At 52.5% G+C, this 56289-nt stretch carries 62 protein-coding genes and 1 pseudogene (1 of these 63 only partly in view); 39 read left to right on the top strand and 24 right to left on the bottom strand.

Going from position 1 to position 56289, the window contains the following annotated elements; genetic code table 11:
* The 27 genes from ACGS9J_RS23230 to ACGS9J_RS23100 all read left to right on the top strand — a co-directional run.
* Positions 1-443, top strand: the 3' portion of a protein-coding gene (locus tag ACGS9J_RS23230; RefSeq protein WP_017891023.1) for a lytic transglycosylase domain-containing protein. It extends 43 nt beyond the left edge of the window; only the last 443 of its 486 coding nucleotides appear in the window; the start codon falls outside the window, past its left edge; its stop codon occupies positions 441-443.
* On the top strand, positions 443-1111 hold the full coding sequence (locus ACGS9J_RS23225) for a prepilin peptidase (RefSeq protein ID WP_130016810.1): 669 nt from the start codon (positions 443-445) through the stop codon (positions 1109-1111). Before ACGS9J_RS23230 ends, ACGS9J_RS23225 begins: the two co-directional genes overlap by 1 nt.
* Positions 1108-2541: a shufflon system plasmid conjugative transfer pilus tip adhesin PilV gene (gene pilV, locus ACGS9J_RS23220; protein WP_129935375.1), complete on the top strand. Its 1434-nt coding sequence runs from the start codon at positions 1108-1110 to the stop codon at positions 2539-2541. Before ACGS9J_RS23225 ends, pilV begins: the two co-directional genes overlap by 4 nt.
* A 36-nt stretch (positions 2542-2577) precedes the next feature.
* Positions 2578-3036, top strand: a complete 459-nt coding sequence (locus tag ACGS9J_RS23215) for a DotD/TraH family lipoprotein (protein WP_442233042.1) — start codon at positions 2578-2580, stop codon at positions 3034-3036.
* A complete protein-coding gene (locus tag ACGS9J_RS23210) occupies positions 3033-3821 on the top strand; it encodes a type IV secretory system conjugative DNA transfer family protein (protein WP_442233041.1) in 789 nt (262 codons plus the stop codon). The genes ACGS9J_RS23215 and ACGS9J_RS23210 overlap by 4 nt, the downstream gene beginning before the upstream one ends.
* 30 nt (positions 3822-3851) lie before the next feature.
* A complete protein-coding gene (traJ, locus tag ACGS9J_RS23205) occupies positions 3852-5009 on the top strand; it encodes a plasmid transfer ATPase TraJ (RefSeq protein WP_115185023.1) in 1158 nt (385 codons plus the stop codon).
* A gap of 50 nt (positions 5010-5059) precedes the next feature.
* Positions 5060-5326, top strand: coding sequence for an IcmT/TraK family protein (gene icmT, locus ACGS9J_RS23200; RefSeq protein ID WP_241390675.1), 267 nt, complete (start codon positions 5060-5062; stop codon positions 5324-5326).
* A gap of 8 nt (positions 5327-5334) precedes the next feature.
* Positions 5335-5472 carry a hypothetical protein gene (locus tag ACGS9J_RS23195; RefSeq protein WP_017891016.1) on the top strand — a complete coding sequence of 46 codons (138 nt, stop codon included), beginning with the start codon at positions 5335-5337 and terminating at the stop codon, positions 5470-5472.
* A complete protein-coding gene (locus ACGS9J_RS23190) occupies positions 5469-8702 on the top strand; it encodes an LPD7 domain-containing protein (RefSeq protein ID WP_442233040.1) in 3234 nt (1077 codons plus the stop codon). Before ACGS9J_RS23195 ends, ACGS9J_RS23190 begins: the two co-directional genes overlap by 4 nt.
* A 9-nt stretch (positions 8703-8711) precedes the next feature.
* A complete protein-coding gene (locus ACGS9J_RS23185) occupies positions 8712-9203 on the top strand; it encodes a hypothetical protein (RefSeq protein WP_129935369.1) in 492 nt (163 codons plus the stop codon).
* Positions 9204-9293: 90 nt separating this feature from the next.
* Positions 9294-9968, top strand: a complete 675-nt coding sequence (locus tag ACGS9J_RS23180; protein WP_129935367.1) for a DotI/IcmL/TraM family protein — start codon at positions 9294-9296, stop codon at positions 9966-9968.
* A gap of 2 nt (positions 9969-9970) precedes the next feature.
* Positions 9971-10978, top strand: a complete 1008-nt coding sequence (locus ACGS9J_RS23175; protein WP_442233039.1) for a DotH/IcmK family type IV secretion protein — start codon at positions 9971-9973, stop codon at positions 10976-10978.
* Positions 10979-10982: 4 nt separating this feature from the next.
* Positions 10983-12215 (top strand): conjugal transfer protein TraO, encoded by a 1233-nt coding sequence (traO, locus tag ACGS9J_RS23170; protein ID WP_129935363.1) that lies wholly within the window; start codon positions 10983-10985, stop codon positions 12213-12215.
* A complete protein-coding gene (locus ACGS9J_RS23165; protein ID WP_129935361.1) occupies positions 12215-12958 on the top strand; it encodes a hypothetical protein in 744 nt (247 codons plus the stop codon). Before traO ends, ACGS9J_RS23165 begins: the two co-directional genes overlap by 1 nt.
* A gap of 8 nt (positions 12959-12966) precedes the next feature.
* A complete protein-coding gene (gene traQ / locus ACGS9J_RS23160; protein WP_010895872.1) occupies positions 12967-13497 on the top strand; it encodes a conjugal transfer protein TraQ in 531 nt (176 codons plus the stop codon).
* Positions 13498-13512: 15 nt separating this feature from the next.
* Entirely contained in the window at positions 13513-13914 is a 402-nt protein-coding gene (locus tag ACGS9J_RS23155; protein ID WP_017891138.1) for a DUF6750 family protein, read from the top strand.
* 84 nt (positions 13915-13998) lie between these two features.
* Complete coding sequence (locus tag ACGS9J_RS23150; protein ID WP_017891137.1) at positions 13999-14604, top strand: hypothetical protein; 606 nt, start codon at positions 13999-14001, stop codon at positions 14602-14604.
* A 2-nt stretch (positions 14605-14606) separates the two neighbouring features.
* Entirely contained in the window at positions 14607-17681 is a 3075-nt protein-coding gene (locus ACGS9J_RS23145; RefSeq protein WP_442233038.1) for an ATP-binding protein, read from the top strand.
* Positions 17682-17821: 140 nt separating this feature from the next.
* Complete coding sequence (traW, locus tag ACGS9J_RS23140; RefSeq protein WP_442233037.1) at positions 17822-19048, top strand: conjugal transfer protein TraW; 1227 nt, start codon at positions 17822-17824, stop codon at positions 19046-19048.
* Positions 19041-19604, top strand: coding sequence for a conjugal transfer protein TraX (traX, locus tag ACGS9J_RS23135; protein WP_442233036.1), 564 nt, complete (start codon positions 19041-19043; stop codon positions 19602-19604). The genes traW and traX overlap by 8 nt, the downstream gene beginning before the upstream one ends.
* Before the next feature lie 64 nt (positions 19605-19668).
* Positions 19669-21813, top strand: a complete 2145-nt coding sequence (locus tag ACGS9J_RS23130) for a DotA/TraY family protein (RefSeq protein ID WP_129935352.1) — start codon at positions 19669-19671, stop codon at positions 21811-21813.
* A complete protein-coding gene (locus ACGS9J_RS23125; RefSeq protein ID WP_128865581.1) occupies positions 21810-22388 on the top strand; it encodes a hypothetical protein in 579 nt (192 codons plus the stop codon). The genes ACGS9J_RS23130 and ACGS9J_RS23125 overlap by 4 nt, the downstream gene beginning before the upstream one ends.
* Positions 22389-22581: 193 nt before the next feature.
* A complete protein-coding gene (locus ACGS9J_RS23120) occupies positions 22582-23841 on the top strand; it encodes a secretion/conjugation apparatus DotM-related subunit (protein ID WP_129935350.1) in 1260 nt (419 codons plus the stop codon).
* A 13-nt stretch (positions 23842-23854) separates the two neighbouring features.
* Positions 23855-24868, top strand: a complete 1014-nt coding sequence (locus tag ACGS9J_RS23115) for a hypothetical protein (protein WP_129935349.1) — start codon at positions 23855-23857, stop codon at positions 24866-24868.
* A gap of 37 nt (positions 24869-24905) precedes the next feature.
* The gene (gene trbC, locus ACGS9J_RS23110; RefSeq protein ID WP_242503225.1) at positions 24906-27083 is read left to right on the top strand and encodes an F-type conjugative transfer protein TrbC; all 2178 of its coding nucleotides are present in this window, start codon (positions 24906-24908) and stop codon (positions 27081-27083) included.
* A gap of 10 nt (positions 27084-27093) precedes the next feature.
* Complete coding sequence (locus tag ACGS9J_RS23105; RefSeq protein WP_261280001.1) at positions 27094-27630, top strand: phospholipase D family nuclease; 537 nt, start codon at positions 27094-27096, stop codon at positions 27628-27630.
* 9 nt (positions 27631-27639) lie between these two features.
* Positions 27640-27963, top strand: coding sequence for a hypothetical protein (locus tag ACGS9J_RS23100; protein ID WP_129935345.1), 324 nt, complete (start codon positions 27640-27642; stop codon positions 27961-27963).
* A 58-nt stretch (positions 27964-28021) separates the two neighbouring features.
* On the opposite strand, the gene traI is transcribed toward ACGS9J_RS23100, so the two are convergent.
* Together traI and mobA are read right to left on the bottom strand one after the other, a co-directional pair.
* On the bottom strand, positions 28022-29977 hold the full coding sequence (gene traI, locus ACGS9J_RS23095; RefSeq protein WP_442233035.1) for a TraI/MobA(P) family conjugative relaxase: 1956 nt from the start codon (positions 29975-29977) through the stop codon (positions 28022-28024).
* Between the two features lie 10 nt (positions 29978-29987).
* A complete protein-coding gene (mobA, locus tag ACGS9J_RS23090; protein ID WP_129935343.1) occupies positions 29988-30293 on the bottom strand; it encodes a plasmid mobilization protein MobA in 306 nt (101 codons plus the stop codon).
* A 268-nt stretch (positions 30294-30561) separates the two neighbouring features.
* Between mobA and ACGS9J_RS23085 the strand changes: the two genes are divergently transcribed.
* A complete protein-coding gene (locus ACGS9J_RS23085) occupies positions 30562-30903 on the top strand; it encodes a mobilization protein MobC (RefSeq protein WP_242503224.1) in 342 nt (113 codons plus the stop codon).
* A gap of 130 nt (positions 30904-31033) precedes the next feature.
* Here the strand turns inward: ACGS9J_RS23085 and ACGS9J_RS23080 are convergent, their stop codons facing one another.
* From ACGS9J_RS23080 to ACGS9J_RS22995, 18 genes are all read right to left on the bottom strand, one after another.
* Positions 31034-31345, bottom strand: a complete 312-nt coding sequence (locus ACGS9J_RS23080) for a DUF5983 family protein (protein ID WP_129935342.1) — start codon at positions 31343-31345, stop codon at positions 31034-31036.
* 46 nt (positions 31346-31391) lie between these two features.
* The gene (locus tag ACGS9J_RS23075) at positions 31392-32210 is read right to left on the bottom strand and encodes a DUF932 domain-containing protein (protein WP_442233034.1); all 819 of its coding nucleotides are present in this window, start codon (positions 32208-32210) and stop codon (positions 31392-31394) included.
* Between the two features lie 446 nt (positions 32211-32656).
* Positions 32657-32806: a hypothetical protein gene (locus ACGS9J_RS23070; RefSeq protein WP_165366321.1), complete on the bottom strand. Its 150-nt coding sequence runs from the start codon at positions 32804-32806 to the stop codon at positions 32657-32659.
* A gap of 60 nt (positions 32807-32866) precedes the next feature.
* Positions 32867-33319 carry a hypothetical protein gene (locus tag ACGS9J_RS23065; protein WP_129935340.1) on the bottom strand — a complete coding sequence of 151 codons (453 nt, stop codon included), beginning with the start codon at positions 33317-33319 and terminating at the stop codon, positions 32867-32869.
* A 587-nt stretch (positions 33320-33906) separates the two neighbouring features.
* Positions 33907-34350 carry a helix-turn-helix domain-containing protein gene (locus ACGS9J_RS23060; RefSeq protein ID WP_127147056.1) on the bottom strand — a complete coding sequence of 148 codons (444 nt, stop codon included), beginning with the start codon at positions 34348-34350 and terminating at the stop codon, positions 33907-33909.
* Positions 34347-34658 carry a type II toxin-antitoxin system HigB family toxin gene (locus ACGS9J_RS23055; RefSeq protein WP_017891116.1) on the bottom strand — a complete coding sequence of 104 codons (312 nt, stop codon included), beginning with the start codon at positions 34656-34658 and terminating at the stop codon, positions 34347-34349. Before ACGS9J_RS23055 ends, ACGS9J_RS23060 begins: the two co-directional genes overlap by 4 nt.
* A gap of 115 nt (positions 34659-34773) precedes the next feature.
* Complete coding sequence (locus ACGS9J_RS23050) at positions 34774-35502, bottom strand: plasmid SOS inhibition protein A (RefSeq protein WP_442233033.1); 729 nt, start codon at positions 35500-35502, stop codon at positions 34774-34776.
* Positions 35499-35963, bottom strand: coding sequence for a conjugation system SOS inhibitor PsiB (gene psiB, locus ACGS9J_RS23045; protein WP_129935338.1), 465 nt, complete (start codon positions 35961-35963; stop codon positions 35499-35501). Before psiB ends, ACGS9J_RS23050 begins: the two co-directional genes overlap by 4 nt.
* Positions 35964-36004: 41 nt before the next feature.
* The gene (locus tag ACGS9J_RS23040) at positions 36005-38047 is read right to left on the bottom strand and encodes a ParB/RepB/Spo0J family partition protein (RefSeq protein WP_442233032.1); all 2043 of its coding nucleotides are present in this window, start codon (positions 38045-38047) and stop codon (positions 36005-36007) included.
* A 635-nt stretch (positions 38048-38682) separates the two neighbouring features.
* Positions 38683-39189 (bottom strand): antirestriction protein, encoded by a 507-nt coding sequence (locus ACGS9J_RS23035; protein ID WP_129935335.1) that lies wholly within the window; start codon positions 39187-39189, stop codon positions 38683-38685.
* Between the two features lie 364 nt (positions 39190-39553).
* The gene (locus ACGS9J_RS23030) at positions 39554-39784 is read right to left on the bottom strand and encodes a hypothetical protein (protein WP_129935334.1); all 231 of its coding nucleotides are present in this window, start codon (positions 39782-39784) and stop codon (positions 39554-39556) included.
* A gap of 45 nt (positions 39785-39829) precedes the next feature.
* A complete protein-coding gene (locus tag ACGS9J_RS23025) occupies positions 39830-40237 on the bottom strand; it encodes a hypothetical protein (protein ID WP_165367281.1) in 408 nt (135 codons plus the stop codon).
* A 424-nt stretch (positions 40238-40661) separates the two neighbouring features.
* Complete coding sequence (locus tag ACGS9J_RS23020; protein ID WP_129935332.1) at positions 40662-41219, bottom strand: helix-turn-helix domain-containing protein; 558 nt, start codon at positions 41217-41219, stop codon at positions 40662-40664.
* An 84-nt stretch (positions 41220-41303) separates the two neighbouring features.
* Positions 41304-41708, bottom strand: a complete 405-nt coding sequence (locus ACGS9J_RS23015; protein WP_129935331.1) for a plasmid partitioning/stability family protein — start codon at positions 41706-41708, stop codon at positions 41304-41306.
* Positions 41709-41710: 2 nt separating this feature from the next.
* Positions 41711-42685, bottom strand: a complete 975-nt coding sequence (gene parM / locus ACGS9J_RS23010; protein ID WP_308317241.1) for a plasmid segregation protein ParM domain-containing protein — start codon at positions 42683-42685, stop codon at positions 41711-41713.
* A 256-nt stretch (positions 42686-42941) separates the two neighbouring features.
* On the bottom strand, positions 42942-43283 hold the full coding sequence (locus ACGS9J_RS23005) for a DUF3085 domain-containing protein (protein ID WP_165367280.1): 342 nt from the start codon (positions 43281-43283) through the stop codon (positions 42942-42944).
* 45 nt (positions 43284-43328) lie between these two features.
* Complete coding sequence (locus ACGS9J_RS23000) at positions 43329-43832, bottom strand: hypothetical protein (RefSeq protein ID WP_442233031.1); 504 nt, start codon at positions 43830-43832, stop codon at positions 43329-43331.
* Between the two features lie 461 nt (positions 43833-44293).
* The gene (locus ACGS9J_RS22995) at positions 44294-45064 is read right to left on the bottom strand and encodes an N-6 DNA methylase (RefSeq protein WP_442233030.1); all 771 of its coding nucleotides are present in this window, start codon (positions 45062-45064) and stop codon (positions 44294-44296) included.
* Positions 45065-45425: 361 nt separating this feature from the next.
* On the opposite strand from ACGS9J_RS22995, the gene ACGS9J_RS22990 reads away from it, so the two are divergent.
* The 3 genes from ACGS9J_RS22990 (at position 45426) to ACGS9J_RS22980 (ending at position 46913) form a co-directional block, all read left to right on the top strand.
* A complete protein-coding gene (locus tag ACGS9J_RS22990; RefSeq protein ID WP_129935326.1) occupies positions 45426-46070 on the top strand; it encodes an AAA family ATPase in 645 nt (214 codons plus the stop codon).
* 58 nt (positions 46071-46128) lie between these two features.
* On the top strand, positions 46129-46401 hold the full coding sequence (locus ACGS9J_RS22985; RefSeq protein ID WP_129935325.1) for a CopG family transcriptional regulator: 273 nt from the start codon (positions 46129-46131) through the stop codon (positions 46399-46401).
* Positions 46402-46484: 83 nt separating this feature from the next.
* On the top strand, positions 46485-46913 hold the full coding sequence (locus ACGS9J_RS22980; protein ID WP_442233029.1) for a plasmid protein: 429 nt from the start codon (positions 46485-46487) through the stop codon (positions 46911-46913).
* Positions 46914-47027: 114 nt separating this feature from the next.
* Here the strand turns inward: ACGS9J_RS22980 and ACGS9J_RS22975 are convergent, their stop codons facing one another.
* The 4 genes from ACGS9J_RS22975 to ACGS9J_RS22960 form a co-directional block, all read right to left on the bottom strand.
* Positions 47028-47276 carry a helix-turn-helix transcriptional regulator gene (locus ACGS9J_RS22975; protein ID WP_129935323.1) on the bottom strand — a complete coding sequence of 83 codons (249 nt, stop codon included), beginning with the start codon at positions 47274-47276 and terminating at the stop codon, positions 47028-47030.
* Between the two features lie 166 nt (positions 47277-47442).
* Complete coding sequence (locus ACGS9J_RS22970; RefSeq protein ID WP_442233028.1) at positions 47443-48243, bottom strand: site-specific integrase; 801 nt, start codon at positions 48241-48243, stop codon at positions 47443-47445.
* A complete protein-coding gene (locus ACGS9J_RS22965; RefSeq protein ID WP_442233027.1) occupies positions 48240-48899 on the bottom strand; it encodes a hypothetical protein in 660 nt (219 codons plus the stop codon). Before ACGS9J_RS22965 ends, ACGS9J_RS22970 begins: the two co-directional genes overlap by 4 nt.
* A 62-nt stretch (positions 48900-48961) precedes the next feature.
* Positions 48962-49258: a hypothetical protein gene (locus ACGS9J_RS22960; RefSeq protein WP_442233026.1), complete on the bottom strand. Its 297-nt coding sequence runs from the start codon at positions 49256-49258 to the stop codon at positions 48962-48964.
* Positions 49259-49820: 562 nt separating this feature from the next.
* Between ACGS9J_RS22960 and ACGS9J_RS22955 the strand changes: the two genes are divergently transcribed.
* From ACGS9J_RS22955 to ACGS9J_RS22920, 8 genes and pseudogenes are all read left to right on the top strand, one after another.
* Complete coding sequence (locus tag ACGS9J_RS22955) at positions 49821-50432, top strand: DNA-binding protein (RefSeq protein ID WP_442233025.1); 612 nt, start codon at positions 49821-49823, stop codon at positions 50430-50432.
* Positions 50429-51217, top strand: coding sequence for a hypothetical protein (locus ACGS9J_RS22950; protein WP_442233024.1), 789 nt, complete (start codon positions 50429-50431; stop codon positions 51215-51217). Before ACGS9J_RS22955 ends, ACGS9J_RS22950 begins: the two co-directional genes overlap by 4 nt.
* 442 nt (positions 51218-51659) lie before the next feature.
* Positions 51660-52040: a hypothetical protein gene (locus ACGS9J_RS22945; RefSeq protein WP_442233023.1), complete on the top strand. Its 381-nt coding sequence runs from the start codon at positions 51660-51662 to the stop codon at positions 52038-52040.
* Positions 52041-52337: 297 nt separating this feature from the next.
* A complete protein-coding gene (locus ACGS9J_RS22940; RefSeq protein ID WP_442233022.1) occupies positions 52338-52598 on the top strand; it encodes a hypothetical protein in 261 nt (86 codons plus the stop codon).
* Entirely contained in the window at positions 52595-53554 is a 960-nt protein-coding gene (locus tag ACGS9J_RS22935; protein WP_442233021.1) for a hypothetical protein, read from the top strand. The genes ACGS9J_RS22940 and ACGS9J_RS22935 overlap by 4 nt, the downstream gene beginning before the upstream one ends.
* A gap of 11 nt (positions 53555-53565) precedes the next feature.
* Positions 53566-54426, top strand: coding sequence for a hypothetical protein (locus ACGS9J_RS22930; protein WP_442233020.1), 861 nt, complete (start codon positions 53566-53568; stop codon positions 54424-54426).
* A 182-nt stretch (positions 54427-54608) separates the two neighbouring features.
* Positions 54609-55550 carry an Abi family protein gene (locus tag ACGS9J_RS22925; RefSeq protein WP_442233019.1) on the top strand — a complete coding sequence of 314 codons (942 nt, stop codon included), beginning with the start codon at positions 54609-54611 and terminating at the stop codon, positions 55548-55550.
* A gap of 182 nt (positions 55551-55732) precedes the next feature.
* A pseudogene (locus tag ACGS9J_RS22920) lies at positions 55733-56058 on the top strand (ExeA family protein); the annotation flags it as partial.
* Positions 56059-56289 lie beyond the last annotated feature (231 nt).

Here is a 56289-nt window from a genome sequence, read left to right as displayed (position 1 = left end):
GCGGGGCGTTATTATTATCGCTGCCGGCACAGGCGTTCTGTTTTAATGAAGCCGGGGCACGCTATAAAGTCGACCCCCTATTACTGCGTTCGATGGCTACCGTCGAAAGCAGCCTAAACCCCCGAGCAGTCGGCATGAATCGCGATAAGAAGGGGCACGTCACCAGTCGCGATTTCGGGCTGATGCAAATCAATGATCGACACATTCCTCAATTGCGTGCTCTTGGGCTTATTACGAGTGAACAAGATCTGCTGAACAATACGTGCCTCAATGTACAAATCGGAGCATGGATACTGGCGAAACACCTAAAGCAATGCGGCGTAAATTGGCAATGCCTCGGCTCCTACAATGCCGGGTTCGCTGACAACAATGGCCCGCGTCGCATGATTTACGCCCGGAAGATCTATGCCATGTACATGAAGCTCAAGGGAGGTGCGGCCTGATGGCCATGTACCTTTTGAAGATCACTCTGCTGATCGGCTTCGCCAGTGTTTTTCTCGTTATCCTCACACAACCGCTCGTTAATCAGGCCAAGCAATTTCTACTCGAACATCATGGGCCACCGCTCACTCAATTGCAGATACGTAGCGTCACGATAACTTTCGTCGGCACCGGCACTGTCCTGATCGCAACAACAGCATTAGCTGGCTTCCCGTGGTTAGGGGCCGTCAAAATCATTGGATTACTCGCATGGGGCATCCCAATGGTGTTACTCGACATGCGGAACTACTGGCTGCCACTACGGTATACCAATGGATTTTGGCTGACAGGTCTGCTGTTTACCTGTCTGCCTGGGAGCACGCTCACCCTGACGGAGGCGCTCACAGGCAGTATCGGCATGTTTATGTTCCTCTATACCTTTCACTACAGTGCCAAAAGCCTGCGGGGTGAAGAAGGGTTTGGCCTGGGCGATGTGCATTTGATCGCCGCGCTGTGTGCCTGGCTTCCCTGGCAGTTGGCCAGCGTGCTGAGCGGATGTGCATTCTTGTTGTTTATCGTTGGTGCGTTGCTGACGAAAAAAATGGCTCAACCTTATGCTCCCTGGCTGTTCGCCTTACTGGCGACCTTGGCCGGAAGCTCTCCTCAACTGACCCTATCAGGTGCTTTATGACTGCTGAAGTTGCCAACCCTCGTATCAACCGGGGGGTATCGTTGATCTCAATGGCCATCGTGCTGGGGATCGTGTTGATCGCTGCGCCGATCGGACTGGAAAGATATTCCAACTATGTGGAGGAACAAACCTGGGTCATAACAGCGACACACCTGAGCACCGTGAGCCAGGGCGCACGCCGATATGTCAAAGATAACTACGACACCCTACTGAATCAGGTTAAGGGCGGCGGTAATGTCACGGTAACCGGACAAATCCTGCGTGATAAAGGGTATCTGCCGACAGGTTTCTCCCTGACCAACAATAATACTCAGAACTATATCCTCGCGGTGACACGCAATCCTGCGCAAACCGACAAACTGGTCGCCTTTGTGTTGACGGCCGGTGGCCAGGATATTGCGTTCAAAGGGCAGCGGTATATTGCGCAGAACACGTCTGGTCTTGGTGGGTATATCTATCCCGCCAATATTGCCAACGGTGCCGGCGGGGGCTGGGAAGTCAATCTGGCCAGCATGGGACTTAGCGGACAAAGCGGTCATCTGGCGGTTTATTTAACGTCAGAGGTATTGGCCGGCGGGGCGGAAGAAAGCGATCGCCTGTATCGTTTTCAGGTTAACGGTCGTCCTGATCTCAATAAGATGCATACTGCGATTGATATGGGCGCCAACGATCTGAACAACGCAAATGCTATCAACGCGAAAACAGGCAACTTCAGTGAAGACGTGACGGGTAAACGCGTTGTTGCAAATGAATACGTTTACTCAAATGGCTGGATTTCCGCAAAGGGCGATATCAAAAGTGACACAGGTTGGCTCATCACCAAGCATGGCAAAGGCTGGCTCAACGAAGACCACGGCGGTGGGCTTTATATGGATGATAACGACTGGATTAAGTCGATTAACAATAAAGGCATTTATACCGGCGGCCAACTGAAAGGGGGGAGTGTTCGTGCCGATGGGCGCGCATCCGTGGGCGAATATCTACAGCTGGATGGCACAGCTAATGAAGGATGGGGCTGTAGCCCTAACGGATTAGTGGGTCGCACTGGCGATGGCGCTCTGCTGTATTGTCAGAATGGGTTATGGCGAAGTACAGGAAAAGGCAACGGTGCCTACCAACAACTGGGGTACCACATAGGAAATTATTCAGGGTCTAATCCTGGGACTTCAACAATGTCGGTGAGTGCCCTCGGGGGACAATCCACCAAGAACTGGGGCGTTAATGATGGTTCTTGTGATAACACTTACGCTTTGACCGCATTCGTAAACGGTTTAAATGTCGCGACGAGTATAAATAACAATCCGCAATGGGCCAAAAGCACCACGATCAACTTCACCGTACCGGCGGGCGCTACATTCAACATTGTTTCCGATCCGTTACCTGACCGTGGATGTAGCCCCGGGTCGTTCAACGTATTGAGTTACCAATAAATCGCGTTACCCCACCTTTCCGTAGGACACTCATCAATGAAAACCTTTATGGTCGCATGCACTGTGCTAATGCTCAGTGCATGTTCGCGTGACATATCTACTCATTCACTGGTTACCCCTCAGGCTCACATCATCCACTCAGCACAGGACATACAAATCACCACTACCCTACTCAACCAAGCTGACGCCATTAACCAGACACGTTCATCGTTGTTCATCCCACGAATCACCGCTAACTCTCAGAGGATCGCAGTGGATTGGGACGGCGACGCTATCGAACTGCTCAGTCAGTTAGCGCATCAACGCGGTTTGTCCTTTGCTTATACGGGCGTTCGCCTGCCCCTGCCCCTGACAATCCATGTACAGGACGCAACCTTTGAACAGGTTCTGCGTTTGGTTCGCACCCAGATCGATTGGCGAGCTCAGTTGGATCAGCAGCCAACTGAGCTACGGCTCTATTTCATGTTACCCCTGAAAAAAGGAAAACTGGCATGACACGAAAAGCCCTGGCCCTGTGCCTGGCACTGGTCACGGTGCCGGCTATCGGGGCTACAACTGAATCATCCCCGCCACCAAGTATTGATGCCTATTTGTCACCCAAGACCATAGACAAACATGGCCTTAACGACACGCTCTGGCAGCTACTTAATGATGCTGGCCAAACCGTGGGCTTTCGTGGGGGAAAGGCTCAACGCGCCTGGGAGCTTCAAGAGGCTCTGAATGGTCAGAACGATGCGCTTAATCGCTTATATACGTTCGCCCCCCTCATCAGCAGACAAGGTTGGTTACCTCCGGTGATCGTGGCATCAGAATCTCTGGCCCACATTACCGATAGTCAAATCCGCACAGCTAACAAAGTCTACAACATTCTCGTTCCCGAGCGATTTGTCAGCAACCCGCCGACCTGGCGCCAATATTTGCTGGCTGGCCTGGGCATCAACACAGACATTCCAACGGAAATCCGCCCTAAAAATGGAGATGAGGAAAAAGTCTGGAGGGCAGCCATAGAGAAAGGGTGGCAGGAGGGGCGAGAAAGTGCCGACCGAACCCTGGAAAGTAATTTTGGACGGCTGACCCGGGATTACACCGGCATGGTGCGTTATTCCACCCTTGTACAACAGGGCATGATCACACCACCAGTGGTCAGTGAACAGCTGCAGTCTGTCACCGGTTCGAAAGACAAGCTGATGCTGGGCGATAAAGTCCGTGACCTGAAACAACGTGCCGGCTTCGAACTGGATAAAAAACGCTGGAAACCCACGATAAACACCCAACAGTAATCAACATCACACTCAGCAAGGAGTGTCGACATGACGGATTTAGACAGTTTTGATTTCAGGGGCGGTCTTACCGCTGACAAACTCCGAGAGTTCTTCGTTCACTGTTACCGCCATAACGTATCGGATATTCATCTGCAAAGTGGCAGTCCTATCGTTGTCGATCATCATGGCCGTAAAGTGGTCGCCGGTCAGTTCCCTCTGGAACATGCCAATTTGGTTCGCCTGATTGATGAGGTGTATACCCCGGATATCAAATCCCTCGTTCAGGGGGGGCAAGGGGCCGATCGTCCCCTGCAGTTAGAAGGCGACAATAATGGCCGCTTTGGGCTCGAACGCGGTGAGCGAGTCAGATTTCGGACCAACTTCATCCAGGCGACGATCGGGGCGCTCAATACCGCCATTGCCATGACTCTGCGTATCATTCCGTCGAACATCCCCATCCTTGAGGATATGGGGATAGAAGAGGATTTGTTCCGCAGCTTTTTACCGATGGATGGCATGGGGTTGGTCTGCGGCCCGACGGGTTCGGGAAAGTCCACGCTTCTGGCCTCCGTATACCAGCATTACGGTGAAACAAACCCTAACGGCAAACTGGTGACCTATGAGGATCCTGTCGAGTATTTGTTAAATAGCCCTCGATTATTGCTGCGACCGCAGCAGTCTGAAATAGGACGTGATGTACCCAGTTTTGCCCACGGTTTGCGCCTGGCTTTACGTCGGGCTCCCCATATTATCGGCATCGGTGAAATCCGTGACCTTGAGACGCTCCAGGCTGCAGTCGCTTGCGCCCAGTCCGGACACTTAACGTTAGGTACACTTCACGCCTTCTCACCCGGGCATGCCTTTTCACGCTGTGTCTTGATGGCACCCAACGACTCACGTGAACAAATCGCCTTCGACCTTCTGGACGCCATGCGCTTTGTCGTTGTGCAACACCTGTTGCCGACGATCGACGGCAAACGCCAGGCTGTCCGGGAATATGTGTTGTTTGATGACGACTGGCGCCACCGGCTTGGACTCGAACACTACTCACGCTGGCCAGACATGATCAACGCAACGCTACGGGAAAAACAAAGTCGGATCGCAGATCAAGCCTGGACGCTGTTTGTAGAAGGCCGCATCGATAGCCGTGTCGCAGAACGGGTGATCGGTTGGCGTGAGTTCACCGATAAACAACGGAGATATTGATGAATAACGACTATTCCCCCTGGATCGACACTGGGCAGCCCGCCACCTTGATGGATAGCGACTATTCCCCTTGGCTCGACAGTGGGCGACCCGCCACCTTCTGGGGTATACCCGTGTTGGTTTATCTGGTGCTGCTTATCTGGGTCATTTGGCCAAGTCTGCCCATGCTCATGTTTTGCATTGCCTTGCTGATTTTTTACAAGGTGCTGGCCATCTTCGGTTACACGCTAACAGTGCTGTTGCAACGACTGCTGCACCGGATGCGGGGAAACATCATTACCGGGCGACCTTGGTGGTATCGAAAATTTTTTGAATAGGAGCTGTGATGAAAGAACAATATGCAAAATCTGACACGCCATTTCTGGCCGGCTATTTACTCCAATCCCTGATATACCGCCCTACTCGCATTTGGATTGGCATCTATTCGGGTAATGTCGATGAACTGGGCTGGGAGGGGGAATGAAAGTCACTGAACCGACTTACCTGGTGATCCCGTTTGAGCAACTTAAAGAAGCCAAGCGCCAGGCTGGAAAACTTGAAAATGGCCAAAATGCCCTTGAGTTCGATGCTGATAAAAAACTGTGGTTCGCCAGACCTGGGGCGGATCTCAGCAAGTTGTCGCGATGGCGGACAGACACTGCCCTGGTGATGTCGGCACAGGGCGATCCCCAACAGGAATTTGGCGACTTTATCCGCGTCCTTGGGGGCAAACTTAGTGGGCCTCCAACAATGGATGGGAAAGCTCACCGTATCGCAATGGATGATGATAAAACCGGGAAACAGTCAGGGGTTTATGTGGGCCATAAGGATGGCTTTGCCAACGGCTGGTTCACCGACCATCGCGCGGGAGATGACCGTAACGTTTGGTCATCAGCCTCTGCCCGGCCAGATCCTACTGTTATTGCTCACCAAAAGGCGATAGCCGCTCAGGAGCAACATCGGCGTGAACAACGCAAAATAAAGGAACACAATCAGGTCGCACAGGCATCCGCCTCTCGTTACGCCCCCCTCAATCAGGCTGGCCATAATCATGCTTACCTGAACAAAAAAGGGGTCAAAGCCGCAAAAGGTCTCCGCTCAGAACGAGAAAACCTGGTCATTCCTCTCAGCAATGCGGCCGGGGATATCCGTACACTGCAAACCATCGCCCCCGATGGTAGTAAACGCCTCAGCAAAGGTGGCCAAAAGGAGGGCAGTTTTTTTGTCGTCGGTGGTTCATTGAAAAATGGCAGTCCCATCGTCTTTGCCGAGGGGTACGCGACTGCATCCAGTGGGGCAATGGCCCTTCAGCATCCCGTCGTCATGACCGTTGACTCCGGCAATCTGGTGAAAGTGGCGAAAGCCCTGCATGAACGCTATCCCGACAGCCCTAAGTTATTTTTGGGGGATGACGACCTGCCAAAACCCAAACGCCCGGGCAACCCCGGTAAAGAGAAAGCAGAAGAAGCTGCCGAAGCCACCGGCGGCACGGTGATACTGCCGACGTTTACGCCGTCAGAACGGCAACAAGGCCTCACCGATTTTAACGATTTTCACCAGGCTCGAGGGTTAGAGGCATTAACCCAGTACCTGGCCCCCACATTTGCCGCACTGAATATCACTCAAGTGGAGCCCACAGTGGAAAATACCCCTATCGCTGAACCGGTACTGGATCCGGTAGACGATACGCCAATGCCGTCGATACCGGAACCCATCGAACCGAACATCAGTGCCAACGACACCAGGATGCAAGCTTCGGCAGATCCCGAGCCCACAGTCACGGCTGCAGCTTATGTTGAACCTTCACCTCCCTTCCAGGAGGACTATGCCGACTACAGCCATATTATTGCAGAATTGAATGATCAGGAGGTCCTGGAGTATTCACCTACGGCACCTGTCTCACCCTCCATGAAGGATGAGCAGGAAACTGATGATAATAAAGCAGTAGATAAACAGGCAAAAATTGCACCAACAGAAATAACATCGCTCACCGCAGCAGCGGAGCAACTCGAAGACATAGCTGCACCTGTTTCGTTTGCCAGTCGCCTCGCACCAACGCCGGCTTCTGGCCCAATCAACGAAAGCGCCAATACGCCTCCAACGGAAACGCAGGCTTCCGATGTTGAGCTCGAAGTTGACGGTATACGGATAGAAATGCCGGACGGCAAACAAAGTCGCCAGGTCACCCCTCTTGATCTGGATGCATTAATGCAACAGATCACTCATGAAATTGCAGCAGATGGCCGTTCTGTAAAATATTTGTTCTCCGGTGAGCCGGCTTTTGTTGACCACGGTGACCGACTCACGATGGCCAATGCCACGGCGAGCCAAAACGATGCCATGATCTTGACTGCCCTGCTGGTTGCCCGTGAGCAATATCGGGGACGTATTGAATTGACCGGCAGCGATGAGTTTAAACAACGTGCTGTGACGTTGATCGCCGAGTACAACCTCGATGTCAAAATGAAGAACCCACAACAACAGTTAATGCTGGATGAAGCGCGCAAGGCATTGAGCAATGAACCCGCACCGGGAGACACCCCAACGCCAGTCGGAACGCCGACGGCGGCGATTGTGCCAGAACGAGAGTCAACATCACCCTCTGTTGCCCCCTCAGAAAAAAACAGTCTCCCGCCGGAACTGAGACCGACGGTATTGCCGACCGATGAACCCCGTAACGCCAGCCGCAAAGAGAGCGAAGCCGGACTGACCGGCACCTTACTGGGGCACGGTCAGGCTCGCTATAACTTCGACGAGTCGGAGAACAACAGCTACTACGTGCATTTACGCACGGCTGGGGGCGAGCGGTACATTTGGGGGAAAGAACTGGCCCAAATCGTACCCGCCAGTGGTCTCAAGAAGGATGACGTTGTTACGCTGAGATGGTTAGGCAATAAAGAAGTAACTGTTATGGCTAAAGTTCGGGATGAAAAGGGAAAGGTCATTGTTAATGCCGACGGTACTGAGAAAACGGAGGAAATCGCCACCCATCGAAACCAGTGGGAGATTAAATCGGCTATCGACCCACAATTACTGGTCAGTCACGAACAACAGGCCACGCCACCGGCGACATTGGTTGCTTACGACATGACCCACTTTACCGCGTTGCAGCAACAAGTGATCCAACTGGCCAAAGATGCCGGTATCTCGTTGCCACCGCTCCCTGAACCTACCAACGATCTGGTGTGGCTTAAACCCAACGGAGAAGGAACTGCCGCCCCGGCAACACGTCCGGCACAACCAAACCTGCCGGTACAAACCCAGGATGCCGGCACGGTATTGATGAAAGCTATGGACAGTGAAAATCAGCTCAAGCTACTGCTGGTTAAAGGCCTGGGTGAGTATGTTCAGGGCGTTGTGCAATATCAGGACGAATATCATCCGGTGCTGGGCAAACTCTGCACCAATGACAAGGGCCATCGTTATCTGGCACTCAATGCTGTGACTACCGAAGGTGTAACAGCGATTGGCTACGGTAATGCAGTCAATCATGAGTCGGGAGCCAATAATGCCTTCGTTTTCCGGCTGAAAGGGGAAAAGGATCGCCTCTACGCCCCCTTGGTTGAACCGGCAAAGTGTCCCCCGGCCCTGCATAAACAACTTGGGTTTACGCACGACTACATTCCACCGTCGCAAACCCCGCAGCGCCGGGACATCGATATTGTGGAGAACACCTCCCGGCCTACCCCGCAGTCACCCCGCCCAGGGGTGTAAGGAGTCATTATGCAATTACGCTCAATTTTGCTGGCCGCGTTGCTGGCCAGTACGTTTACGTTGCCGACGCATGCCGCGACGTGTCGCGCAGCCTCAGCGGCTCAAATCGGTGCCCAAAACGGCTATGAACGGGATCGCAAAGCAGCAGAAGCCTGGTCTCAGCGCGAAAATCAGGTGTCCAGTGGGTTACAGCAGTGTTTAGGCGATATCAGTACAGCGATCACCGTGCCAACCTTTCCCGACCTGAGCGGTATTCTCAACGGCATCAAAGACAAGATTTGCCGTGCCGCACACGACAAGATCCAAGAGTATATTCCGAGTCAAATTGACCCCTGGGGGGATTTGTCTTCTCGCAGCGGTGGCCTGGTTGGCACATCTTCCCGTTCGGTCAATGCGCCCAAGAATTACGCACCAACCTCTTACCAACAGGCCCCTGTAACTTCACCTCCACCATCGCAACCCTCAAGCGTGACCGGTGGTGATTACCTCTTTAGTCGTTAATACGTCTTTCGCTAAATCAGCGGATGTTACCTGTTCCTTCTTGCAGCCTCGCCGGGCATAACCTGGTGAGGCCTGCCCGTGGATAACGCCATGCAAAAAAAACAGCCTGTCTCTCCTTCACCGGAGTTACCTGGTCCCTATGACGCCGCCGTCGCGCAGCATCAGGCCAACCAACTGAATGTTTACTTCACCCGCAAGTCATTGACCACCAATGTGTGGCAAAGCGCCTCCATCACCCTCTGCTTGTTGATTATTGGTGTGTTGACCTATGCCGTTTTGCATCCGCCGGTGAAGTATTTCGCCACGCAGGATGGTCGCGTCATTCCCCTCACGCCAACAGACCAGCCCGCGTACAGCGATGCCGATGTGACCGACTTTGGTAACCGTGTGATACGTGAAGCCTTCACGCTCGACTTTGTCAATTACCGAACGCAGATGAATAACCTGCTTCCGCGTTTTTCCGATGAAGGATTTCGCAGTTACTACACCGCGTTGACGACGTCTAACGTCCTCACGGCCGTTAAAGACAAGAAAATGAACATGTCCGTTATGACCTCTCCGGGCGTCATCGTCAGCAAAGGGACGCTGGAGAACGGTGTTTATGCCTGGAAAATCCAGTACCCCACAAAATTCAAGATGACGGGCCAAACGTCGTCACTGCCCGAACAAAGTTTTGTTGTGTCACTGCTGATTCAGCGTACAGATCCCCGGTTGAAAAACACCGGCATGGAAGTGTCCCAGCTCATTACCTATGAGGCTCAATAGTCATGAAAAACCCTTTTGCCGGTCTGTTATTACTGACTGCGGCCAACACTTTTGCCGCCACTACCGTCGATGTCGCCCCGGCACCGAACGCTTGGCAACCAGCCCAGACGATGGGCAATGCCCCGGCGGCGAATGCTGCTCAAAACAACCCGGTACCAGTACAGTCAACTCCCGAGCCAGCTCCGAATGCCCCTTTACCACCGGCTGGGAATACACCGTTGCCCTCACCGGCACTGACTTATGCCGAAGGCCAAATGGCCCCGCTTTCCCCGGACGATGTAACACATCTGCGTAGCACATTCGATCAGCTGCAGCGCAGTGAGAGCCGCTCCCCGGTGACTGCCGTCCCGCGAGTCAGTTCACTGACCGTGAATCTGTCACCTGGAGCATCGTTACCCATGCTGCGAGCCCTGCCAAACTTCCCAAGCACCGTATCATTCACCGATGAAACCGGCGCCCCCTGGAATATCGCGGCCCCCCCGGTGAACGGCAACGAAAGCGGTTTCTATATCCAGTTCATTCCAAACAGCGCAGTGATGTCCGTACAGGCAAGGCGCGCCTATGACTCCGGCAGCGTCACGGTTTACTTGCAAGGCTTGCCAGTACCGGTGGTCATTGCGTTATCCAGTGGTGAGCCGGATAACGCGGACAAAGCTCAGATAACTGACAGCAGCCTTAACCTGCGGATCCCCATGCGCGGGCCTGCAGCCAAAGCATTGCCGATCGCAAGAGAGAAAATCAGTCTGGATAACCCCACGCTGCAAGCTTTCCTTGATGGTACCCCGCCCAAAGAAGCCAAACGGTTGAAAACCAGTGGCAATGTCCCGATGACCAACGTCTGGCAGATAGGTGATGACCTTTATATCCGGTCTCGCAGTGAGCTACGGGATGCCTTTGTTGAGACCTCTTCTGCCGCTGACGGTACCCACATCTGGAAGCTGCCGGTGACCCCGGAAGTCGTTTTCTCCGTTCAAGGGCGTAATGCCACTCTGAACATCAACCTGGAGTAAAACCATGGCTATTGAAAAAGATGCCGCCAGCGACGGGAAAAAGACCGCCATGGTCATAGTAGGTGCCGCCGTAATTATCGGTGCAGGTGTCTACCTTGGATGGGGGTACCTAAACCGGCCCGAACCAACCCCATCGCAGTACAAACTCAATCGGGTCGCCAATAATGCGCCTCGCAACAGCGCCGAAACCGTCCAGTACCAGCGGCTGCAAAGCGAGGCCAACACCATCGGCTATAAAACGGCTGACAATGGTGGAACCAGTTTTGTAGCGTCATTGCGAATGAGTGACATCAATGCAGAAATGCCGGCACCGGCACCACAGTCGGTCAGCCTGAATACGACACCAGTTGATACTCAGCAAGGCAGCAATCCACAAAATGGCGGTATTGCCGAAGACCAAAAAGCGGCACTGAAGGGGTATTTGAAAACACTCAACGATCGCTGGAAGCCCGGGAATATGCAGTTGGCCAGCGCCTTTGGTCAGGGAGCTCAGAACCAACAAGGTACAAACCAACCGGCTGACACATCCGCAGGCGGTTCGTTCGGTAACTGGACTCAAAGTCTGCCTGGGAATGCACCAACGGAAACCCCGGTCAGTCTGGAGGCACAAGCCAAAGCCCGGGCAGACATCGTGGTCGTACCGCCTCATACCCGCCGCCCTGGTGTAATCGACAGCGCTGTGGATTCTGACAACCTCAACTCCATCGTTCTTGCGCATATTCCTGCTGGCGTGCTGGCAGGTGCCAGTTTCACCGCTCAGGGTGTTCAGTTGGCTGGCGATGGTGTTGTGATCCACTTTACCCGCATGACGCTTAACAGCGTTGATTATCAGGTAGACGCCTATGCCCTGCAGGACGACACGTTGCAATCGGCAGTAGCAAGCGACGTTAGCAACCGCTACATCAGTCGCATTCTTCTGCCAGCCGTTGCCTCGAGCCTCGGCGGCCTAGGAGATCTCTACAAGCAACAGAACACCCAAATACTGTCCACCAATGCAGGGACGATTTCCGGCGGTACCGGCAAGGTCAGCGGTTCAGCTGTGGCCGGCACCATTGTCGGCGGTCTGGGAGCCAATGCCGGCAAGGTGATGACCAATGATGCCTCTCGCCTCCCGGTCAAGCAGGTCAAAGTGTTCAAAAACCAAATCGTGGCCATCCAATTTATGAAAGGGGTGTATGAGAGCGACAGAGTCAATAAAAGCGCAGTAGTTACACCGCTCAATGCAGGAGAACAGTAATGTCCAAGTCCCATTTTGATCTTGATACCCCCCCACCAGAGCCATTGGCGGAAGATACCGATATCCCAGAAACGCCCATCGTCAGTGAGCCCATAAAACAAAAGCTCATTACATTGCCGCTCGGTATCAAGGTGACACCGATTCAGGCAGGAATAATGGCGTTGAGTCTCATCGGGATCGTGATGTTCGGTGTGATGCGCAACAACCCACATGACAGCGGTGCCCCGCCACAGTTTGCGGCCCAGGAGGTGGTGAGTCCGTCAGTTCCGACACCGGTAACATCCTCTCCTGCTGCCCCCGCCACTCGGGATCAGCCAACGTCGGCAGCAATGCCAACCCCGGAACCCACCGGGCATGCCATTGTTACAGAAGCAACACAGCACGCTATCGAGAACAACCGCGTATTCAGTGAGAACAACCGGGAAGGAATCAAGGCACTCGACGAGAGAATACGCGCACTGGAACGCCAGGTTAATGCGCTGACACAGCGCCCATCGTCCGCAATGGTTACCCCGCAACCTATAACCGTGGCTCGCTCAGCCAATCATGGCCTTCGGACCAGCACAAAAACCCATTCCCTTCGTGGTGCAACGATCGCAAGCCTTTACCCAGGGCTAGCATGGGTTAATTACCAAGGCAGCACCTGGGCGCTACGTCCCGGTGACCGCATTGGTAATGCCACCGTTCAGAGTATTGACACCACACAACGCCAAGTGATCACCACCGCCGGTGTTATCCGGTAGGGAGAACTATGGATTTGGTCCAAATGCTGGCCAATGCCGTCAATAACGTGACCGCTGTCGGGATCCAACTTGTTCTCGCGCTGGGTGCCGTTGGCGGTCTGGTCATGTTGGCGTTGCACTTTGGAAACATTGCCAGCAAAGCCAGGCGCGGCCAGGTACAGGATGGCGCAGGGAAAATCCTGTCCGTCGTATTGGTGTGCGGCTGCATCATCGCACTACACCAGGTCATGAACGCCACCTCGCAGCAGATGGCGCTGGGCAATGTCACCTTTGGCGCTATTGCTTATGTGTCAGAGGGCAAATATGGCCCGGCAGCGGTCGCCATTAACGCCGGTCTGACTTTGCTGCAGTGGGTGGGCGTTATTTATGCGTTGCAAGGTTTGCTCCGGTTGCGACGCTCACAGAAGGACGGCCACACCGGACTCAGTGCCGGTGAGGATGTTTCAAGCGGCGTTAAACGAATCATTGTCGGCACAATGCTCGCAGTCAGTCCCCGGGTACTCGATGCCCTACAAAACACACTAAATATTCATTGGTAAAACATAGAGGTAATAATGAAAGCTCGTCACTCCCTGAAAGATATTCCCCTGTTCATCGCAATTAAAGGTGCCCTCATGGCCGATACAGTACGCCGGTATTATGCCCGCGCAATTGCCGGGGGACTGGCGTGGTTTCTTACCCCTCTGGCTCATGCTGACGATGACATCGCCGGTATGATCAAAGGGTGGCTTGATGGGATTTACTCGCTTAAAGAACCGATCGTCAATGCCTCAATGGTCATCGGACTTGGATGTATTGCCGGAGCAATTGGTCTGATGGCCACTAAGAAAAACAACCCTCAAATTAAAGTTGGGCACATTCTGGTCCTGTTGGTCGCTGGCGCATGCTTTATTGCACTCGATCAGATGGCCAGCCGTAGCCAGAAACAGATGACCCTTAACCCAGTAGGCATTTAACACCCGATGGCCAGTCCAAAAGGCTGGCCATTTCGTTGACGCTCGCCCTTCGCCACCACTGCTCCCTCCTGCCCTGGAGTTCATATGTTGGTTTTTTCTATTTCCCAGCGTGTCGCTGGGTTTTCTCGATCGGCTAAACAACAAGAAATTCTAGATGTGACCGCACGCCAGAGTGGACACTGCTGCGAATTCTGCGGTTATGAGTCGCTTAAGAACACGGCAATTTTCCGTGACAACAACCCTTTGAATACAGCCCCTGACAATCTCAGTGTCGCTGATCCGCTGTGCCAGGCGTGGCAACAGCTCGATACCGTCACTGCGGAAGCCGGCGTGATGATCTACCTACCGACGCTACGACCCGAAGATGTCAATCACCTGCAGCGGGCCATTGCCCAGGCACTGAGCTCGGAGGACGAAGACTACCGTCGGGATGCCAAAGCCTTGCTGGATTGGCTAACGTCACACGACAAACCGGTACAACAAGCATGGGGAACCACACATCCACAGGCATTCGGCGATGCACTTAAACAATTACCCACCGATCGCCGAAGTCTTCTTCTATCACGCTGCCGTCACCTGGCGTTAGCGCTGCACCCTGGCCGCCTTGTCGGCCGACTAGCCACCACGGGTTTGGATGCTGGCACCACCTGGTGGTTACACCTGTACCGTGATTACAAAGCCCGGAGTTGACCATGATTATTGATAAAATCGAAGACGCATTTGCCTTCTTCTCCCGCTATGCCCTGGGCAGAGATTTCGCGCAGTATTGTGACCTGCGCACCGTCATTGGCATGACGCCCGACGATAAAATTCGTCACCCGTCGCTGGACGCACCTTACATCCATGTCACCCACAACAATGATTACGCCAGTTGTTTTGAAGTCCTTGGCGCATTTCGAGAATTTAGTGAAAACGTGCCTAAGACACCGAACGAACAACCCGAAGCCGACAGCTACCTGCGTTTTGTGTTGAAACTTCGGGATGCACTAACAGGCGACTTTAAGGCTCTGGGCCATAAAATCAGTATTGTTTTCGAGCGGGATCCTAGTCGCGGAAAAGAAGAAATTACCCGATTGGTGGAGCCTCAGCGGCAGGCCTATCGCAAACTCGGGCTAACGCTTGATGATCTGGTCGATGAGCAAATCACCAAAATGTCCCCCTATGTTGCCCGTGAGCGTGTATGGCTGACGGTTTACACGGCAATTTCCTCCCTGCCCGCAGCGGAACGTAAAGAAGAAACACACCGCCAGGAGCAACAGTTTAAAGATGTACCGGAGGCGCGATTCGGTCAAAATCCTGTGTTTGCTGAGTTTGAGGGACTGAAACTCCGACACGATGCCTTTATCGACAAGTTGGCCAACGACCTCACTAATGGTAACGAGGGGGTGATGGTTCGCCTACTGGACGCTCACGAAGCAGGGCATATCCTGCGCGACGAAATCGAACGCCTCAGTACAGATGAAAGTTGGCAACCCCTGCTTCCTGGTGACCGGGTGATCCCACATGGAAAATTGCGCGATGACGATATCAGTGGTGCATTGGCCCCTCACCTCAATTTTCAGTATTGCGATACAGAGGTAACACCCCACGGTAATTTGATTGAAGTTGACGGATTGTTCCATGGCCAGCTCGCAATGACGCTGGCACCACAGCGGCCAGAACCGTTCAGCCAATTGTTCAAAAAGGTTCCCCGGCAAATCCCCTGGCGCTTGCGTCTGGATCTGATGCCCGGCGGTGGTGCTCATCTCAACAACAAACAGAACCTGCTGTCTTTTGTCGCTTTCGTACCGTCTCTGCGTGATATCTACAAATCGGTATCCTGGTTGGTGAAGCAAGATAAAAAAGAACCGGTGTGCATGATGAGCATCACAGCCAGTACCTGGGATGCTGATAAAAGCCGGTTGAAGCGCAACCTGACGCTTCTACAAAAATCGATTCAGGCCTGGGGCGTCACCTCCGTTACCCGAACCTTTGGTGATCCAATCAGAGCCTGGATAAATACTTTGCCACTGGCATCCAGCTACAGTGCACCAAATCTGATGTTCCCTCCGTTATCCGAAGGCATCAAGCTGATGCCTCTGCAGCGCCCTGCCAGTCCGTGGGGCAATGAGGGCAACTCCATACACCAGACGGTTGATGGAAAGCCCTATCCGATTGGGTTAGCCAGTGCGCTCCAGGAAAAACATACCGAGTTATTGGCTGGCGCTCCAGGTTCAGGAAAATCCTTGTTGGCCAACAGCCTGCATCTGGATGCGATAACCAATGGCAACAGCGATCTGCCGTTTATGGCCTTTATAGACAAGGGGTTTACTGCCCAGGGCTTTTACGACTTGGTTCATGACAGCCTTCCCGTTGACCAGAAAGACAAGATCATCAGCATCATTCTGCAAAACGTCGCAGACCATTGCCGCAACCCATTTGATATTCAATTAGGTCTGAAATACCCGATCAGCACTGAGCGTGATTACTTGCTGAGATTATTGACCAGCCTGTGCATCGATCCACAGACGGGCCTCGCCCCGGATGCAACGTCATGCAAACAGATCCTGTCCCGCGCCGTCGACCTGGTGTTTCGCAAAAACAGCGATACCGAACCCGTGCGATATGGCCCGACCCTGGTTCCGGAAGTGGATGCGGCGCTCAAAAACAGCGGCTGTATCTCTCAGCACGACACGCAATGGTGGGAGTTGGCCACATGGTACGAAGTTCGTGACATGTTATTTGAACATGGTCATGTCTATGAAGCCTCTCTTGCTCAGGCACAGGCGGTTCCCGAGCTGAATGATCTCCAGGGCGCCCTCAACAGTGAAGAGTTGCGAACGGCGTTCGGCATGGTCAACCGCCCGGGATCGGATGAAACATTACTCAGTTACGTATCGCGTTGCCTGACTCAGGCGCTGTTTGATTATCCACTGATTTCCGGTCGCACACGATTTACCGTCAGCCCTAACACTCGCATCAGGATAGTCGATGTCAATAACGTGGCCGGTAATGATTCGCCTGAAGGAAAAATTCGCACCGGTATCATGTACCAATTTGCTCGCCATTTAGCAGGTGGCACTGACTTCTATCTGCCGCAGATACAGACAGAACTGTATGCCAAATTGGATCCACGCTACGTCCAACTGCACCGTAAGCGCATCGAGCAGTTGGATCAGGAGATCAAACTCATCTTCATTGATGAGCTGCATAACATCAAAGGTATTGATGCACTCTGGTCCGCCTTACAAACGGAGGATAGGGAGAAACGCAAGTTTGGTGTCCGTACTGTCTTCGCATCGCAGTACCTGGACGATTACCCTCAAACCATACTGGACTCGGCGAACTCGCTCTATTTACTTCGGGTACGTACTCGGGACTTCGACATCCTGCAAAACACCTTCAAAGTCCCGCGTGCCACATTATTGAAACTCCTGAACACAACCAAAGGCCCGGCCCCAGATGGCAGTGGTGTCACCTTCCTTGCCGTGTTCCAAACCACCAATGGCAACGTTGCACAGCTGTTGAAAAATACCGTCGGCCCTCTGCGTCTCTGGGCTTTGAACTCCACACCGGCAAACAGAGCATTACGCAATATGTTGTATGACGCGCTGGATGGCAAAACCGCACGGCGGCTGCTGGCTAATGCTTTTCCCGGTGGCTCTGCAGAAAACCATATCAAGATGTTGAAAAAACGTGCCGGCAACGACGATGAAGGTGGCGCCATTCGTCAGCTGGCAAATGAACTCATCGCCCAAGCCGGCTATATCCAGGGAACTGCGGCTTAAGGAGAAAATATGTATGTGACAACGTTTTGGCCTCGTTTTAAACAATCATTTTTTCACTATCCCATCACCCACATCACTATTTATACCGCGCTGTTCTGGACTCTTGCCGCCTCAGTCGCCCTACACATTTGGAGCTAGTCATGTTTTGGACTCGTCAACATCCCTGTCAACTCAGCCTGCTGACCGTACTGGTCCTAGCTGCATATCTGCCAGGCAAAGCAGTAGCCTATCCCGTTGAAGTCATGAGCAGCCTGCCAGTCGAAACGCAGGTGGCGCCAGCACTTGGGACCATAAACGGTACACTGTCAGAAATCGCCGGTACCCAGCACCAGGTCGGTGCCGCTATCAACCAGAACGGTGGCAAAGTTGTCGCACAGATTGAACAGGCAGCCCAGGCACAGCGGGATCAGGACATATTCGCCCGGCAGACCGAACGATTGGAACAAGCCCGTCGTACCTACAGCGTTCCTGACAGCATCTGCACCGAATCCGGTTCAGGCATGGCCGCTCAGGTGCAAAGCGGTGCCCGGGCTCGCCAGGGAGCCTTGTCCAGCGGCAGTGGGATCAGTAACAGTGCCATTCGTCAGGGTGTTACCTCACCGACCCCTCCACCGGAGCAGACACAATTCCGAACGGCCGCAATACATGCCGACTACTGTGATGCCACGGATTTTGCGGCATACGGTGGAACAGCCTTGTGCAAAGGCATCTCCGATTTACCTGGTGGGGACAAGAGACTGACAGCCTTGTTGGATGGTGCTGGTCAGGAAGGGAAAGCCCCGGACTTGACCTTCAACCAACAGCAAACCGATGCAGCGATGGCCTATACCCTCAACAGTGCGCCTGCGACTGCAGGTAAGCAGTTGGGGAAAGGTGAAGTCAAAACGACATCAGGTCAGCAGTACGTAGGGATAATGACACAATATGAATCGGTGAATTCTGCAGCACGCGAACCCATGTTGGCCATGGTCGCCGCCAGTCAGCCTAATGAAGCTACCCGAGATGTGTTGAAAGAAACGCTGCAGACCCCGTCTGCAGCGGCGTATTTTGGGCGCACGGCATCGGATGAAGCGCAACGTAGCGGCATGATGTCCGAACGTGAGTTTGAACAGTTCGAAGTAGGCAGACGCTATGCCAATACGGACTACCAAACTGACCTGCAGGCAATGGATGGGGATAATTTAGCGCGTGAATCTATACGGATCCAATCACTGCAGAATTGGTTATTACTGGGGATAAAGCAGCAGCTGCAGAAAAACAATATTCTGCAGGGCCAACAGCTATCTATCTCAGCAACAGAAAACTATCGTCCGCAGTTGCAAGCAAAAATGCGTGAAGTCAGTGCAGGAGCAGCCCGTCATGACTGAAAAAAATGAGAAAAAAGCTCCACATTGGGGCCGTCGTGTTGGTAAGGGGGCGTATTACACCGCCAACATTTTTTTGCCACTCTCAGAACTGCGATATACCGCCACGAAAATCGGCCCCTCGCTGATTAACCACCTTAAACGAGCACGGCACCTCTCACCGTCTTATCAACTGGAGCAAAAACTGAGGGAGCCCGTGCTGGACTTTGACGACGCCGTAGCAGCCAGCGGAGTGTCGACAACGGTATTGATAAAACGCTTTCACCGGCGCAAACAACTTTGCCTGGCACTGTCGGCGGTACCGGCATTTCTCATCATCAGTGTCATGCTGGTCGTCCTGGCCAGCAATATCTACACGCCGTTGTTACTGGCCAAAACGTTAGCCCTGGTGTTAGCCCTCTTGTCTTTAGCCGCAATCCCCTTCGTTCAGGCTCTCGTTTGCTCATGGCGTTTGTGGCAACTCCGGGAACGCCGAGCATCTCAGCAAGAACGCGGGGGATTTATGGACTTCTTGACAGAAAACCACTGGCTTAAAACAACGCTTTCACTTCGGCAGTAACCTGCAGGTAGCACCTTTCCTTCCTGGCGCCCGCCAGGCAATTGCCTTCAAAAACGAGCATCCTATGAAAGCCATACGAAAATTGATGGCCGGCGCTTTGCTGTGCCTGTTTACGGCCAGTGCCTGGGCCGATACTGCGGTCAGTTTTGACACCATAGAACAAGCGGCTAAACGGTCTAGTGACTTGTCTCGCCAAATTCTGGTTATGATATTTGGTGACGTTGTCACTAACCCGTTATCAACTGAATCAAGCATGATCGGTCAGCTATTCTTTGTGTTTAACGGGATAGTCATGGCCATTGCTGTCGTCTGGTTCCTGTTGGTCACAGTCAAACATCTGGTACAAGCCGGACAGCACGGAAAAATATTCAACCAGGGCAGCTCAATGGTCGGCCCAGTCACAACGACCGCTGGGTTCCTAACCCTGGTACCTACGGTCTCTGGTTGGTCCTTGGCGCAGCTCATCTTCCTTTGGGCAGCTTCTATCATGGGGATAGGCAGCGCCAATGTAGTAACTGATCGAATTGTGGATTTATTGGAAGAGGGTTACTCCCTGGTGGTACAACCCGTTGCACCACAGACAGTGAGTGCTGCCCGGGCTATTTACGAAATGAATTTATGCATGTATGGGGTTAATTCGGAACTCAGCAACATGTATCAACAGTATGGCCAGGGTGGTACTCCACTGATGAGTATCAAGTCACTACCTGACGGCTTTGAGATCGGCAACGGGAGCGCTTTGTGTGGTTCAGCCCGGCTACCGGAAAGCCTGGCAGACCAGACGACCAGCTGGCTATTCCCCGTTCCCGTGAACACAGACAGCATAATCAATGCTCAGCGCAGTGCCATGAACGAGATGCAAAACACATTATCACAGGACGCATCACAATTTGTTTCTGCTCTGGCCAACAAACAGGTGAATGGCAGTGGATCATTACCAGATGCTGAAACTGACATCCAGAAAGCGGCACGAGCCTATGAAGACAGAATAAATCAGGCATTGAAAGCACAAGGGCACTCCGACGAACTGGCTTCCGTTCTCTCGGCCCAGTTGAAAAAAAATGGTTGGCTGGCACTCGGATCTTGGTACCAAACGTTTGCCACGGCCAATAACAAGTTCAATGACGCAGTCCAGTTAAAGCCTGTAATTTCAGGTATGTCTGGCCTGGGTGATTTGGGAGCTAGCGACAACTACTCCAATATAAAAACAGCCTACAAAGCTCAACTGCAGAACTCCCCCTACACACCCCCACTGGGGACACAAGGAGCTAAAGATACTCAACAAGCCACTGACGCATCTGACCCAAGTGCAGTCTTTGTTGGATTATTTAAATCACCAATTCAAAAACTAGCGAACAATATCGCAACTTCGAATATCGGAAACTCTTCAGTTAGCAATGACCAAATGAATCCATTACTGAAAATGAAATTCATTGGTGACTTAACCTTAGGTGGTGCCGAGGCGACTCTGACATTATTCACTGCGGGGAAAGTAGCCGCTGCCTTATCTACTAAGGGGTTTTGGGGAAGCCTTGCCGGTGCTTTCTCTGCTAATGCAACAGAAGGGTTTTCTGCTTTTCTAGATGCTATTTCCCCGGTTGTTTATTTTATTATTTTCGTCCTATTTGGAATTGGCATAAGTCTTTCAATATATCTCCCTTTCATACCATTTATTTTTTGGATAGCAGCAGCAGCTAACTGGCTTGTTAGTGTTCTAGTTGGTGCAACTGGCGGTACATTATGGGCTGCAACGCATATAGGTATAGAGGGCGACAAGGGGCATCGTTCATCATATGGCTATGTTTTCCTGATTGATGTAATGATTAGGCCGATGCTCATGGTCTTCGGTTTCGTATTTGCAAGTATAGTGATCGTTGCCCTTGGAACCTTGTTAAATCTAATGTTCGGGTCAACCATTGCTAACGTCCAGGCCAACTCGATTACAGGATTAGCATCTGTAATAGGTATTTTGATGGTCTATGCAAGGATATGTACTACTGCGGTTACTCGAGTATTCAGCCTACAAGTAACAATGCCAGACTATATCATTTCTTGGTTAGGGGGACGTGAAGCTGCAAGTATTTTAGGTGGTATGGCTGAGTCAACAAAAAACATTTTTGCTGGTTTTTCACATGGACTACAGCGTTCGCCTGGTGTAAAATTCAATCATAAAGGTTCAAACAATGAACAGGGAGATGGAATTAAATGACAAAAACGCAACTTTACTTAAAGTCCTTCTATTTAATGTTTTCATTATGTGCAGGTGCCTTTTTTTTACTTTCATCTTTGATTTTGTTCATTGTATCAGATGCACGAAGCAATCCAGCCTGGCCAGTTTTTTCTTTAGTCGTCGGTTTAGCTTTAATTTATTCATTTTACCGCACGCTTCGGAACTCTAAAAAGAAAACCGAGAACATAATAAATAGTTACATCTGCAATAACTTCACCCCATCTAATGGGTATGAGATTAAAATATTAGACATTGGTAAGTATGTTGGGGTAGACGTAAAAAACGGAACAATACTATTATTATCAACAACCGACTCTGTTTTTAAAGGAGTCCGTGTCGCCGATCTGGTTGGATATGAATGCAGAGGAAGCACCCTGACGTTTAAGTTCAATGATGTTTACTTCCCTTACTTTAAAATCAATGTTGGTAGCGAAAGTAAGTGCATGGAATTCGGTAATAAACTGGATGTTCTTCTTTCCTCTTCCTATCGCCCTGAGAACGAGTCTGGTAACAGTTTTGGTGAATTCGTTCGCAACAAATCCCTAGCCTATTGATAAATTAAATAGTATTTTCCAACATCCATTTTAAGCGCCCTAATCGGCGCTTTTTCTTTGTTGAAGAAAAAATCCCCCTTGGTGTAGTCCCCCTTATAACCCGTATAGTTTCCTTGCGGGTATACCTTTATCAGGAAAGTATATGGCAACAAGAACAGCCACTCCGCCACCTCAAGGCCAGGAGCGCGGACTCATGATACTTCTTATCTTTTTCATGATCTGCTTTTTAATGTGGATATACCAGCCCCCCATCATGTATGGAAGTTGTTGGATAATTTATCAACTCTGGTCTCTTTGCGACTTCCCGCGAAACCACAGTTATGTTGCTGAACGATTGAATTTATTAGCTTGGGCGGCAAACCGCGTTAACGACCTCAGTTGGAGTGAGTTTATTAACGTGATGAACAGAACAGCCGGCATTTTGTTAGCACCATTATCAGTGATTGTAGTAGGGAGCATGATTGCAGTCCGTAATCATGCGAGTAACCGAACGCGAAGAGATATTAACGTATATTCCCTACCTAAAATTATGTCGCAGTTCTCTCCCAATATTGTACCTGCCCTGTGCTACGGCGATAAAGAAACACAACTGCTGAACTGTGACCCACCAGAGCATCGAAGTGCGCAGTCACCGGAAGAATTTGCCAAACAACACCAGTTGGTGATCGGTGAACGCCTTGATCATGAAAGAACTCGCATCGTCTTCGAACAGCAACTGGGTGCCCCACTCAAAGATGCATCCAGTTTTAGCCCCCATGAGCGTGCCTTAGTCGCTGCTTTCGGGCTTCAGGCATTCTTAAAGGACCGCAAGGGAGCTGAGAAATTGCTGGATGGCTTGAACCGCTCCTGCCTCATCAAAAGCCGTCGTGATAGGGGAAAAAAGGGGTATCCAGTTTTGGGACTGGCGACCAAAGCCTTCGAACGCGTGATCAGTACCCCCGAGGCAAAAGCCTGGCTAGGTCGACATAGCACTACCCGTACCGCAATGTTCGCTTTACATGACCAAGACTTACGCCTGCCCGGTCCGCGCTTTCGCTGGCTAAAAGGTCTCGATCGCACATTGTGGTATGCCCTGACCTCGACCGGCCGACCAAAAGTCTTTGTTGAAGGTGCCGGCGTGATTGCCGTTTCAAAATGGGAGACCCTGGTTGGGGAAGTATCAGAACGACTCAGAGTATCGGTTCCTATGCCAGAAAGTCGAATGGACAAGGCTATCCATGGCTTGGAAATTGATTTGCGAAACCTGGGGTTAACCATAGAAGAAAAATCAGCTACCGAGCCTATTGAATGCGCACCAGATGCTGATATGGAAGACGAAGTGGGAGATGTGGTGATTTTGCGCAATCAAGAAACCGCTATACCCGCGGCCACCATTGCAACAACACGTTCGCCTGAGCAACACCCCGTCAAAACTCGCACATTCACTCGCCCCAGAACACAACGCCCGTCTTAACAGGAAACAATCGATGAATACTCATTTTACTGCATCCCTGCAGGGTAAAACCCTGTCTGTTTACTCACGAAAATCCGGCAGCGATCACGCAATCGCCATACTTGAACTGGGTACATACTCCCGTTTTTATATTAAAGATAACGATATCTACCACGATAGCCGCGATCTGCACCAAGCTATCATCCATCACGGAACATCCCCAGAGGACGCCCAGACAATATTACGTGCGATAAACGCAGCCGTACTTCGTCGGCGCGATAGGAGGGTTCAGTGTGGGAAACTGACCACAGGTGTCATTCTCGGTGCCGCCGTTACCATGGCTATTGTCACAGCCTGGAACCTTGGTGCATCTGGAACCAGCCCCCTCCTTATTCCGGCGAACCAACAACCCGTATTTCAAGCGCCGGTGATCTCTGTACCTAATTCTCCGGTGGTTCCGATCCAACCAGCCCCTGCAGTAGAATTATCAGCTGATTCGACGCCAACTATCCGCCAGTTTGAACCAGCAGGCGCCCTCCCCAAAGCCGCTGATTATCAAAAAACGGCAGAGATTTTGCGTAAAACAGCCCAAAGCGGCCAATACACGATCGCACTGTCATCAGGCCATCCACGCACGCTGTATGTATTTGCCGACCCGTTGTGTCACAACTGCCAGATCATTGAACCGGCATTAGAAGCCCTGTCAGAAAAATACAATGTTGAGATTTTCCCGGTGACCCTTGTTGGTAAGCAACAGACCCTGAACCTGGTGAGTCCTATCTTGTGCCAGGCTCCTTCGACACGTCTGGCATTATGGAAATCACTGTTCCGTACAGACGCCGGTTTAGCGCCAGGTGAAAGCCCCCCACAACCTGCATCATGTGAAGCCGGTGAAACCGCAATCGCCAAAAATGACGTTGCCTTTAATTACTACACACTCCCGGGCACGCCTTCTTTATTGGCAGATGATGGTCGCTACATCCCCCTGCAGTCACTGAAAAGTGACGATGCGTTGGAAGCCTTCCTGAACTCATCGACCGTCCAGTAATACCAGCCATCCGATCTTTCCCTGATTGAGGTTACTCATGACACGCCCTGTAGAAGTCGACCCGCGCCGGGTGCGCAGGCCGCTAGGTTATACCTTTATAAATGATGCGTTACTTTCTCCGATGGGGGTTCAACTCAGTCTGCTCGCTGGCTTAATTGTGGGCTTCATTATGCCAGCCACACTGTTACTTACCGTCCCCGGGCTGCTACTTCTGATCATGCTGTTTGCCGATCGTCCGTTTCGTATGCCATTACGCATGCCAACGGACATTGGCGGCATGGATCTAACCACAGAACGTGAAATGCCCAAGTACCGCAAAGGTCTCGGCGGATTTTTCCGGTATGTGGTTCGCACCCGCAAATACCTGCCGGCAGCCGGTGTAATGTGCCTTGGGTATGCCCGCGGCAAAGGCTTGGCACGAGAGCTATGGCTGACGTTGGACGACGCTTTGCGGCATATGCTGCTATTGGCTACCACGGGTTCGGGTAAAACGGAGGCTCTCTTGTCGGTCTTCCTGAATTCAATATGCTGGGGACGTGGGATCTGCTATTCGGACGGTAAGGGCCAGAACACACTGGCCTTCGCCATGTGGTCTCTGGCTCGTCGCTTTGGCCGCGAAGATGATTTCTACGTGCTCAATTTCATGACTGGGGGAACGGACAAACTACTGCAGCTGTTGCTCAATGATAAAAAGCGGCAACCCTCAAACACTATCAATCTGTTCGGAACCGCGAACACCACGTTTATCATCCAGCTGATGGAATCCATGTTGCCGCCCGCCGGCAGTGGAGATCAGGGCTGGCAGGACAAAGCAAAATCAATGCTATCTGCCTTGGTTTATGCCATCTATTACAAATGCAAACGGGAAAAACGTCGCATATCCCAAAAGGTCATCCAGGAGTATTTACCCCTGCGAAAACTTGCTGATCTCTACCAAGAAGCCAAGCGAGACGGTTGGCATCGTGAGGCATACAATCCATTGGAGAATTACTTCAACACGTTGGCTGGTTTCCGCATCGAGTTGATTAACAAACCATCGGAGTGGGAACAAGGGGTATACGATCAACACGGGTACCTGATCCAGCAGTTCAACCGTATGTTGACCATGTTTAACGACCTCTACGGCCACATCTTCTCAACCGATGCCGGTGATATTGATATCGAAGACGTACTGCACAACGATCGCATTCTCTGCACGACCATACCCGCGCTGGAACTCTCCAAGGGTGAAGCATCCAATATCGGTAAGCTGTACATTTCAGCCATCCGAATGACCATGGCCAGAGACCTGGGCTGCGAGCTCGAAGGGATGATGAACGATGTACTGATCGTCAAAAAATACAGTGGTAAGTTCCCCTACCCGATCGCCATGGATGAGTTGGGTGCCTACTTTGGCCCGGGTATGGACAACCTGGCAAGCCAGATGCGAAGTCTGGGATATATGCTCATTGTTTCTGCCCAGGATATTCAGAGGTTTATCGCCGAACACAAAGGCGAATACATGACGGTAAACGCCAACCTGCTAACCAAGTGGTTCATGACGCTGCAGGATGAAAAGGACACGTTCGAACTGGCCAGGATCACCGGAGGTAAAGGGTATTATGCAGAACTGGGCTCAGTAGAACAGGCTGGCGGGTTTATTACACCTAACTACGAAGATGCAGCCAATAACTATATTCGTGAAAAAGACCGGCTAGATCTTGGTGACTTGAAAGATATGAGCCCCGGTGAAGGCATGATTTCCTTTAAAAGCGCGCTGGTACCGAGTAATGCCATTTATATCCCGGATGACCAGAAAATGACGTCCTCACTACCGATGCGTATCAACCGTTTCATCGACGTGGAAACACCCACCGAAGCTGAGCTATTTACCCTGAACCCGTCATTAAAGCGCAAATTACCGCCTGCCGCACAGGAGATCGATGGCATCCTTCAACGCCTCGAGCAAGCAATGGATACAACAACATCTGCTGGCATGATGGATCCCGTACTCAAACGCGTTGCTGCAGTGGCACTCGACCTGGACAACCGCGCCGACGTCAGTTATTCACCAACCCAACGTGGTGTGTTGCTGTTTGAAGCGGCCAGAGAAGCTCTGCATCAGAACAAACGCAATTGGCGTCAGCTGCCAGCACCTCATAAACCCATCCGCGTATCAAAAGAAGTCGCACAGTCATTGGCGAACGCCGGCACAAACGAAATCACTTTCCGCTAGAGAGAACCACATGCAACGCTCTGTTATCCGACCGCTCACACTAGCATGGCTGCTGGCGGTGCCATTCATCTCGCTTCCCGTACAGGCTTCACCAACATTCAGCGTAGGCTTTTCCCCTTCTCACTCAGCCAAAGCCGCCGTATTGGATGTGATTAACCAGGCACAACAGACGTTGAACGTCGAAGCCTATTCGTTTACTGACAAGGGTATCGCCAGGGCACTACTTGCCGCAAAAAAAAGAGGTGTCACCGTTAGAATTATCGCGGACCGCAAAGCCAACAGCGATAACTATACTGCAGTAACGTTTATGGCCAACAGTGGCCTCAACGTCCGCCTCAACGACAAATATGCTATATTTCACAACAAGATAATTCTGGCTGACGGTCATACCTTGCAAACCGGCAGTTACAACTACTCCTCAAGTGCGGATAAGCGCAATGCGGAAAATGTACTGGTAGTACGCAACCAACCCCAGTTGGTGACAGTCTATCAACAAGAATTCGAACGGCTATGGCTGGAAAGCCAACCACTTCCCCCTAACTACTGAGGCACCGGTATGAGTGACAAAAGCCTGGACTATCGGCGCGGCTATACTGAACTGGTAAGGCTGTGTGCAATGATGTTGATGGCTCTGACGGAAACAGAGTCCAGGGAAGATGACACCAGACCGGTGTTGACAACTGAGCGGGCGGAGAACCTGCGTGATGAGTGCACCAGATTACTTAATCTCTTTGTCGCCCAGGAACAATTCGATGTCGATAAACACGATGCGATTATGCACCGTATGATGGCCATATTCACTGAGATAAACGGCAACGACAGTAACGCCTGGCTAACTTACCAACCGGCGCTGCAACAGCTGCACAAACACCTCAACTGAACACACAATATAAAGCCGGCGCAGTGAAAACTGCAGCCGGCTTTTTTCGTTGTAACGATCACTGTTGAGGACGATATCCCGAGCGGGGTTTGCTCTGTTCGACATCGGGTTGTTCAGCGGCAGAAGGTGTATGTTGCCCGTTGCCCGTTGAAATAGCCTGAGAATACGCGTCATAACCTGCCATCATTCGTTGTTGCGGATCACTCAATGGCAGAGGTGTATCCCCTCCTTCATTGAACCAACGCACCATAGAACACGCCTGCTGAACAAAATCAGATTCACCCTCAAACTTAAGATACTCCCCACTTTTATTCTCTGCCAATGCCATCCCGCCGGCGATATGCTCACCTTCATTCACACGATGATCACCCACTTCGATCCGCTCACCTTTGTCCTGAAGCTCGACACACCCATCACGCACATACTGCACCGTCCCATCACGTGTAACCTGCGTGGCATAACCGTCTAATGCAAAGGCCGATGTATCGTCAGCCACGGCGCACACAATGCTGTTGGTTGATATCGGGGCGGTACGTTGTGTTCGTTTCATGCGATACGCAAATGCACGCAGCTGAGCGATGGCGGCTTGATCATGACTCAAGGCTTGCTGCTCAACCCATTCACGATAAGACAGTCGACGGTTAGCGGGATCGGCTTTGAAGGCCGCACGTTCGTCCTTAACCGCGAGACGCAATGCTGCCATGGCTTTCATGCGTTCGACTTCAATAATGTGGTACGTCAATTTCCGCAACAACGGATCGCCAATGGCGACTCTTGCTCGCGCCTTCTGCCAGGCAAAGCGTTTTGACTCATTCTGGTAGCGTCGTTTGACGACACTTGCATCTAACTTTGGTCGTTTCCAGGCTTGTTTATACGCCTGGTAACGCGCTTTCAAATCTGCACGTGCATCTGCTCTCGCCAGGCGACGCTCGAGCCGGGCAGTCAAATCACGCGCATGCAATGTTGGCTCATACCGGAACTCATGCACAATGGCATCAGTCGCTGTCGTAGTGTGATTTTTAGTATAGGTACCCACATTTTCCAGGGACTGGAACTGACCCAGATCTTTCTCCAGACAGCCCAGCGTAAGGTCAGGATGAACGCTACTTGCCTTCACCGGAGGAAGCTCAGGATTGTCGATAGAATAGATGGCCAGCCCTTTCCCTTTCGGTTTCAACGCTAACCCGGCATTCACTAAAATGCGGTGAACATCCTTCCACGTCAGGTTAGGATCGGCCATAGCCTCATCAATTTTAAACCCACATTCAGTGACGGCGTAGGTATGGAGGCTTTCAACATCGGCGTAATACTCCAGTGCCTTGGCACCAGAGGGAGTCAGGCTTTTCTCGCGCTTTGAGCGAACAATTTCGCCCTGCTCGTTAACAGCAAAGAACCCGTTCGTCGGTGTCCAGTTGTACTTGAGTTCTAGTTCACGTGCCGCTTGCTGCAGACGTATGCGAGTGAAAGAATCATCGGCAGCTTTATAGGTTTCTGGATGAATACGGTTGGCTGCAACGTGGCAATGGATGTTGTTCGTGTCGGTATGGATCGCCGCGACGTACTGATGCTCCGACATACCCAGTGCCGATAAACTGTGACGAACGCTATCAAAGATGTGCTCCGTTGACGGGTTATCTGTTTCTGGCCATGACAGGAAATAATGCAGCACGGGATCCTTGCAACGCGTGTTCTGCAGTGCGACTGCATTCATCTCGACCGATGCAGTCGTGATGTTGAAGCAGTTCGTCTCACACATGACGCCATCAAACATCACCTGGGTATGACCGTGAGGATCAGCATGCATGATTTGCTGCAAGTCCGCATCGCCATTACGACTGATGTAATCAACGAGGTGGTTAAAGATAGCGTCTTTCGAACGCGGGCGTCGCCAGCCTGGGTGTTCGGGTTCCAGTGGGGTATCGGGTTTATCTTCGTCGCGGACAACGGTATAGGCGACCAGCTGTAAGAAGCTGCTCTTGCCATCACGCCGTTTTTCCGGGATTCGAATAATCATGCTGTCAAACTCACTCCATACCCACTTTTAATATTGCCTTCTGAATCGCCATCAACACATCAGAATACTCTTTACTCATCACCCCGCCGCCCTCTTTAAACAAGTGCTTTTGCAAGCCACCAAGGCGCCGGAGTTCCATAATCAGCTCTGTATCACACTTGGCTTCTATACGACGACCGAGCGCGCTACGAAGCATGAAGGAACCTATGCTGAGGCCTGCTGCGTCAGCCTTCTTCATGACGGCTTCTTTGTCTTCGGGAAAACAACGAATGCTGGGAAGCAGGGCTGTTCTGTTCCGGCTTTCGCTTTTACTCATGGTGAGTTTTCCCTTCTAGTCTCGTCAGAAAACAGTCTCGTGGGGTGTCGGGGCTCTGCCCTGACCCAGCGTTTTGTTGAACCGACTGCGTGCAGGCGGTGCTACAAAACACATCTGGTCCCGTCTTTGAAGCCAGATATCTGTATTATGGCTGATATCTCCTGTTTTGTCATTACACCATGGGAGAACTTTTTCGGGAGTTGTGCTTGTTGAAGGCATTCGTATACTATTGTCGTTATTGAGATTAATGAGAATGGAGACGTTGAACATGGCAGCAAAAAATCAGTACAGTTCAGAGCAATTAGAATTGGCTAAAGTTCAGCTTGATGAGCTTCCAGATTTGAGCAAAGAAAGACTCACTGGAAAAGAAGTTCTGGAAGGATTGAAAGACAAAATTATTGTATTGGCTACGCAAAAAGGGTACACCGCCAAGGACATTAAATCCGCCCTCGAAGCATGCGAAATCACAGTCAGTGAACGTTCCATTCAGGACATGATAAAAAGCACAGTTTCCTCGAAGAGGAAAACAGCAACACCACGTAAGTTGAAAACGATAAATAATGCACAACCTGATTCAGTTCATAGTGGCAATTCGGCTGCACAAAACTAAAAATCATCTGGTTACGGTTCAATGCCGTGACCAGATGAAAGGTAAATGTATGCAAAAAAATGGATTTAACTGAGATGTGTACAGCATTCTCCTTTAGCACTCGATGTGCTTAAGGAGAATAAGAAGATTTTCACCAGTAATACGTGGGCATCTCGTCTATTGTATCCCCATCAGCATCAAACTGAATCATGTTCAAATCGTGCTTGAGTATCATCGAATAGACAAACTTTCTAAATTCCTTTGACAATCCTAACGCTTTCAATCGCAAAACGATGTATCGGTATCCCCACAGGTCAATAACAAACCCATACTCATATTCCATTATCCAGTTGTATTTCTCAGTCGTGCAATTTGCTATCAACCCCAGAGTCGCATTGTCTTCAATCGTCATGTGCGCTGTGCTGCACACCAAACACCGTTTGATCTCAACTGTTTTTCTCATACAAAATCCTTATGGGCGGCAGATTACTGCCGCCTGTTTATAATTATTATTTCAATGCTTTCATCGCTTCGGCCATTTTCCACAATGCATTATTGAGCTTAATATCACCTGTAATGCCATTCACGGCACGCGTTCTGCTACGTTGCCCTTTCGCAGTTCGACCATCAATCCCACCCTTGATCATGTTCTCCTGGACACGTTGATAGGTTGTCCATAAATCCGGGTTATTGTCCTCTCTGCGCCTTGCCTGCAACACTTGTTCTGCGGAAATGGGTTGATGCGTGTCGAAGTATTTGTAACCCAATGCAGCATCTGCATAGAGCATTTGCTCATCACGATTTAACGTTATGGATTTCATCTCTTCACGTGATTCCGTCACTTTATCGAACAAGCCAAGCACCTCATAAGCCCCGTCAATAACTTGTCCAACCACGTCCCCCTTGTGAGGTACACGAACCTCACCAAACGTATCACCGCACACCAAACCGTTATTGCACACGAAACGAAAAACGCCGGGGATCATCTGGTAACTGCTGCTGCCGTCATGACTGTTTAGCAAAATAATTTCCGGAACTTCATCATGTTGACCGAAGCCATTACGGCGCAGGCGAAGCATATGGCGGGTATGCCCTCTCTTGCCTTCATCACGAACTTTAGTCTGACAGGCGTAAAACGGTTGGAACCCTTCTTCCCGGAGTTTATCCAACAGGCTGATCGTTGGAATGTAGGTATAACGCTCGCTACGGGAGGCATGTTTCTCCTCAGAAAAAACACTGGGTACAAATGTTGCCAACTCGTCGTTGGTCAGCGGGCGATCTTTACGGATGACATTGGCGCTGCGGAAACCTGAATATAATCTTTGCATTTTAATTCTCCCAAACCCTGTTTCTGGTGTTACTCCCCTTTCCGGCGTTGCCGGGCGCGGAGCGTCTTGTGCTGTGACATTGAGACCGGGCCGGGGTACAAGACGAAACCACAAGGGCACCACCGCAAGCCGCATGCGCAAGCGAATGACTGAAAGGAATGAGTGCGAACGGGTGAGGATGGAGGCGCAAGCGAACCCTTGTGGGATCGACGCCCCGGCTCAGCGTCTGTCACGGCAAAAGACACTCTGAGCCATGCCTGTTGGCAAGGAGTGGCACCGAAATAATTCACCTGGCAAAGCCAGGTCGCCTTAGTGTTGCCGCAATCTGTGGCAACAGTGAAAGCGGCGCCGGCGAATAGCCGGCTGCAAGCGCGGGGGTGTTTCGGGAGGTGCCGGCTCAATGCCGGCAGCGCCCGATAGCCGCCCCGAGAGGCGGCACAATAAAGCTAACAGGTATAACCGCGCTGAATTTCCAAATAGCGCAGTAACTGCGCCCACTCAAACACTTTTAAGGCGGGGACACGCGCCGGTTTACGCGCATTACGTTGTTGCAAGATGTAGCGCCCGATCGTCTCGATATATTCATCAATAATCATTTTTTGCTCTCCGTGAGAAATGATGTCCCGCTGCGTTATAGCAGCGGGAAACGATGGGTTTTAGGCAGCAACCTGCGCCGATTCCGTTTCACGAAACGCACTCACGTGCGTCATGATCTGACTGTGCGACAGCGTGACATGATCGCGAAGTTTGAAATACGCCTCCCCGAACTGAACATAAATGTCGGTTATGTTACCGCTATACATTTCCATCATTTTGAAAGACGAATAACCCGCGCTAAATTGCCAATCCAGCGGCGGCAACATTTCCAGCTTTTCCATGTATTCGTCTTTGCTGATGCGTTGAACCGGCAATTTTGCCGCATCATTCATCGCACGCAAGGCCGCCTCGAACGTCACCAGTTCGCAAGCTGGCTTGATCTGCTGTAACTGTGCCAAGGTCTGGCCGCAGGAGGTGACATACTCCCCATCCAGCCAGATAGCCACACCAACCGGCCACATTGTCCCCGGCACATAAAAAACCATTTGTTGTTGTTGCTCGATCGTTGACATAACCACTCCCGTTAGTCAGTGAATCAGAAGCCGCGGCGACTTCTTTCTGGTGTATACCCCTTTTGGCTTTTTGCCGGCGCGGGGTGACTGGCGCCGTGACAACATGACCGGGACGGGGTATCAGCTGACGACGCAAGGGCGGGACCGCAAGCCGCATGCGCAAGCGAACGACCAACGGGAGGGAGTGCGAACGGGTGAGGATACCGGCGAAGCGTACCCTTGTGACGGCGGCGCCCCGGCCCAGGGTCAGTCACGGGGACGGACGCCTTGCGCGTAGCCAGGGCTAAGGGAATACACCAGAAAGGGCCAGGCCTTTAGCCTGGTATCCTTAGCGCCCGGCCGCATAGGCGGTCGGGCAGTGAAAGCGGCGCAGGCGACAGCCTGCTGCAAGCGATGGGTGCATTGGTTCCTGTCGGCTCAATGCCGAAAGGAACCAACAGGGCGCCACAATACGGACAGGAAAGGGGCCAACGAAAAAAGGAAATACCCGGCTGGACGAATGGGAACAGAAACGGCGCCTGTGGCGCCGTCTCTTGATGTCAGTCGTTAGGGTTTGGCCAGACAGGTCACCTTACCCGCCCTCCCCATCAAATGAACAAATCAGCAGGGACATCAAAACGCGTCGCCAGCGCCTTGATGTGCTGCACAGTCAACGCACGGCGACCACTAAGAATGTTGCTGACATTGCTTTTAGACCCCAATTCATCTTCCAGATCAGCCGCTTTCAAACCATGCTGATCCATCAGGGTACGCAACGCGGCGACCCCGGTAGGGATCTCCGCCAAGCGGCGGTTAAACGCCTCAAATTCCGGGGCGCTGTTTTCATACTCTGTAATTTTGGCCGCAAGCGGTTCAAAAAGCGGGTTGCTCAGCTCGTCGCGATCGACAAGATACTCAATCAGCTCAAGCGCTTTTTTGTATTCAGCCTCGCTTTTATCACCCGTCATCAAAGGAATGCATTTCACCGCGTTGGCAAATGTCGCGATCATGCCTTCGGCACTGGCGGCGTCGATATGAGTGGCAACAGTCATTCTTTATGCTCCCTATAATACTTGGTTAACTTGTCGTATTCGGCATGAGTCGCAATGTGCTTAACAAAAACCTTTTGTTTTTCAAAGTCAATGAAGGCCATAAGTCGCAACGTATTGCCGGACACATCGATAACCCACCACTTTTTACGGTACTTGAAGTTATCCAGTGACGGGATCGCTCTTTTCATTTCATCCGGGCTGTTGAAGGTCTTTTTTTCCAGAACCCGCATCAAATCCAGAAGCGCCAATGCGCTATTAGGGTATTTTCCGGCAGCCTCGTTAAACGGCTGTCTGCTAATTACATGCACTGCAGATCCCTCTACCCTGTTTTCATCTTGAAAACATTGTACTCTCCAACCGTATTGTTTTCAAGTTGAAAACTATCATTTTGCCTCATTGAGCACGCATTTCAAGCCGCTTCCCTCATAGTTTTCGTGCCAGTTTATTCGGGATAAGCAAGGCGTTGAACATCCGCTCGGCCTCGGTCAAATCCCCTTCACCCCCCCGCAACCTTTCCATCACAGTCCAAAGAGCGTCGTTCTTGTAGTGCGAAAGTTGACTGGCTGCAATGCACGGAAACCGCTCGAACCAAGCAAAAAATCCCTCGCTAAGATCGTCTTCGTAAATATCTTGTTTACTCCAGTACGCGTACCACGCCCCAACCGTCGACGGGGTAGAAAATGCCAGCTCAACTTCGGCCTGCGCCAACAGGGTCTGATAGCGCCGCCGCTTTTGCTGTTCTTCCCGTGACCGCTTCCGCTCTCTGCGCTCGTACTGCATATCCCACTTGCGCTCGCGCCGCTCATGGCAAAGTTCGACATAGGCCGGGAACAGTGTTGCTACAACGTCACCAGACAGCGGCAGCGGGCTATATTGGCCTCCGCTTTCGATCAGCCTGTCCAGTGCCTTAATGTATTGCGCAATAGACGCCCCGCCCCGCTCATCCGGGGAGTAATTTGACGATAACAGACGGATGTCGTTCGCTAAAATCTGCCCCCGCCCGTTGTTCAACACTTTGAAAAATGCCTTGGCATACGGAAATTCTGCGATCCGCTTCCCCTGTTCTTTCTTACGTTCGACCAGCACCACCGCATGAATGGCAGCTTGCTGATACTCGTTAACCGGCACCAGTGCGCGATTGTTCGGGATCATACGCAAAACCCTCCCATTCGCAGCGCTACCGCCAGTTTCTCCGGGTGGGTGAATCCATGACGGTAGTATTCTCCAACAACCTTCAATACCCGATTAACCGTCTCCGGCTCGAAATTATCTGCGGTATGCACCCAGGCAATACAGTCACCTTGGTTAGCTGTTGACGATGTTCCCTGGAACGGAATAACGGCTGACCAGCCCGGCACGTCCGCACCGGCACTGCACAGATAAATCGCGGTCACATCATCACCCTTCGGGCTTATCCGGCAGACAACCGGCACCTGCCCACAAAACTCGCACACCTCCTCCGCGTTCGCTATCCAACCCGGCGGCAGCGCCAGACTACCCAGCACCGCATTGTTCAACTTCCGCCGCCACTCCCTGCCACGATCGCGGTACTCTTCCAATTCGGTAGCGCTCATCCCGGTTAACTGCTCAAGGCTCAATTTTTGGTTTTTCATGGTCTTGTTCTGCCGCCTTCTCGGCGGCAGATCCCTGTCAGTTAGGCGGCAGCGCGGTGGTCAGCGGCAGTATCAGTGTGGCGGGTCGTACAGGTATCCACATCACCGGTGCTATCCAACTCGGTCTGCGGCGGCTCTGCGGGTGACATACAGACGGGCAACCAGTGGGTTTCTTTCAGTACGGCCTCGGCGAATTCCGCCGCTTCCTTGCGTTTCATGCTCTCGGCGTCGCTGGCATTACCGGCACGACCGGCGCTGTTGAGCGCATCAACAATCTGGTCTTTGGCAATGCGTGAGAAATAGTTCGCAGAGGTCGGTTTCCACCAGTCGCCGATCTGGAAGTTCAGCGCTTTCTCAACACGCGCCAGCTTGGTACCCACGCGGTTGTCATGCAATTGGCACTCTCTGCCATCAAGACCGTGGGAGACACAGTAGGCCAGCAGCGCCAACACGTCTTCCTGCGGCCATTCCAGCAACCAGTCGAACCCGTCAAACCAGTCCTGTGGGAAACGACTCAGCCAGCCCTCATGCAATGCGTTCAGTTTCTGATTAGCGAGTCCGTTTTCACTGCCTGCGTCCGACGACTGGTTCAGGCAGTTGCTGCGCTGGCTGTCCACGGAGGTATGCATCTCGCTGAAATAGCCCTTTCCAAAGATCCTGCGCGTCAATGTGAAGGTGTGCAGGGCAAGAGCAACCGTGGAATTTTGAGCCAGTGAAGCGGCAACCGCCAGTGTGCGCTCGGCTGACAGACTGGCGACCAATACCTGAGACAGCCCTTTCTCTGAGGGTGGGGTTTCTTTATTGGCTTTTTCACGCTCGGCCTTCTCGACCAGCTTGATGTCCTCCATCTTCATCAAACCGCGTTGGAGATGAATTTTTCCGTCTTGCAGATAGGCAACCACACCAGCCGTGTCGCGTACATCCAGCGACCATTTGTTGATTTCAGCGTGTTCATTGATCTCGGCAATACGTGCGTTAATTTGCCCGATACGCGGGGTATGCTCCCACTCGTCGTCGGCATCAGCACCCTCGAGCAGGCTTTCGAGCAATTTTTTCTCAGACTCCAGTTGCTCAACTTCTGCATTCTGCTCGTCGCTCAACTTGGCATAGGCATAGAGCACATCGTAAACCTTTGCATCCTCACCCCAGCTCTTCACTTCCTTGCACCGGCCTTGTGCCCAAGCCCAACCCTCTTCTTTCGCGACAACGTCCGCCGCGTCCTGCAGCTTGGCAAGCGCCATCGTTTCCAGTTGCAGCCGATTTGTCAGGATGACGCTTTCGGCGAACAGGTCTTCACGGGTTTCACCGCCTGCCGCTTGGTAGGCGTCCAGCCCAACGAAATCGACCAAATCACTGTCTATCACTGAAACTTCATCGTTCAGCACGCTTTCACGCAACGCCTTGGGTGTACGGTATTGCTCGTAATAATCCCCCTTTTCCCATGCCTGAATCTGACGCGGGTGATCATCGGTTGCGCCCAATGCGGCTAATTGATCGAAATTGATTTTGTTGGTTTTCAGCAGCTCCAGCAGGGCTGGCGCGACTGTTGTTAACTTGAGGCATTTTTTGACATGAGCCGTGCTGTAACCAAGGATGGCACCGATCCGCTCTACAGACGTTCCCTTTTCCGCCATGACGCGGAAGCTCTCCAGTTGGTCAGCAGGCTCCAGATTAGAGCGCTGTACGTTTTCCGCGATAGAGATCGCATAAGCATCGTCTTCACTCACCTCCAACACGGCAACGCTGAATTCTGGCGTCACCGGAACGCCTGCCGCAGATCGTCCCTGTTCCATCAGCACGTTGAGGCCCAAACGTCGGGTTTCACCGGCAGCAACCCCGTATAACCCATCAGCCATGCGGTACACGACAAGATTCTGCAACAGCCCAGCACCCTCGATACTGGCCGCGCGCCCTTCAATATCAGCCTTCGTGCGGGGCGTTATGCGCGCATTGAGAGCCGTCGCAGCCAGTTCCTTGAGCATGACATGTTTAAACTTGGCCATGGCCAGCGTCGCTTCAACAAACTGAGCAGCATCAGTCTTCACGGTTTTTTTTGCACTTGGTTTGGTCGTGGTCTTGGACATGGGTAATTCCTCCATCAGTGATAAAACGTGCCCAGAATCCGCCCTATTCGACTTCTTTCTGGTGTATTCCCCTTTTGGCTTTTTGCCGGCGCGGGGAGTCTGGCGCCGTGACACAAAGACCGGGCCGGGGTATCAGCTGACAGAACAAGGGCGGTGCCGCAGGCCGCAGCGCAAGCGAGTGAACGACCGGAGGGAATGAGAGAGTGCGAACGGGTGAGGACACCGGCGAAGCGACCCCTTGTGCTGTCTGCGCCCCGGCCCAGCGTCTGTCACGGAGACAGTCACCTTGCGCTACAGCCGCATACAGGGGGAGGCAACGGAAAGCGCCAGGCCTTTAGCCTGGTAGCCTTAGCGACTGGCCGCACAAGCGGCCTGTCAGTGAGAGCGGCACCGGCCAACGGCCGGTTGCAAGCGCCAGCCCTTAGCCCTTTCGCCATCAGACCCTAGCGAGAGCCCGAAACCCAAAGGGGTTCGGCGGAGTCTGAGACGCCGGGGAGCCGAAGGGGACCAATGCCCCTATCCTATGAAAATAATAGCGTTTTTAATCGAAACAAACGCGGCACCAGGAGCACCACCGCGAGGGCCAGGTTTGGGCTGTCGGGGAGAAGATCCGGGCTGAGCACCCGGACCCATTTTTAATCAATGGCGCGGAAAATAAGCTCTCTTTCAGGGTGTTTTATGATGCTGATATAATCTTTTAGCGCATCCTGCCGATCGACCAGTCCCTGGCAGATCAACGCATATTCACTTCCCATCTCTGAAATTTTCCATGAAAGATGATTCAAAATAAACAGCGTCGCGATGATCCCGGCAGCATCAGCTGACACATCAGCGTCAAAGTAGTTGCCCGGAATAGTCAATCTGTACGTGCCTTCCGCCGGAGCAATGTACCCCGTTGGCCGGGTAGTTATGATATCTATCCACGGCGCGACATGGCCGCTTAACCCGCGCGGAACCTCGTAAAAATTCCACATGCCTCCATCGTAATTACTGTGTTTACGCAGAAAACTCATCGCCATGCTCTCACCCAACGGCGTCGCAAACAGCTCTGGAACAAACGCCAAACGGCGACGGGCATCGGTAATTTCAATTTTAGTCACGTCTTCAACGTCGGACTGGGCGATATTGACTGGGTTATTCATATTTTTCTCTCCGGCTTCTTTATGGTGCTAGGGCGCTTCTTTCCGCGATGTTTGAGTGCGGGGAACGCGATGCTGTGACACCAGACCGCCCTGTTCCATCAGGGGCAGAAACAAGGGCGATACCGAAGCCGCAGCGCAAGCACCTGACCATCGGGAGGGGGCGCGAACGGGTGAGGAAGCGGGCTTTAGCCTTTACCCTTGTTGATGAACCGGAACGGGGCAATGTCTGTCACAGCAAAAGTGATCACCGCGTGACAACACGCAGAGACGAGCTCCGACAGAAGCCGTTGGCAACGGCTTGCCTTAGCGACCGCCAAAGGCGGTCAGTGAAAGCGGCGCTGGCTGACGGCCAGCTGCACGCGGGTTACACGGTTAGCGGGATTAGGGCCACCTGTTCACACTGCTGGCTGTAACCATCTTCATCACGCTCGCACGGCCAGCCTTGCTCGCAGACGCTGGTATCACCGGGGCAATAGCGCAAATGCGCGCACCAGGCACAGAGATCGTCATCTGAAATCGCGCGACCATCAGACTGCGCTGGCTGATCACCAGAATAAAAGGCAACACGGCGGTACCGGTTAGACAGCATCATCATTATTCTCCACTCGTCATGGTAAGGCGCCCCACGGGCGCCACCGCCTTAACCGCCGTAATAGGGGACGTTACCCAATACATATTCAGGCCCGACAACGCGGGCATAACCATACTCGTCCCGCTCTTCTGACCATTCCAGATCGTCACTGGCACTGTCGATATATTCACCACACGCATAGACGTGATAACCGCAGAACCCCTCCCCTGCCTCACTGAACGTATGAATGACATGACAGGAAAACTGTTTACTCAGCGCCCTGATATCGACACATTCCGGAGGAGCCCACCGTGTATCAAAATCAATCTGCACAGTCCCTTCAAAGGCCATCACATCGACATCTGCCTCGTTGAAAAAACTCACCTCCCCTTCGTCCCGGGCAAAATCGGTCACGGCGGTCAGTTGGTCTGGGTTTCCAGTCACGATAATTCGGTTTGCACACCAGTTAGGCATCATTCTTCTCCAGTCAGGTTATCGGATATCGGCTTGCGCCGTAGCCAAAACACAGACGTGCGCAAAGCGGAGAATGCAGGGGCCGTACCGCAGGCCGCAGCGCAAATGACCGACCGCAAGGAGGGAGTGCGAACGGGAGAGGATACGGGCAACGCGAACCCTTGCAGGCGTAGCGGCACGGCTACGTTCGGGCTACGGCGTAAGCCCAGGCGACGCCATATCATTTTGATCCCCGCCTGCAGGGCGGAAAAAGGGAAGACAGCGCGGAGGTTAATATCAGGGGATCGGTCGCGGCCGGTTCGAGGCCGGCAGTGACCGTTGGGAGGAAAAAGGAAAATGACATTGCAGACGGGAGTGCGATGTTTCGGGGCCCCGGCCCTGCCGGGGATCCTTTTCGTGGCCAGTCCTGGCCACCATAAACCCTGTGCTAGTTCACGTCGATATTGACCAGTTGATCCAGCACCTGCAGTAGCCTGGCACACGGATAGGTTGACCAGACCGGCAACAACGTGGCCAGCGTAACGGCCTGGGCGGCCAGCATCAGCCGACGCGGCAAAGGCCCCTGCTCATAGTGCTTGACGGTCCGCAGCGAAACACCCAGATAATCCGCGGTCTGTTTTTGCGTCCAGCCCAGCGAACCCCGCCAGGCCTTCATACCTGCAGAAGGCATAACAAGCGATACCACGCCTCTGGACTGGGGTGTTGTCTGGTCATGGCGCGTCAGCGCCTGCAGTTGCAAGACGATTTGCGGTGGGTCCATCCGGAGCAAATCGGGGAGCAGGCGGATCAACATCAGTGTCTGGATCCCCAGACGCGCCGATCGGGACACGCCACTATTTTCATAGGTTCGGTAAGTCCGTTCTGACACCCCCAGAGCATGAGCTGCATCCTCTTGCCGCCAATGGCTACCAGGACGTAGCGAACGCGCCTCAGACAGCGTAAAATATTGACCGGCACGCCATAATCTCAATTCAAAAACATCCATGCATTGCCATTCCTTCTAAAAAACAGGCAATTTATGCACCCTGAAACGCGATAACAAACACATAATCCGGCAATAATTGCCCCCTTAGAGCAATTTACCCAGTTTCTTGCGCGCCTCTCCCAGGGGAGCCAATTCGCTCGGCTGTTGAACAGGTTCGACCGGAACCACCGATCGACAATCCTCACCGGACAACGCCGTAATCACGTCGCGGATCGCCGCCATATCGGGTTTCCAGCCGGTTGTCTGGCTGACCAGGTTGACCAGCTGCTCGCTGGTCAACTGGCCGTTATACATCGTGGCCAGCAACACCGGTAACCGTGGGTCGAGCTGATGTAATGCCGCCGTTGTGATGATGGCATTACGCAGGAAATCCCCGCGTACTCGCTGCGAAATGGATTCAACCACATCCAGGGCATGGCGATCGGCTTCGCAGTCCAGCTGCAAATAGCTGGTAAATTTACGGCGGGTATCACTGCTGTTATCGCTCACGGTTATCCCTCTTGTTTATACAATGCCATTTCACTCGCCAGCGCCATTTGCGGGCTTTCGACCAGCGTTATACGCTCTGCCGGCAGTTTCCAGGCTTTTCTTACCGCAGATTCTATCAGCGGAGCGCCCCCACCGACCAGCCAAACCCGGTTAACGTGGCGGAATCGCGCCAGTTCGTTCACCACACGATCGCCAAGCCGGGTGATACCGTGCTCTATCGCGGCGATAACGTCATCAACCCGGGAAGCATCATTAATCAGCTGTGACAAAAAGGCGCGATCATGGCGGCGTTGGATCACCGTATCCGCCACATAGGCGCTCGTATCGCTGTCCGCCATACGCAGCGCCGTCAGCGCGGCCTGCGTCACCATCGAAACACCCAGGGTGGGATTACCGTGGATCGCCGTCACATCGTCGAACTGCCCGACAATGACTCCGGCATCGAGCGTCGTACCGCCCAAATCGATAACCAGGGACGTTTCCAGCGGCCCGACATTCTCCCGCACCAGGGGAGAAAACACCGCAGGCAGGGATTCAGGCATCACTTCAACAGCCGCCACGGTAAAGGCCTCCCCCTTGTTCAACGTCACAGGTCGAAGCAGGTTGTCGATTTTTCGCTGAATATTAACCGTGTTTTTCTGACAATCTTCGGTATAAAACTCACTGATCGGCAATGTGACGGTCAGCTTTACCGCTTGTGGCTCCACGCCACTGTTTAGCAAGGCATGATGCACCGCCAGGAGATTGGTATCACCGTACTGATACTCAATGTGGGTCGTGCTGATCGCCTGTTGGCTGACATCGTCAAAGGTATACTTCACGCCATCAACGAGATAGTTGAACGTGCGACGGCTGCCGATACCATCGATTTTCCATCCCTGACGGAAAGAATTGGGTGACAAGGTCGTGCGTAAATCCCCCGCCACATACCAGGCCAGTTTCACATTGGTAGAGCCATCATCACAGCAAATATGCATTTCACACCCCTTTAGTTACTCAATTTGAGTATCATTATAAGAAAAACATAGACCACATCAAGATATAGTTACTCATTTTGAGTAAAATAAAATACTCAATATGAGTTTGTTATGTACTCACCCGCGTCGTTACGCATCAAACTGAGTCACTTTATGATTGAAGACCCCCCTACTGACTCCATTGATACTCAGCATGAGTATCAATGGAGTTTTGTCGCGCCGCAGTGCTGTCATTAACGCGAACCGGGCAACACTCTTAACCCACCGACGTCATACAGAACTCGGTTTGCGTAATGAGAAATTCAAGATGACCTTGTTTCTCGAGCAGGTGGTCAAAGGTCGGATCGTCCGACGGGAGACGCTCCATAAAGTCGTCCCCACCACATATCCGGCAGGCGTCATCAAACACGTCGCCACTGTCACGGGTCGTCGGATCCAACCCTTCGGCATAGGCCAATAACCGCTTTCCTTTGGTACGCGCTGCCGCCATCAAATACACCCCTTCATCTTTGACCAGCAGCACATCACACCCCTGTTGGCGTGCTTGCGTGATCACCTCAAATGTCTTTTTACCTTTGAAACAAATCTTGTTATTCATAGAGATATCCAATTTTTTAATGGGCGACATTCACCGCCCTGATGATTATTTGTAGACTTCGGCGATGACGGTGGTCAGTGCATTCTGGTTCGACAACGGCTCCAGACGAGCACTCAGCAGGACCAGTTCTGTTGCCAGTAAGCTGGCGGCAACGCTGAGATGTTGATCATGCTGTTTTCGACTATTGATGTAGCTCAGCAGGGCGAATGCAGCATCCGGGTGACTTGCCTCCATCGCGGTAAACCCGGTGGTTTCCGCGTCAAAGTGCCCCATCGCTGTCAGTAATACTGCCTGTCGCCATAACGGAAAATCGGCATAAACACCGGCGGTGTGCAGGTGTTGTCCAAGGTGGAAGAGATCGGCCATCAAATCGCTGAAAACCGAGGTGACATCGCGATCATCGCCCGGGCATCGTTCCAGGAACGCCAATACGGCTTCCGCCACCCCAGAGACGCGGACCAAAGTGGCCTCCGTCGCCTCATCCTGCAGCGTACTGCTCGTAGGGTTGGTGGCCAGTTCGGCCAGAACTTCTTTCAATAATTTCGTCATAAACCCTCCCGTTTCGACTTCTTTCTGGTGTATACCCCTTTTGGCTTTTTGCCGGCGCGGGGTGACTGGCGCCGTGACAACATGACCGGGACGGGGTATCAGCTGACGATGCAAGGGCGGGACCGCAAGCCGCACGCGCAAGCGAATGACCACCGGGAGAGAGTGCGAACGGGTGAGGATACCGGCGAAGCGAACCCTTGTGACGGCGGCGCCCCGGCCCAGGGTCAGTCACGGGGACGGACGCCTTGCGCGTAGCCAGGGCTAAGGGGATACACCAGAAAGGGCCAGGCTTTTTTGCCTGGCGGCATCAGCGAACGACCGCACAAGCGGTCGGGCAGTGAAAGCGGCGCAGGCGACAGCCTGCTGCAAGCGATGGGTGCATTGGTTCCTGCCGGCTCAACGCCGGTTGGAACCAACAGGGCGGCAAAAACAGAGAAAAAGGGGCCATGCCCCCCTTTCCCTTAAACAGCGTGTAACACCGCCTTGAATTTCGTGATCATATCAACCAGGCGAAGTCGTTCGCTCCAGTCGTTGGCGTAATACACCGGGGTATGCCTGACTTTAAACATTTTCATCGTCAACGTATTTCCGGTATAGACCGAGGCCGGTAATCCCAAGAGCGCAAGCTGGATAAAACACATATCCGCAGCCAAAGGATCGATATCTGTACAACGGATATAAAGCGCTTGTTGCGGGTTATACCCTTTAGAGAGCAGGTGTTCAGCAGCGGCGATCACCATGCCGCCCGAACCACTGGCAGGTTCATCCAACGTGATAAACGGGCGATGTTCCAGCTCTTTAACATGGTCCCCGAGTGTCAGGGCGGCAATGAGTCGTGAGACTTCGCACGGCGTGAAGAATTGCCCCATCGACGACGAGCCAAATTCAAGCTCCATAAATATCCCGCCCAGCAGGTCATCCATTCCCCCTTCCATCGCGTCGATTAAGAAACAAAACAGTTGCTGCATCCTCTGCAGATCAACAGCCTCGTATCGCTTACAAATCTGAACCGCTTCTTCCCTGCCCTCCTCTGACCGTACTCGCACCAAATCGAGTTCATTAGCAGCCAGGCGAATGAAGTCGCGGAAAACATCGAGACGACGGTGATAGGTCGCAATAACAGAGAACGTTTTGATGAATTGTTTTCTGGCTTCGCGTGGCGTCATACGCGGCGCACATTGAACCGGGGTTTCGGGGGCTAACAGTGCATCGAAGGAAAGTTGGTTGCTCATGGTGTGACTCCCTTGGGAGGCAAGAACTCATTTTCTCGCCATGGCGCAAAAACAAGGCTCGCCAGTCAGGGATGTGGCAGGTACGACGGCCGAAGCCGCATGCGTAAACGAGTGGAACAACGTGAAAGGAGTGCGAACGGGTGATGCCGGCGGCGCCAGCGAATACTTGCCACAGACCAGCGCGAGGCTAGATTAAGCGCGGCGAAACATGAGATCTCGCGCACCATCACACAACAATTAAAGTAATATCATTTTAATATCATAATAATCCAATAAAACAGGCTTGACACACAAACCCAAAAGACTATTATTTAAACCTCATTTCACTATCAAAGTAATATTAAAAAAAGGTAGAAACGATATGATTATAACAGTAGGAAACACCAAGGGCGGGGTAGGCAAAACCACTTTGGCAGTAAACATCGCTGCAGCACGAGCACAACAGGGTCGAGATGTATTATTGATAGATGGGGATCGACAAGGCACGGCTCAAATCGCTGTTGGCATAAGGGCAAATGATGATTCGCTGCCAGGTATCGCCTGTGTGTCTTATCCCGAAGGACCCATCCTTCGTGCTCAAGTGCTCCAGCAAAAGATGAAATATGATGACATCATCATTGATGCAGGTGGCAGGGACTCCACAGCGTTACGTGCTGCTTTAGTGCTATCCGATGCACTGTTGGTTCCATACCGTCCTGGAAGCTTCGACGTTTGGGCTCTTGAAGACATATCTGCACTGATCAAAGAAGCGCGGAGTGTGAGAGATGGGTTGAACGTTTTCGCTATTATCAACGCTGCCGACTCCAATCCACACTCGATTGATAATCGAGAGGCAGCAGAAGTGATTGCAGACTTCCCAGAACTGACACTAATCCCCAAACATATTGTGGCGCGTAAAGCGTGGTCGAATGGGGCAGCATCAGGGAAATGTACGCTTGAAATGAAACCAAGGGATCCCAAAGCTGACGCTGACCTGGAAAGATTAATATCAATCTTATTTTCATAGTCATTTAACACCATTTGAATATTAAAGTAATATTAAAAAACGATTAAAGAGGTAATAAATGGCTATTGTAAGACCAACGAAAAAAAACACTACCCCTGCTGAAGACAGCGCGGCAGAAGCCTTTATAAATTCGGCTCCAGATGGCGCGGCAACGCGAAGAAAGGGCGTAGTAAAAGGCAAACGTCAACAGATCACGTTAACGATAGATCCTGAGATTTTGGACCGGCTCGATGTGAAAGCCGCTGAAGATGGCGTGTCTCGGGCTGCACTCATCAACATCGCAATTCGCCAGCTATTGAACCGAGGAGCCACGGTTGGAGGCGGGAGTTAATTAACAATTACTTTAATATTAAAACAATATGTAAGCAGGATTATTTGAATTGCATTTTGGATGGTAATTGAGAGGAATAACCAATGACACACGAAGTTATAGAAAAAATCATTTCACTGGTCGATTACCAAAACATGATTAGTCCTGGTAACCACCCGTCAAAGGGGCAATTCGTTGTCACCGGCACAACCTGTAGCGATAACGCAATACGTCTGGGTTATTGCCTTCAGGTTCGAAAGGGCCGCGGTCAATTCGGCTCTGATATGATTTTTCTACGCCATCCGGACGGGACAATAAACACGCATGAGAATCAGTTTTATCTCAGCATGACAGACGAGCAAACTCTGCTTGCTCGATCGATATTCAGTATCATGCCAGAAAACGAAGATGACTCGCGAGGCTATTGTTGCTGCGGTAAGATCCGCGAAGTCGGGTTCATTGTCGAAAACTCAGGTTCAGTACCAACACCTGATCACCCGTTTGTGATAACGGTCTCTAGTGAAAAAGCTTAACAGAATAGTTAAGCATATCAATACACTCACAGCCAATCAAAACAGGATTATCACAACATCAAAAAAATATCCTTTAGATATCATTTTAATATTAAAGTGATATCTAAAAACGATTCAATTTTGAACGTGAAGCAATAAAACTTTCTCCGCAAAACCCTCGTCCAGCACATAGAAATAACACTCCGGGACGTTAAGTACACGTGCCAGTGCGCACATAGTCGTAAAGGACGGGGTGTAGGTACCACTCTCGTATTGGGAGATCCGCGAACGGGCGGTAGCTTCATCAATACCCGCCAGTACGCCCAGTTTTTCTTGTGTAAGCCCAGCCCGGAGGCGGGCGCTTTTCAGTCGTTGGGGAACCATGGTCTGCCGTCATAGAAAGGATTGACGACATGTTTAGCATCACTTAACATTAGACTTGTTTAGAGTTACTAAACACCGAGACACCAACCATGCAGTACGCCAGGAAACACCAGGGGAAAAAAGGCCGGTCACTTGACCGGCCTGCCTGTTTTTATCTATCGGCCATTCAGCGCTGAGCTTTAAGCATCATCACCGCGTCCGCTTCCGGCATCGAGAATTGCACCCGGTGCCGCGCCGCCACATCCAGCGCAAACACCTTCGTATAGACCTCCGTGGAGCTGAGCGACTTGTGCCCCATCAGCGCTTGCAGCACCTTGAGTGGAATGCCGGCATACAGCATATGCATCGCGTAGCTGTGTCGGAAGGTGTGCGGGGTGATGGGCACCGAGAACGTCACACCATCCTGCGCTGCAGCTTCCACAGCCTCGGCCAGCCAGCTACGTACCGTCCGATCGGTGATCGTCCACAGCCGCGCTTTCTCCATCCGGCCGGTACGGGCGTTGCGGCGCTCCAGCGGAATTTTCAGCGTAGCCACCATGGTCTGTAATTGCGCGACGTACTGCGGATCAGACAGCGGTACCAGGCGGTGTGCTGAGCTGCCGGCCGGGAGCCGACCCGCAGTTCGCGCTGCCTTCTCTACCCGCTGCTTGAGTGTGGCCAGCTGCGCGAACGGGTAGGGCGGTGTCAGCGAAAAGTCTCCCCGCGACAACGCCAGCGCCTCGTTGATCCGCGCACCGGTGTTCCACAGGGTAGCTATCAGCATTTTCCGGTGCAAATCTGGCACATAGTGGAGCAGGGCGCTGATCTCCGGTGCCAGCAGATATTTGGGGAGTTCATCATGAGCAAGGGCCATCTGTCGCAACGCCAGCGCCGCCGGGTAGTCGATGGCGACCGGTAACGGGACGCCCGACACCGGCGATGGTGTGGGCGTCCCAGAGTAGAACGCAGGAACCACTAAACCACTCATGCGTTATTCCTCTCGGCCAGTCGTAGGTTGTTCCTGAACTTCCGCTCTTTGCGCCAGCATTGCCACAGCGTTTTCTGCGGCGACCAGTCGTACCTGTCGAGGCGGGAAGAGGGCATGCCGGTGATCTTGCGCAGACGCTTGGCCAGGAGCAGGGCCCGCAGGCCGAGACGCGCATACTGGTACTGCCTTTCCCGAAAACCCCAGGAATAGTCGGGCGGTGAATCATGGTCAAAGGCGTGATCTATCGCACCGCTGGCTTCAGGCTGAAGAACGTGGAACTCCAACACCCGGTACATGACAGAAGCCGGCAGGGCGCGCCAGTCGCCGGTGACATCACCAAATTCGAGCGGCGGTACTCGGGTGGTCGCACGCCAATACCCGCGTTCATCCGGCTTACCCTCATCCTGGGCGGCCGCTGCACAGGCCTCGGCAAAGTCTTCCAGCTTGAAAACCAGCTCCGTGGCGATGAAATAGCGATCGGCCGCCATTTTCCGCTCAGCAGCGGCCTCCTCCCGTTTGCGTGTATAGTGATGCGTCAGGCTCACACCACTCAGCACCCCCCCGATGGAAGCCACTGCCGTGATGATCTGCGGCCACAGGCCGGCGCTGTCTTTGACGATCTTCACGCCCTCAGTGGCAATAAACCAGTCACCCATGTGTGTTCCTTATTGAGTGTAAAATCCCGTCCGCCATTTTTTACCTGCCTGCCTGAAATTGGTCAGTCGCAACCGAACAGAATGAAATACCTTTTTGCTGTAGCCCCGTCAGTTAGGTCAATCTCTCCAATCTCAACTTCAAAATAAGTTCCTGACTGAGATGCTGACCAGTAGACCATTGACCAGCCATAACTTTCCGGTACACATATTTTCTTGGCAACAATATCTCCGTTTTGATCAAGAATGAGATACTCCTTAAAGGTTTCCTCATCGTCATCGATAAGACGCTTTTTTGAAACAAGCGATACTGTTTTGTGGCCATCAGCGATGAGGGTATCAAACAGCTCCTCTAAACCCATCAGTCATTCCTTTTCAGTGCAATAGTCACTCAGAGTAATTACGGTGTGCAGCAGATCTGACTGCGCACCATCATGCGTCAGTCACCTCTTATAATATTCTTATGCTTATCTTTTCTGTTGTTAATATCACTAGCTTGATAATAAGCAAAGATATAATCCCCAAATTAAATTACCGGATGCCCGTCCCGGCCTGATCCGATTTTTCTTCTATTTCAAACTTTCCGGAAGTGTACCACGGTGCCGAAAGCCGTAAAGCGCCCTTTTTCGCCCCTGCGCGCCGGGTCACGGGGCAGGGGGCAAACACAACATCTAGCAGAAAATGCAGCTGGCAGAGCGGCATATATTGTGTTTCTGCGCCGCTGCGCGTCGGTGGGAGCTGAGAAGATCCGAGACTACCAGAAAACGGATCTGACCGTGAAAAATAAGCAAGTGTACGTACGTGCTGTATTGTATGTACGATATGTATTTATTGTACTGTATGTATTATTTGTATTTTGTGTATTGTAGGATTTTTACGCCAGGAGTACGATGGCGGCATTCCCTGAAAGACCGGAGCCTGACCATGACCCCACTCTCCCCGGACACCGTCCGCCGTATTGAAGACGCCGCCGCGGCCCTGATCGCCGCCGGCACCGCCAACCCGACCAACGAGCAGGTGCGGGCGCACCTCGGCGGCGGCTCCCTGTCCCACATCTCCCCGGTGATGCGCGCGTTCCGCGCCCGCCTGCGCGAACAGCGTGCGGAGCAGGCGCCGGCGCTGCCGGCAGAGCTGATGCAGCTGCTGACCGGCCAACTGGGGCTGCTGTGGCAGGCGGCCGTGAAACAGGCCGACGCCGACACCCTGGCGGCGCGTGAGCAGGCCGACGCCGATATCGCCCAGGCTGACCAGGAGCGCGACGCCGGGCTGGCGACCGTGGCCCGGCTTGAGAGCGAGCTGGCGGTGCTGCGCGAGGTGGTGGCCGAGCGCGATCGCCTGCTGCAGGAGGTGCGCGAGCTGCGTGCCGAGGCCGGGCCGCTGCGGGAGCAGATCGCCCGGCTGACCGCCACCGGCGAGCACCTGGCGACGCAGCTGCAGGACACCAAGGCCGAGCTGAAAGGCGTGCGCGAGGAAACCCGCACCCTGCAGACCGAACTGCTGACGCTGGCGCGCGGCGACGGGAAGGTGAAGCCATGAGAGCGGAAACCGAGGCCCGCGTGAAGGCTTTCCGCCGGGCGCTGGCGCTGGCCGCCGGCGAACGTTCCGGTGAACCGGTACCGCGCCTCTGGCGCAACGATTTGAAGGCCTTCCCGCGCGGCTGCTGTGAGCTGGCCAGCCAGACGCTGATAAAATACCTCAGAGATCACGCCCCAAAACTGTTTCCCTATGTCATCGCCCTGCAGTGGATTGAAAATGGTGACATGCACGGTCACGTCTTTGTCGCCCTGGACGGGGACTACATCGACCTGACGCTGGATCAGTTTCCGGGGCATAAAGAGTGGACTTTTGTGGAGCCTATCGAGTCCGGCGGGATGCTGAGCGCCTTCCTGCAGAAGGTTCGCCGTCTGGAAGGCACGATCACCACGCGTAAAGTGACCCTCGATGTCATTCCGGGTAACGGCCATCAGCTGTATGGCTGGCTGAAAGCCACGGCGGACAGCCTGCTGGCTGCGGCAGGGCAGGAGATGAGTTCGAGCAGTATGCCTTTGCTCGTGTCCACAGAAATCCTTCCCGAGTACCGCGACAGAACGGATAACGATCTCGTCCCCGAGAAGACAACCCAGCAGGCCATGACTCACGAAGGAACAATGACATACTGCTACCGGCCTCGTCAGGTCAGGCTGCGTGAAACCAAAACCATGTGGATCAGTGAATCCGGGCATCGGTTCAGAAAGTCCACCGGTGCCGCAGTCGGCAGTGGCGTCTGGAGTTCACACCGTCTTGATTTAAGCAGCATCTGCGAAATCCGGCCCGATGAATAATCGTCGGGCCGGGTATCACGGATAACAACCATCAAGGAATGACCGTATGCCTTATTATAATGCAGCGGATATGCGGGCAAGAGCCCGTGATACCTGGCACTCAGAATGGATCAGCACACGCGGGTTGAAAGCACGTTTCTGGACAGATAAGGCAATATCTGTGTTTCTCGGCAAGCCTCAGAAAGCGGGCCCGATAATGGCCTGGAAGCGGAAGGACGTGCAGAAGGTCGAGAGTACGCCTGAATTTCAGAATTGGCTGGCAAAGCGGCGTGCATGGCTTGCGGCACATGGCAAATTACCTGGTGAACAACAGCCCAGTGTGTAGTTAGACGTTCTGGTATTTTGTCCAACATAGCTATAAGCAACTACCTAAATTTTGTATCCTCTAAGCTGCGCTGTAAGCAATTAATTCCCATCGTGGCACATGCACAAAGGACGATATATGCAAACGCTAAAGAGCAGACTTGAGACGGTAGTGCATTGTTTTGAAAATGATTTTCGCGGGTTTAAAATCAAAAGCAGCAAGGCCGACGCCATGAAATGGCTCATGCGATTCAATTTACCTTACACGGTTAGAGAAGCTGAACCCGGTAAATATCTACTGCTTAATCGCGAATATAAACCGCTGGGATTTATGGCAGAGGCCGGTGGTCATGGAGCGGAGCACGCTGTTTACGAAGATCATCTTCTTCCAGGTGCTCCGGGGTTACTCGATAGCGATATTTATTTTTATGATGACGGTTCAACCCCGTGGGGAAGCGCGAAAAATTGGACGGCATACCAAAAGGCTGTACTCACATTCCTTGAGAAACTTCCAGGCTGATTGACTCGCCACGGATACTCTAATCAGGCCGCTTCTGCGGCCTTTTTTACGCCTGCAGTTCTAGTAACTCAGGTTTAGAGAGGTGCACTGTCTTCCGACTCTGCCAGAAAACGGATCTGCGCGACGGAAACCAGAAGATTGATATTATTTTATGTTAATGTAAATAAAATCATACTAGATATGATATTTATCACAATCCATATAATCATATCTGATATGATGTTTACTTAATCAGAAACAAATCATTCTAAGTATGATTATTTACTCGACAGGACATTATCAAACGGAGCGTGCAGGATGGATAACGAAGTGACGTTTTCTCTCAGCTATGAGCAGCTGATCAGGGTAGCGGAAGAACATATCCGTGAATGCGAGCTGGACAGCCACGGCGCTAAATACATCAGCGAGTCAGCCAAGGCCGGAGCCGTTCTGAGTTTCTGGTATGAACTGGCCATTAACGGTGCGCCACTGAACAATTACGAACAAACCAAAGCGCTCATTGACGCCGATCAGCAGCGCCTCAGAAAACTCATCTGGCCAGAGACGGATAAGCAATGACTCAGGCGCGACGACCATCGCCGCTGCAGAGGAGTATTTTGATTGTGCTGGCCGCCCTCGATGCGAAACGTCCGGGACCGGTGGCCACGCGGGATATTGAACGGGTGCTGGCGCAGGGCGGGGACACCCCGGTCTACGGCAACAATCTGCGCGGATCCTGTCGCCGGATGGAAGCCGCCGGCTGGCTGCGCACCCTGCGTAACCGGCAGACGCTGCAGCTGGCGGTGGAGCTGACGGACGCGGGCAGGGCGGTGGCCACATCCCTGCTGGCCGGCGAACAGGAACGCATGCTGACCGAACAACGCGCAACAGAAGTAATGGTCCTTCCCCTGGTCCCGGTGAGGCCGTCGGAAAATGCGGGCACCTTCGCAGACGACCGGTTAGTACAACTAGATAACGTCTGGTACATGGCGTGCCGGGGCGATTACGTGGTCCGCCTTGACGGCACCACCTGTCTGCAGCTGTGGAACGCGGCCGGACAGGCTACTCGCCTGGAGGGCGATCCCCTGAAGGTGGCGCAGTGGCTACAGGCCTGCCACGATTCGGGCATAGATATCCGCCTACAGATCAATGAAAGCACCACGCCGGAAGAGGGTATGACTGCCGCCCCCTCGCCAGCTGACCAGACGGACACCTGGTACCGGCAACTGGACACCGCGTTGCAGGAGCTGGGGATCACCGGCCTGACTGACGAGGTGCGGCGGGCTGTTGTGACACCCGGGGAGGCGCTTCGGTCGCAGCCGGCACCGGAGCGCCTGCTGCATATTCTGCGGGAAAGTATGGAGGCGTTTCCGCTCACGGCTGCCTCGTATGAGGAAGACACCGGCGCTGCACTGGATACCCTGCTGGCCCGTACAGGGTTCACGGTCACCCAAGCACAAGAGCTACGGGAGCACCGCATTCGATGGCCACTGATGAGCGAGGAAGCATTCGCTCTAAAAAAAATGATTAAATAAGGAATGCTGGCATGGTGAAATTTTCTTTGCTGGAAAATGCACTGGACTCAGTCGAAACCGGGTTAGCGCACTTTTATCAGGCGGTTCGCGAGAACGACAACCGCGATCACAAGCGCTGCTTGCTTGATCTGTTTCAGGGGGCCGAACTGCTGCTGAAGGCAACGCTGACTCGCTTCGATGACACTCTGATCTTTGATCCTCGCTCGATAAAAAAGGTGTGCGACGATCGCCGTCCTACCGAACAGGAGCTCTATCGCTGCGTGTCGGTGAATATCGCGGAGTTGCGCAGACTGGTGAGCAGCCATTACCCGGAGGCGTTCAGTCCGGACGGGTTGAAGCTACTGAATACACTGGCGCTGGAGCGCAACAAGATCCAGCACTTCGCCATTGAGATAGACCCCGACACCCTGGCCATGTTGCTGCGTGAACTGTACCGGGAAGTCTACAAACCGGCGTTCGCCATTCTGCAGTCGGATGACGCCGACCTGAAGGTGTATGACTCAGATATAAAAGAAAAGATCGTTGAGTTTGAGCGGCAGTTCCTAGACATCGATGTCGAGGGTGAATATCATCTGGCCATGTGTCCGGCCTGCGAAAACTGGTCGCACTTCATTCTGTATCACGGCGAAAGCTACCCCGTTGAAACCTACTGTACCTGCTGCGACTTCAGGCTGGCAGACCTCCTGCCCGAAGATCATCAGCTCTGCCCCGATTGCGGGGCACCCAGCGTTATCTACCTGCCTGAACGTCAAAAGGGGGCTTGTTTGTGGTACAAATGTGACTACAGCAGTTATGACGGATTTTTGACGATGGCGCCCTGTGACTGCGGCGGTTATAAGATTGAAGGGGAGTGCAGGGAATGCGATCGGTAAGGAATAATCTAGAAGATATAATGACGAAAGCCCACCAGAGGTGGGCTTTCAAAAGCGATTTGCCTATAGTGCGTAACGACTAGAACCAGTTAAGGGGAAGAAGGTCACGCAGGCTGACGGAAACTAATTTACACCCCCGTCACTTGCGTGTCAACCGAATCACCCATCAGGAAAGGAAGAACATGCCACAGAATGCCAACTATGCCCCGATCCTACCTCTCATCACCACGCCGAGGCTGAATCACTTCATCACCACCTTTCGGCCAGTACAGGACTGCGAGATTTACGGGGTCTACATCTGGACACAGCACGCGGCCAGTTCGATCTACCCGTTACTGCAGAATCTGGAGATCACGTTACGCAACAGCATCGACCGTGAAGCTAAACGACGGTTTGGCCAGAAATGGTGGGACAATCCGGCCTTACAGTGCCGAAGCCGATTACAAAACACTAATTTCTACAACAAGATAACCCATGCCATCGACAAATTGAACTCAGACTGGGCCCAGGAACAGTGGTTGAAGAAAAACGCCAATCCAGGCAATCCTCCTGTCTGGTCACATGATCAGATCATCGCCGCCACCGATTTCAGCGCCTGGCATTTCATTCTGAAAGATGAATTTGCGGCACCAACCGGCCGTAACTCGGGCAATCATCATAACTTTCTGTGGCCACAGTCTTTCGGACGTTGCTTCAAGAACTATGCAACGTTTTCACGCAGTAGCGGGAATGCGCGTCAGAAACTGCAAAACCGACTCATTGAGCTGAGAAAATACCGTAATCGGCTGTTCCATCATCAGCCTATCTGGGTGAAAGCCCCGAATGTAACTGATGCCGCGACGGCAATTGACACGATCAGGGTGAAGATCAAACGTATCGAGCAGGCTATTAACGCGATTGATCCTGACGTAGAAAATATCATGGCCATTACCGGCCTGTTTTCACACGCTCTACGCATTTGCTCCGTGCAGGAACTGGGGATCTACACGTTCTCACGCGCCCCCCGGCCGCTGACTCGTCGGCAAAAGCGAAGTTTGCGTAATGTGATCTCGGCCAGCTCACAGGAACTTTCCCAAACCTTCGAGTACGGAAAAAAACTCTACAGCCTGCACCCGGCCAGGTAACACGGGAGTTTTCCGTTTCCAGCCTGAGCGCGGTTATGGCGCTAGGGCTGGGGTTGGCCATCCTTCACGCCATGCTGGAGACTAACTGGTCGACAGCCATTACTTAATTTACTTGCGTTCGATTTCGTTCCATTGACTTCAAACCCCGTTATCAGAGAGGAAGCCGTGAGAAAGCCACAGCAGACATTCTGACCGCCGATGCCATCGACCTGCTGGCAATGAAACTACGTACTCAACTTCAGGTTCAACTGCATCTGACTCTGGCCCTGGAGGCAAGTGATTAGACGGGGAAAAGCCAATAACCGCCGCCCTGGTTGAATCGGTACTTTCCCGCCAGCTTGACGATTTGGAGCCGACATTAGCGCGTCATGGTTTTCGACTGAAAGACATGGTGGAGCAGTTTGATGCCAAACCGGCAGAAATCAGGGCCATGTTCAACCATCAGCTCGACCCGGCTCGAACGGCAGAGCTGCGGGATAGGATGTTGGCAGTGGGACTCCCGATATGACATTTTTCATTTGCAGTTATTGTGAGCCCGAGGCAATGGGTGGCGAGCCGTTACAAGTAACAGACTGCAAGCGATCCGGTTAAGCCAGAACAAAACCTTGGTTTAACCTAAGTCATTGATTAATTTAACATAATCAGTATTATCCGCACTTTTTTTGTAGTAGCAAAGTTGTAATGTCCGCTTATGGCTAAGTTAAGATGTCCGGCGTGTATAATCAAGTAAGGATTACCA

This window comes from Serratia quinivorans (assembly GCF_052113645.1).
Lineage (GTDB): Bacteria > Pseudomonadota > Gammaproteobacteria > Enterobacterales > Enterobacteriaceae > Serratia > Serratia quinivorans_B.
The sequence above is the reverse complement of the archived record's forward strand: the minus strand, read 5'-3'. Positions and strand labels throughout refer to the sequence as shown.

Excerpts from the sequence above, each read along its gene's own strand:
- traO (WP_129935363.1), top strand. The coding sequence starts at position 10,983 with ATGGCTATTGAAAAAGATGCCGCCAGCGACGGGAAAAAGACCGCCATG.
- ACGS9J_RS23070 (WP_165366321.1), bottom strand. The coding sequence starts at position 32,806 with ATGATTATTGATGAATATATCGAGACGATCGGGCGCTACATCTTGCAA.
- traX (WP_442233036.1), top strand. The coding sequence starts at position 19,041 with ATGACTGAAAAAAATGAGAAAAAAGCTCCACATTGGGGCCGTCGTGTT.
- traJ (WP_115185023.1), top strand. The coding sequence starts at position 3,852 with ATGACGGATTTAGACAGTTTTGATTTCAGGGGCGGTCTTACCGCTGAC.
- ACGS9J_RS23115 (WP_129935349.1), top strand. The coding sequence starts at position 23,855 with ATGAATACTCATTTTACTGCATCCCTGCAGGGTAAAACCCTGTCTGTT.
- ACGS9J_RS23215 (WP_442233042.1), top strand. The coding sequence starts at position 2,578 with ATGAAAACCTTTATGGTCGCATGCACTGTGCTAATGCTCAGTGCATGT.
- ACGS9J_RS23100 (WP_129935345.1), top strand. The coding sequence starts at position 27,640 with ATGAGTGACAAAAGCCTGGACTATCGGCGCGGCTATACTGAACTGGTA.
- ACGS9J_RS22940 (WP_442233022.1), top strand. The coding sequence starts at position 52,338 with ATGGATAACGAAGTGACGTTTTCTCTCAGCTATGAGCAGCTGATCAGG.
- traW (WP_442233037.1), top strand. The coding sequence starts at position 17,822 with ATGTTTTGGACTCGTCAACATCCCTGTCAACTCAGCCTGCTGACCGTA.
- ACGS9J_RS23065 (WP_129935340.1), bottom strand. The coding sequence starts at position 33,319 with ATGTCAACGATCGAGCAACAACAACAAATGGTTTTTTATGTGCCGGGG.
- ACGS9J_RS23075 (WP_442233034.1), bottom strand. The coding sequence starts at position 32,210 with ATGCAAAGATTATATTCAGGTTTCCGCAGCGCCAATGTCATCCGTAAA.
- ACGS9J_RS23155 (WP_017891138.1), top strand. The coding sequence starts at position 13,513 with ATGAAAGCTCGTCACTCCCTGAAAGATATTCCCCTGTTCATCGCAATT.
- ACGS9J_RS22980 (WP_442233029.1), top strand. The coding sequence starts at position 46,485 with ATGACACACGAAGTTATAGAAAAAATCATTTCACTGGTCGATTACCAA.
- ACGS9J_RS23185 (WP_129935369.1), top strand. The coding sequence starts at position 8,712 with ATGCAATTACGCTCAATTTTGCTGGCCGCGTTGCTGGCCAGTACGTTT.
- pilV (WP_129935375.1), top strand. The coding sequence starts at position 1,108 with ATGACTGCTGAAGTTGCCAACCCTCGTATCAACCGGGGGGTATCGTTG.
- ACGS9J_RS23195 (WP_017891016.1), top strand. The coding sequence starts at position 5,335 with ATGAAAGAACAATATGCAAAATCTGACACGCCATTTCTGGCCGGCTAT.
- ACGS9J_RS23210 (WP_442233041.1), top strand. The coding sequence starts at position 3,033 with ATGACACGAAAAGCCCTGGCCCTGTGCCTGGCACTGGTCACGGTGCCG.
- ACGS9J_RS23060 (WP_127147056.1), bottom strand. The coding sequence starts at position 34,350 with ATGACTGTTGCCACTCATATCGACGCCGCCAGTGCCGAAGGCATGATC.
- ACGS9J_RS23040 (WP_442233032.1), bottom strand. The coding sequence starts at position 38,047 with ATGTCCAAGACCACGACCAAACCAAGTGCAAAAAAAACCGTGAAGACT.
- ACGS9J_RS22990 (WP_129935326.1), top strand. The coding sequence starts at position 45,426 with ATGATTATAACAGTAGGAAACACCAAGGGCGGGGTAGGCAAAACCACT.
- ACGS9J_RS22930 (WP_442233020.1), top strand. The coding sequence starts at position 53,566 with ATGGTGAAATTTTCTTTGCTGGAAAATGCACTGGACTCAGTCGAAACC.
- ACGS9J_RS23050 (WP_442233033.1), bottom strand. The coding sequence starts at position 35,502 with ATGATCCCGAACAATCGCGCACTGGTGCCGGTTAACGAGTATCAGCAA.
- parM (WP_308317241.1), bottom strand. The coding sequence starts at position 42,685 with ATGCATATTTGCTGTGATGATGGCTCTACCAATGTGAAACTGGCCTGG.
- ACGS9J_RS23020 (WP_129935332.1), bottom strand. The coding sequence starts at position 41,219 with ATGGATGTTTTTGAATTGAGATTATGGCGTGCCGGTCAATATTTTACG.
- ACGS9J_RS22970 (WP_442233028.1), bottom strand. The coding sequence starts at position 48,243 with ATGAGTGGTTTAGTGGTTCCTGCGTTCTACTCTGGGACGCCCACACCA.
- ACGS9J_RS23125 (WP_128865581.1), top strand. The coding sequence starts at position 21,810 with ATGACAAAAACGCAACTTTACTTAAAGTCCTTCTATTTAATGTTTTCA.
- ACGS9J_RS22995 (WP_442233030.1), bottom strand. The coding sequence starts at position 45,064 with ATGAGCAACCAACTTTCCTTCGATGCACTGTTAGCCCCCGAAACCCCG.
- ACGS9J_RS22925 (WP_442233019.1), top strand. The coding sequence starts at position 54,609 with ATGCCACAGAATGCCAACTATGCCCCGATCCTACCTCTCATCACCACG.
- ACGS9J_RS22965 (WP_442233027.1), bottom strand. The coding sequence starts at position 48,899 with ATGGGTGACTGGTTTATTGCCACTGAGGGCGTGAAGATCGTCAAAGAC.
- ACGS9J_RS23225 (WP_130016810.1), top strand. The coding sequence starts at position 443 with ATGGCCATGTACCTTTTGAAGATCACTCTGCTGATCGGCTTCGCCAGT.
- ACGS9J_RS22985 (WP_129935325.1), top strand. The coding sequence starts at position 46,129 with ATGGCTATTGTAAGACCAACGAAAAAAAACACTACCCCTGCTGAAGAC.
- ACGS9J_RS22975 (WP_129935323.1), bottom strand. The coding sequence starts at position 47,276 with ATGGTTCCCCAACGACTGAAAAGCGCCCGCCTCCGGGCTGGGCTTACA.
- ACGS9J_RS23080 (WP_129935342.1), bottom strand. The coding sequence starts at position 31,345 with ATGAGAAAAACAGTTGAGATCAAACGGTGTTTGGTGTGCAGCACAGCG.
- ACGS9J_RS23030 (WP_129935334.1), bottom strand. The coding sequence starts at position 39,784 with ATGATGATGCTGTCTAACCGGTACCGCCGTGTTGCCTTTTATTCTGGT.
- ACGS9J_RS22950 (WP_442233024.1), top strand. The coding sequence starts at position 50,429 with ATGAGAGCGGAAACCGAGGCCCGCGTGAAGGCTTTCCGCCGGGCGCTG.
- ACGS9J_RS23000 (WP_442233031.1), bottom strand. The coding sequence starts at position 43,832 with ATGACGAAATTATTGAAAGAAGTTCTGGCCGAACTGGCCACCAACCCT.
- trbC (WP_242503225.1), top strand. The coding sequence starts at position 24,906 with ATGACACGCCCTGTAGAAGTCGACCCGCGCCGGGTGCGCAGGCCGCTA.
- psiB (WP_129935338.1), bottom strand. The coding sequence starts at position 35,963 with ATGAAAAACCAAAAATTGAGCCTTGAGCAGTTAACCGGGATGAGCGCT.
- ACGS9J_RS23175 (WP_442233039.1), top strand. The coding sequence starts at position 9,971 with ATGAAAAACCCTTTTGCCGGTCTGTTATTACTGACTGCGGCCAACACT.
- ACGS9J_RS23190 (WP_442233040.1), top strand. The coding sequence starts at position 5,469 with ATGAAAGTCACTGAACCGACTTACCTGGTGATCCCGTTTGAGCAACTT.
- ACGS9J_RS23165 (WP_129935361.1), top strand. The coding sequence starts at position 12,215 with ATGTCCAAGTCCCATTTTGATCTTGATACCCCCCCACCAGAGCCATTG.
- traI (WP_442233035.1), bottom strand. The coding sequence starts at position 29,977 with ATGATTATTCGAATCCCGGAAAAACGGCGTGATGGCAAGAGCAGCTTC.
- traQ (WP_010895872.1), top strand. The coding sequence starts at position 12,967 with ATGGATTTGGTCCAAATGCTGGCCAATGCCGTCAATAACGTGACCGCT.
- ACGS9J_RS23120 (WP_129935350.1), top strand. The coding sequence starts at position 22,582 with ATGATACTTCTTATCTTTTTCATGATCTGCTTTTTAATGTGGATATAC.
- ACGS9J_RS22945 (WP_442233023.1), top strand. The coding sequence starts at position 51,660 with ATGCAAACGCTAAAGAGCAGACTTGAGACGGTAGTGCATTGTTTTGAA.
- ACGS9J_RS23105 (WP_261280001.1), top strand. The coding sequence starts at position 27,094 with ATGCAACGCTCTGTTATCCGACCGCTCACACTAGCATGGCTGCTGGCG.
- ACGS9J_RS23085 (WP_242503224.1), top strand. The coding sequence starts at position 30,562 with ATGGCAGCAAAAAATCAGTACAGTTCAGAGCAATTAGAATTGGCTAAA.
- icmT (WP_241390675.1), top strand. The coding sequence starts at position 5,060 with ATGGATAGCGACTATTCCCCTTGGCTCGACAGTGGGCGACCCGCCACC.
- mobA (WP_129935343.1), bottom strand. The coding sequence starts at position 30,293 with ATGAGTAAAAGCGAAAGCCGGAACAGAACAGCCCTGCTTCCCAGCATT.
- ACGS9J_RS23025 (WP_165367281.1), bottom strand. The coding sequence starts at position 40,237 with ATGATGCCTAACTGGTGTGCAAACCGAATTATCGTGACTGGAAACCCA.
- ACGS9J_RS22960 (WP_442233026.1), bottom strand. The coding sequence starts at position 49,258 with ATGGGTTTAGAGGAGCTGTTTGATACCCTCATCGCTGATGGCCACAAA.
- ACGS9J_RS23180 (WP_129935367.1), top strand. The coding sequence starts at position 9,294 with ATGCAAAAAAAACAGCCTGTCTCTCCTTCACCGGAGTTACCTGGTCCC.
- ACGS9J_RS23005 (WP_165367280.1), bottom strand. The coding sequence starts at position 43,283 with ATGAATAACAAGATTTGTTTCAAAGGTAAAAAGACATTTGAGGTGATC.
- ACGS9J_RS22955 (WP_442233025.1), top strand. The coding sequence starts at position 49,821 with ATGACCCCACTCTCCCCGGACACCGTCCGCCGTATTGAAGACGCCGCC.
- ACGS9J_RS23145 (WP_442233038.1), top strand. The coding sequence starts at position 14,607 with ATGATTATTGATAAAATCGAAGACGCATTTGCCTTCTTCTCCCGCTAT.
- ACGS9J_RS23150 (WP_017891137.1), top strand. The coding sequence starts at position 13,999 with ATGTTGGTTTTTTCTATTTCCCAGCGTGTCGCTGGGTTTTCTCGATCG.
- ACGS9J_RS22935 (WP_442233021.1), top strand. The coding sequence starts at position 52,595 with ATGACTCAGGCGCGACGACCATCGCCGCTGCAGAGGAGTATTTTGATT.
- ACGS9J_RS23130 (WP_129935352.1), top strand. The coding sequence starts at position 19,669 with ATGAAAGCCATACGAAAATTGATGGCCGGCGCTTTGCTGTGCCTGTTT.
- ACGS9J_RS23035 (WP_129935335.1), bottom strand. The coding sequence starts at position 39,189 with ATGAATAACCCAGTCAATATCGCCCAGTCCGACGTTGAAGACGTGACT.